The 45,330-nt window shown below is 66.3% G+C and carries 45 protein-coding genes and 1 pseudogene; 8 read left to right on the top strand and 38 right to left on the bottom strand.

Annotated features, from left to right (window positions below; all coding sequences use genetic code 11):
- The 5 genes from JC881_RS31980 to JC881_RS31960 form a co-directional block, all read right to left on the bottom strand.
- Positions 1-163, bottom strand: a 163-nt coding sequence (locus tag JC881_RS31980) for a catalase (RefSeq protein WP_198789771.1), incomplete at its 3' end; no start/stop codon positions are given.
- A gap of 61 nt (positions 164-224) precedes the next feature.
- Positions 225-770, bottom strand: a complete 546-nt coding sequence (locus tag JC881_RS31975; protein WP_198789770.1) for an Ohr family peroxiredoxin — start codon at positions 768-770, stop codon at positions 225-227.
- Positions 771-810: 40 nt separating this feature from the next.
- Positions 811-1,392: a YceI family protein gene (locus JC881_RS31970; RefSeq protein WP_198789769.1), complete on the bottom strand. Its 582-nt coding sequence runs from the start codon at positions 1,390-1,392 to the stop codon at positions 811-813.
- 81 nt (positions 1,393-1,473) lie between these two features.
- Entirely contained in the window at positions 1,474-2,229 is a 756-nt protein-coding gene (locus JC881_RS31965; protein ID WP_198789768.1) for an SDR family oxidoreductase, read from the bottom strand.
- Positions 2,230-2,292: 63 nt separating this feature from the next.
- Complete coding sequence (locus tag JC881_RS31960) at positions 2,293-2,772, bottom strand: carboxymuconolactone decarboxylase family protein (protein WP_198789767.1); 480 nt, start codon at positions 2,770-2,772, stop codon at positions 2,293-2,295.
- A 310-nt stretch (positions 2,773-3,082) separates the two neighbouring features.
- On the opposite strand from JC881_RS31960, the gene JC881_RS31955 reads away from it, so the two are divergent.
- Positions 3,083-3,358: a hypothetical protein gene (locus JC881_RS31955; protein WP_233102165.1), complete on the top strand. Its 276-nt coding sequence runs from the start codon at positions 3,083-3,085 to the stop codon at positions 3,356-3,358.
- Between the two features lie 76 nt (positions 3,359-3,434).
- Here the strand turns inward: JC881_RS31955 and JC881_RS31950 are convergent, their stop codons facing one another.
- From JC881_RS31950 to JC881_RS31835, 24 genes are all read right to left on the bottom strand, one after another.
- Positions 3,435-4,067, bottom strand: coding sequence for a peroxiredoxin-like family protein (locus JC881_RS31950; protein ID WP_198789765.1), 633 nt, complete (start codon positions 4,065-4,067; stop codon positions 3,435-3,437).
- A gap of 65 nt (positions 4,068-4,132) precedes the next feature.
- Positions 4,133-4,390, bottom strand: a complete 258-nt coding sequence (locus tag JC881_RS31945; RefSeq protein ID WP_198789764.1) for a ubiquitin carboxyl-terminal hydrolase 14 — start codon at positions 4,388-4,390, stop codon at positions 4,133-4,135.
- A 317-nt stretch (positions 4,391-4,707) separates the two neighbouring features.
- Positions 4,708-5,127, bottom strand: coding sequence for a cupin domain-containing protein (locus JC881_RS31940; RefSeq protein ID WP_198789763.1), 420 nt, complete (start codon positions 5,125-5,127; stop codon positions 4,708-4,710).
- A 137-nt stretch (positions 5,128-5,264) separates the two neighbouring features.
- Positions 5,265-6,458: a bifunctional alpha/beta hydrolase/OsmC family protein gene (locus tag JC881_RS31935; RefSeq protein WP_198789762.1), complete on the bottom strand. Its 1,194-nt coding sequence runs from the start codon at positions 6,456-6,458 to the stop codon at positions 5,265-5,267.
- Positions 6,459-6,475: 17 nt separating this feature from the next.
- Positions 6,476-6,862 (bottom strand): OsmC family protein, encoded by a 387-nt coding sequence (locus JC881_RS31930; RefSeq protein ID WP_198789761.1) that lies wholly within the window; start codon positions 6,860-6,862, stop codon positions 6,476-6,478.
- A gap of 38 nt (positions 6,863-6,900) precedes the next feature.
- Positions 6,901-7,260: a hypothetical protein gene (locus JC881_RS31925; protein ID WP_198789760.1), complete on the bottom strand. Its 360-nt coding sequence runs from the start codon at positions 7,258-7,260 to the stop codon at positions 6,901-6,903.
- Positions 7,261-7,273: 13 nt separating this feature from the next.
- Positions 7,274-7,891 carry a glutathione S-transferase family protein gene (locus JC881_RS31920; protein WP_198789759.1) on the bottom strand — a complete coding sequence of 206 codons (618 nt, stop codon included), beginning with the start codon at positions 7,889-7,891 and terminating at the stop codon, positions 7,274-7,276.
- Positions 7,892-8,087: 196 nt separating this feature from the next.
- The gene (locus tag JC881_RS31915; protein ID WP_332875322.1) at positions 8,088-8,720 is read right to left on the bottom strand and encodes an acyloxyacyl hydrolase; all 633 of its coding nucleotides are present in this window, start codon (positions 8,718-8,720) and stop codon (positions 8,088-8,090) included.
- A 41-nt stretch (positions 8,721-8,761) separates the two neighbouring features.
- Complete coding sequence (locus JC881_RS31910) at positions 8,762-9,466, bottom strand: hypothetical protein (protein WP_233102164.1); 705 nt, start codon at positions 9,464-9,466, stop codon at positions 8,762-8,764.
- 99 nt (positions 9,467-9,565) lie between these two features.
- Positions 9,566-10,807 carry a hypothetical protein gene (locus JC881_RS31905; protein ID WP_198789757.1) on the bottom strand — a complete coding sequence of 414 codons (1,242 nt, stop codon included), beginning with the start codon at positions 10,805-10,807 and terminating at the stop codon, positions 9,566-9,568.
- Between the two features lie 157 nt (positions 10,808-10,964).
- Positions 10,965-12,095: an iron-containing alcohol dehydrogenase gene (locus JC881_RS31900; protein ID WP_198789756.1), complete on the bottom strand. Its 1,131-nt coding sequence runs from the start codon at positions 12,093-12,095 to the stop codon at positions 10,965-10,967.
- A gap of 123 nt (positions 12,096-12,218) precedes the next feature.
- Positions 12,219-13,142: a LysR substrate-binding domain-containing protein gene (locus JC881_RS31895; RefSeq protein ID WP_198789755.1), complete on the bottom strand. Its 924-nt coding sequence runs from the start codon at positions 13,140-13,142 to the stop codon at positions 12,219-12,221.
- 93 nt (positions 13,143-13,235) lie between these two features.
- Positions 13,236-13,865, bottom strand: a complete 630-nt coding sequence (gene wrbA / locus JC881_RS31890; protein ID WP_198789754.1) for an NAD(P)H:quinone oxidoreductase — start codon at positions 13,863-13,865, stop codon at positions 13,236-13,238.
- A gap of 55 nt (positions 13,866-13,920) precedes the next feature.
- On the bottom strand, positions 13,921-14,871 hold the full coding sequence (locus JC881_RS31885; RefSeq protein ID WP_198789753.1) for a ring-cleaving dioxygenase: 951 nt from the start codon (positions 14,869-14,871) through the stop codon (positions 13,921-13,923).
- A 31-nt stretch (positions 14,872-14,902) separates the two neighbouring features.
- Positions 14,903-15,583: a nitroreductase gene (locus JC881_RS31880; protein WP_198789773.1), complete on the bottom strand. Its 681-nt coding sequence runs from the start codon at positions 15,581-15,583 to the stop codon at positions 14,903-14,905.
- Between the two features lie 168 nt (positions 15,584-15,751).
- Positions 15,752-16,654 carry a tryptophan 2,3-dioxygenase gene (locus tag JC881_RS31875; protein WP_198789752.1) on the bottom strand — a complete coding sequence of 301 codons (903 nt, stop codon included), beginning with the start codon at positions 16,652-16,654 and terminating at the stop codon, positions 15,752-15,754.
- A gap of 28 nt (positions 16,655-16,682) precedes the next feature.
- Positions 16,683-18,080 (bottom strand): amidase, encoded by a 1,398-nt coding sequence (locus tag JC881_RS31870; RefSeq protein WP_198789751.1) that lies wholly within the window; start codon positions 18,078-18,080, stop codon positions 16,683-16,685.
- Between the two features lie 120 nt (positions 18,081-18,200).
- Entirely contained in the window at positions 18,201-19,250 is a 1,050-nt protein-coding gene (locus JC881_RS31865; RefSeq protein WP_198789750.1) for a glutathione S-transferase family protein, read from the bottom strand.
- Positions 19,251-19,464: 214 nt separating this feature from the next.
- On the bottom strand, positions 19,465-20,088 hold the full coding sequence (locus tag JC881_RS31860; protein WP_198789749.1) for a glutathione S-transferase family protein: 624 nt from the start codon (positions 20,086-20,088) through the stop codon (positions 19,465-19,467).
- Between the two features lie 146 nt (positions 20,089-20,234).
- Positions 20,235-20,936, bottom strand: a complete 702-nt coding sequence (locus JC881_RS31855; protein ID WP_198789748.1) for a dienelactone hydrolase family protein — start codon at positions 20,934-20,936, stop codon at positions 20,235-20,237.
- 23 nt (positions 20,937-20,959) lie between these two features.
- Positions 20,960-21,823 (bottom strand): hypothetical protein, encoded by an 864-nt coding sequence (locus JC881_RS31850; protein WP_198789747.1) that lies wholly within the window; start codon positions 21,821-21,823, stop codon positions 20,960-20,962.
- A gap of 36 nt (positions 21,824-21,859) precedes the next feature.
- Positions 21,860-22,825, bottom strand: a complete 966-nt coding sequence (locus JC881_RS31845; RefSeq protein ID WP_198789746.1) for an alpha/beta fold hydrolase — start codon at positions 22,823-22,825, stop codon at positions 21,860-21,862.
- 118 nt (positions 22,826-22,943) lie between these two features.
- Complete coding sequence (locus tag JC881_RS31840; protein ID WP_198789745.1) at positions 22,944-23,987, bottom strand: LysR family transcriptional regulator; 1,044 nt, start codon at positions 23,985-23,987, stop codon at positions 22,944-22,946.
- Between the two features lie 112 nt (positions 23,988-24,099).
- The gene (locus tag JC881_RS31835) at positions 24,100-27,024 is read right to left on the bottom strand and encodes an ATP-binding protein (protein ID WP_233102163.1); all 2,925 of its coding nucleotides are present in this window, start codon (positions 27,022-27,024) and stop codon (positions 24,100-24,102) included.
- 566 nt (positions 27,025-27,590) lie between these two features.
- Between JC881_RS31835 and JC881_RS31830 the strand changes: the two genes are divergently transcribed.
- The 7 genes from JC881_RS31830 (at position 27,591) to JC881_RS31800 (ending at position 34,151) form a co-directional block, all read left to right on the top strand.
- The gene (locus tag JC881_RS31830) at positions 27,591-28,364 is read left to right on the top strand and encodes a sensor histidine kinase (protein ID WP_198789744.1); all 774 of its coding nucleotides are present in this window, start codon (positions 27,591-27,593) and stop codon (positions 28,362-28,364) included.
- Between the two features lie 162 nt (positions 28,365-28,526).
- Positions 28,527-28,883 carry a hypothetical protein gene (locus JC881_RS31825; RefSeq protein ID WP_233102162.1) on the top strand — a complete coding sequence of 119 codons (357 nt, stop codon included), beginning with the start codon at positions 28,527-28,529 and terminating at the stop codon, positions 28,881-28,883.
- Between the two features lie 131 nt (positions 28,884-29,014).
- Positions 29,015-29,845, top strand: a complete 831-nt coding sequence (locus tag JC881_RS31820; RefSeq protein WP_198789743.1) for an alpha/beta fold hydrolase — start codon at positions 29,015-29,017, stop codon at positions 29,843-29,845.
- Positions 29,846-29,881: 36 nt separating this feature from the next.
- Positions 29,882-30,130 carry a hypothetical protein gene (locus JC881_RS31815; protein ID WP_198789742.1) on the top strand — a complete coding sequence of 83 codons (249 nt, stop codon included), beginning with the start codon at positions 29,882-29,884 and terminating at the stop codon, positions 30,128-30,130.
- Positions 30,131-30,212: 82 nt separating this feature from the next.
- Positions 30,213-30,842 (top strand): LuxR C-terminal-related transcriptional regulator, encoded by a 630-nt coding sequence (locus tag JC881_RS31810; RefSeq protein WP_198789741.1) that lies wholly within the window; start codon positions 30,213-30,215, stop codon positions 30,840-30,842.
- Positions 30,839-31,453: a LuxR C-terminal-related transcriptional regulator gene (locus JC881_RS31805; protein WP_198789740.1), complete on the top strand. Its 615-nt coding sequence runs from the start codon at positions 30,839-30,841 to the stop codon at positions 31,451-31,453. The genes JC881_RS31810 and JC881_RS31805 overlap by 4 nt, the downstream gene beginning before the upstream one ends.
- Complete coding sequence (locus tag JC881_RS31800) at positions 31,446-34,151, top strand: ATP-binding protein (protein WP_198789739.1); 2,706 nt, start codon at positions 31,446-31,448, stop codon at positions 34,149-34,151. The genes JC881_RS31805 and JC881_RS31800 overlap by 8 nt, the downstream gene beginning before the upstream one ends.
- Here JC881_RS31800 and JC881_RS31795 read toward each other — a convergent pair.
- The 9 genes and pseudogenes from JC881_RS31795 to JC881_RS31755 form a co-directional block, all read right to left on the bottom strand.
- Complete coding sequence (locus tag JC881_RS31795) at positions 34,142-36,871, bottom strand: ATP-binding protein (RefSeq protein WP_198789738.1); 2,730 nt, start codon at positions 36,869-36,871, stop codon at positions 34,142-34,144. The genes JC881_RS31800 and JC881_RS31795 overlap by 10 nt on opposite strands.
- Positions 36,872-37,298: 427 nt before the next feature.
- Positions 37,299-37,655, bottom strand: coding sequence for a c-type cytochrome (locus JC881_RS31790; RefSeq protein ID WP_233102161.1), 357 nt, complete (start codon positions 37,653-37,655; stop codon positions 37,299-37,301).
- A 10-nt stretch (positions 37,656-37,665) separates the two neighbouring features.
- The gene (locus JC881_RS31785) at positions 37,666-39,426 is read right to left on the bottom strand and encodes a GMC family oxidoreductase (protein WP_198789737.1); all 1,761 of its coding nucleotides are present in this window, start codon (positions 39,424-39,426) and stop codon (positions 37,666-37,668) included.
- Positions 39,427-39,449: 23 nt separating this feature from the next.
- Complete coding sequence (locus JC881_RS31780) at positions 39,450-40,199, bottom strand: gluconate 2-dehydrogenase subunit 3 family protein (RefSeq protein ID WP_198789736.1); 750 nt, start codon at positions 40,197-40,199, stop codon at positions 39,450-39,452.
- 408 nt (positions 40,200-40,607) lie between these two features.
- Positions 40,608-41,087, bottom strand: a complete 480-nt coding sequence (locus tag JC881_RS31775) for a carboxymuconolactone decarboxylase family protein (RefSeq protein ID WP_198789735.1) — start codon at positions 41,085-41,087, stop codon at positions 40,608-40,610.
- A gap of 125 nt (positions 41,088-41,212) precedes the next feature.
- Positions 41,213-42,130 carry an MBL fold metallo-hydrolase gene (locus JC881_RS31770; protein WP_198789734.1) on the bottom strand — a complete coding sequence of 306 codons (918 nt, stop codon included), beginning with the start codon at positions 42,128-42,130 and terminating at the stop codon, positions 41,213-41,215.
- A 354-nt stretch (positions 42,131-42,484) separates the two neighbouring features.
- Positions 42,485-42,730, bottom strand: a pseudogene (locus JC881_RS31765) (ectoine/hydroxyectoine ABC transporter ATP-binding protein EhuA); the annotation flags it as partial.
- Between the two features lie 529 nt (positions 42,731-43,259).
- Positions 43,260-44,135, bottom strand: coding sequence for an alpha/beta fold hydrolase (locus JC881_RS31760; RefSeq protein ID WP_198789733.1), 876 nt, complete (start codon positions 44,133-44,135; stop codon positions 43,260-43,262).
- 144 nt (positions 44,136-44,279) lie between these two features.
- Complete coding sequence (locus JC881_RS31755; RefSeq protein ID WP_198789732.1) at positions 44,280-45,062, bottom strand: IclR family transcriptional regulator; 783 nt, start codon at positions 45,060-45,062, stop codon at positions 44,280-44,282.
- Positions 45,063-45,330 lie beyond the last annotated feature (268 nt).

Here is a 45,330-nt window from a genome sequence, read left to right as displayed (position 1 = left end):
TGATCTCGCGGTTCAGGTTGGCCAGCTTCTCGAGCAGCCACACGTCCTGCATCAGGACGGGGCCGCGGGGGCCGGCGGTGAGGCTGTTCTGGTTGTCGACCACGGGAGCGCCGAAGGCAGTGGTAAGCGGGGTCTTGCGCGGGGTGTCTGGTGAATCGCTCATAGGCTTTCTGAACGCAGGGAAAGGGAGCGCCGGTGCGAGTGTGGCGCGGGTGTCTGGATACCTAGGCCGCCAATGCCACGATGCTCGTGATGCCGTTGCGCGCCATCTTGGCGTAGGGGCAGAACCGTTCCGTGTTGCGCACCAGTTCTTCGGCCACGCTTTTCTCGACATCGGGCAAGTGAATCCGGACATCGGCCGTGAGCATGAAGAGCCCGTCGACGGGGTCGCGTCCGAAAGTGACGGACATCTGCACGTTGGCGTCGTGAACCGGAATCTTGTTTTTCGCTGCCAACAGGTTCAAGGCTCCATGGAAGCAGGCGGCATAGGCCGCTGCGAACAGCTGCTCCGGGTTGGTGCCGCCACCGTCACCGCCCAGAGCGGTGGGAAGCCGCAGCTGCACGTTCAGGTTGCCGTCGTCGGAGCGCGCCACGCCCGACGCCCGACCGTGTTCTGCTTCGCCGCCGCTTACCGTGACGACCGTCGAATAGATCGGCTCGAATTCCTGCCCCTTGTACTTGTCGAGCAGCGCGATAGGTGGCGGTTGCAATGGGCCTTGTTGTGCGGCTTCGGGTGCGAAGGCGATGGCTGTACTTTTCTGCGCGGGCATTCCAGGCTTCCGTTCAATTCAATGAGGGGGAACGGTGTGCTCAGGCGGCTGAAACTTCGAGTTCGAAGGCTGCGCTGATGATGAGGCTGAGTTCGTCGCCGATCATCGGGAGCGCGGCGGTGACGCCGTACTCGCTGCGGCGGATGCGGCCCCGAATGTCGAATCCGATCGTGTAGACCTGCTTGGCTGGATTCATGCCGGCGCCGACGAAGCTCACATCGAATGTGACGTTGCGTGTCACGCCGTGCAAGGTGAGCGCCCCGTTCACCTGAAACGAATTTTCGGCAAGGGAAAGAGGTGCCGCGAAGTCGAAGGCGATCGATGGAAACCGCTCGCCGTCGAGCCATTCGCGGCTCCTGAGTTCGTCGTCCAGGATCCGGCTCGTCGTTTTCACGTTGGCGACCGGTACAGACACCGCCAGGCGTGTATGACTGCCGCTTGCTGACAGCGGAATGTCGAGCGTGCCGCCAGGCGTGGTGAACTCGCCGTAATAGGTCGAGATGCCGAAGTGCGAAACGCTGAACAGCACATGCGAATGCACAGGATCGATGACGTAACGCCCACGGCTGACGTCGGCCAGGTTCGACGAGGCCAATGTGGAGGGTTGGGAGCTGTCGGGCATGGGATTCACAAGGATGAGGAGAGGGGACCTGGGGCAGGAGCCCTCGGCCGCACCAGGAGGCGGCCGAGAGCGCGCTTCGTGTCAGCGCGCTGGCTTGGGCAGTGCGAACCAAGCCTCGAAGCCGAGCGCGCCGATGCGCGGATTGGCGCCCGGCACCAGCGTGTCGTCCTTCAGCTCCGCGCCGAAGTAACGCGCGTGCACGTCCTGGACGACCTTGCGCGGATCGTTGGTCTTGGCGAGAAAACGCTGTACCAGATCGGACAAGCGAACGCGCTCGGGGCCCGCAATTTCGACTACACCATTCACCGGGCTGCCCAGTGTGTAGTCCGCCACGGCGGCCGCGACGTCATCCGATGCAATCGGCTGCACGAAGGCCGGCGAGAGGTGCACGGTGTCACCGTCGGTGCCCGATTGCGCAATGCCGCCGAGGAACTCGAAGAACTGCGTCGAATGGACGATGGTGTAGGGAATCTTCGATTCGCGGATCAGCTTTTCCTGTGCGATCTTGCCGCGGAAGTAGCCGCTTTCGGAGAGGCGGTCCGTGCCGACCACCGACAGCGCGACGTGGTGCTTCACGCCGGCCACGGCTTCCGCGGCCAGCAGGTTGCGTCCGGAGGTCTCGAAGAACTCGAGCACAGCCTTGTCCTCGAACGAGGGCGAGTTCGCCACGTCGAGCACGACCTGAGTGCCTTGGAGGGCCTCCGCCAGGCCTTCGCCGGTGATGGTGTTGACGCCCGATGCTGGCGATGCGGCAACGACTTCATGGCCGGCTTCGCGAAGCTTGCTGACGACCTTCGAGCCGATAAGGCCCGAGCCGCCGATGACAACGATCTTCATGATGATTTCCTTGTAGCCCGCAAGGGGCCGTGTGGATGACGGGGTGAGTTCTGGCAGCGCGGATCAGGCGAGCTTTGCCTTGTCCAGGCCGAACACCTTGTCGGAGGCGCCGGGCACGCTCTTGAAGCCGATGTTCAGGCGGCTCCATGCGTTGGTGGACATGATGAGGAAGGTGAGGTCGGAGATTTCCTTTTCCGACAGTTGCGTGCGCACGCGCTCGTAGATGTCGTCAGGCACGCCTTGTTCGGGCAGCCTGGTCAGCACTTCGGTCCAGGCCAGTGCGGCGCGCTCGCGCGGGATGAACAGCGTCGACTCGCGCCACGCGGCCAGGTGGTACAGACGCAGCTCGCGCTCGCCCTGGATCTTGGCCTGCTTGACGTGCATGTCCAGGCAGAACGTGCAGCCGTTGAGCTGCGAAGTGCGGATCGACACGAGGTTGCGGATCGGTTCTTCGATGGTGCTTTCCTTGATGGCGTTGAGGAACTCGACGAACTTCTTGAAGAGCTCGGGCGATTGCTCGACATAGTTGACGCGTTGGGTCATGACTACTCCTGGAATTGGGGGCAGATGCCTGGACTCAGAGGCGGCTGAGTCATCCGTTTGCGAAGATCGCGTAGACAGGACGTAGCGTAGGTTTGGGAGGCTGCCGCCGGTAGCCATGCACGAGGCTTCACGATGTTGCCCAACGCGCAACAATCCGGTCCCGGACTCGGCATGTTTCCGAAATGACACCAGTCGAAAGTGAAAACCGGCGAGGCCGCACCCTAGAATTTTTTGGGACGCTTGCGGCAACGCGCGGTGTCATCCCACTCACTTTCGGAAAGCCAATCCCATGTTCAAGCACATCACCGTCATGACCGCCGCCTTCCTGGCCGCGACGAGCGTCTTCGCACAATCGGCTGAGAACCAGGTCATCACCGACAGCAAGCCCCAGGCGCGAGCGCAAGCGAAGGTGTCGGCGAAATCGCAGGGCAAGCTTGCCGCACCCTCGGGCGACACGGTCAAGACCGCCGAAGGCGGCGCGATCGGAACCGACAGTGCCGCCGTTGTCGGCGAGAAGCGCCACCAGACGCGCGACGCGCGCAAGCCGAATCGCCGCAAGCCCGTTCCCGGCGGCACGCCCAACTGAGCAGCGAATTGCCGAGGCCCATGCGACGAAGCCCGCCAGTCACTGGCGGGCTTCGTCGCATGGGCCGCTGCAGGCGCTAGCTGCCGCCCACCGCGAGGGCGCGGCCGCGGACCAAGCCTTCGATGACGCGCAGCACATCGGCCGGCTCCGCACGCTTTCGGATGTCTTCCTCAATGTGGGCGAAACGGATGCGGCCTTCCTCGTCAATCACATAGGTCGCCGGAACCGGCAACACCCAGAGGCCGTTGCCATTCAGAACGGGAATGTCAGTGCCCACCGAACCGTAGAAGCTCACGAGTTCGGGAGGAAGCGTGAAGGCCAGTTCGAAGCCATTGGCGGCGTCGAGGTTGGAATCGCTGAGTACGGTGAACGCGAGCTGGTTGTCCTCGGCCGTGCGCATCGAGTGGTCAGGCGTCTGCGGAGAGATCGCTAGAAGCGTGGCGCCGAGGCGTGCGAGGTCATCCGCTCGCTGGTGCCAGGCCCGCAACTGGAGGCTGCAGTAACCGCACCAGCCGCCACGGTAGAAAACCAGCACGAGCGGTCCCTTGCGCCACTCGTCCGACAGACGAACCGGCCGGCCGGAACCGTCCGGCAATGTCGCGTCAGGCGCAAGGTCGCCGGCGCGCTTGGCGCGGGCAGCGATGCCCGTGGCATCGAACACCGCATCGGCGGCGTCGTTGTGGTCGAAGGCTGAAAGTTGCGGGCTCATGGCAAGGCTCCGAAAAGTGGGGGAGGTCGATCGCTGGGTGCAGGACGCTGCATCGCACCCGAGGCTCAGACGAGCTGCTTGTCGACATAGCACCATCGCCAGTATTCGCCGGGCTCCGCGGACTGCACGATCGCGTGGCCGGTCTGGTGGAAGTGACCGGTCGCGTGCTTTCCCTGCGACGAGTCACAACATCCGACGTGACCGCAGGTCAGGCACATGCGCAGGTGAACCCAGCGGCCGCCGGACCGCAGGCATTCCTCGCACCCGTTGGTTGTCGGTGTGACCGGGTGGACCTGGTCCAGGTGCGTGCAGCTGGTGGTCATGCGCGCACCTCCGCACGGGACGGTGAAAGTGAAAGCGAAGGGGCGGTAGTCTTCATGGCATTCTTTTCTTGGTGTTCACCAGCGGCGAACGGGTGAGTGGCGCGAAGAGAGCTCGTGCCGGCTTCCTGTCGCAGGAAACAAGGGATGCCTTCCACCCGCAGCGTCGCCGTGTTGCTGGTCGGATTTACGCGGGGACACCGCGCCGACGTGAGTCTGTCCCGTGCACGAACGGGTGGAAAGTGCACGCCTCATTACAGCCGCCTCGGCGATCTGACACCCGTCATCTTCGTTGCGGCGGGTGGAATGCAACCGGTGGGTTATTTCACTGGAATGAAGAACTCGGCGCCCTTGTTCTTCACGAGCGTGACGACGAACTTCGCGGGCTTGGTCTTGCTGGCGTTGCGCCCGACGGTGTGGATGTCGTCGGGGCCTTCGTAGAAGGTGTCGCCGGCCTTCAGCGTCACTTCCTTGCCGCCCTTCACGCCCATCACGATCGAGCCTTCGAGCACGTACACGAAGCTGTGGGCGTCGTGGCGATGCACCGGGTCGACGGCGCCCGGCGGGTAGTCCACCGTGATCATCAGCACTTCCTTGCCGGGGATGTCCTTCATCTCCTGGGTCAGAAGCGGCGTGACCTTGGCGTCCTTGGGCCCGCCGTGCGATGCGGTGTGCTGTGCCATGGCAGCGCCTGCGGCGAACAGAAATGTCAGCCCGAGGCTTCTTGCAATCTTGGTCATGGTCTTCGTCTTGCCTTCGTTGATGCGATGGATGAATCGTAGGATCGGGTGCCGGGGCCCGGTAGGCCTGCGCGATGGACCATGGTGTTGTCCACAAGGCACCAATCTCGCGTTCGCTGCATGGGCCAGCGCGGCGCTCATGCGGGTGGCTCGCCTTCCACGGGCTCGAAGCGCGCGCCGGCTTCGAGCGTTTGGTGAACGGGGCATCGCTGCGCCATGTCCAGCAATTGCGCGCGTTGTGCCTGCGTGAGGGTGCCGTCGATGGACACCCGGCGGCTGAAGACATCGGGCGGGGACGTCGCCTTGTCCTTTCGGTGGCTCACCGCGGTGCGGATGCGCGTGACCGGCCAGCCCTTGCTGTCGGCGTAGTGGCGCAGCGTCATGGTCGTGCAGGCGGCGAGCGCGGACGACAAGAGGTTGTAGGGCGTGGGGCCCGAACCGAGCCCTCCCACCGTTGCGGGTTCGTCAGCGAGCCAGCGCGAGCCACCCGAGCGCAGCGCGAGCTGAAATTTCCCCAGCCCCGTTTCTTCCGCCTCGGCATCCGCCGCGATCGGATGGCCGGAGGGTGGCTCGGGCAGGTAGCGGGCCGCCCAGGCCGCGATGAGGTGCGCGACGTGTTCGGCGTCTTCGCGCTGCGACAGCAGGTGGTCCGCATCGTCGAGCGAGACGAAACTCTTGGGATGCCTCGCCGCCAGAAAGATGCGCGTGGCGTTTTCGATATCGATCGTCCGGTCCCGCGGCGCATGGAGCAGCAGCAGCGGCCGGCGAAGGACCGCGATGCGTGCGCCTTGGTCGTGTGCGCGCAAGTCGTCCACAAAGGCCTTGCCGACCGCCATCGGCCGTCCGACCACCTGGACCAGCGCCTGCCCCTCGGCTTCGAGGCGCGCAAGACCCGCCGGGTCCAGCAGGTGCAGCACGTGGGCCACGTCGAACGGTGCGGCAATGGTCGCGATGGCGCGCGCGCTTGCAATGCCGCCTGCCGCGGCGAGCATGGCGGAGCCGCCGAGGCTGTGGCCGATGAGCAGGCGCGGCGGCATGCCGACCGCCTCCATGGCGTCGGCGGCAGACACGAGGTCCTGCACGTTCAGCGAGAAGCTCGTGTCGGCGAAGCTGCCATCGCTGTCGCCCAGCCCGGTGAAGTCGAAGCGCAGCACCCCGATGCCCGCACTGGCCAGCGCCCGCGCGATGCGCATGGCCGCGAGGTTGTTCTTGCCGCAGGTAAAGCAGTGCGCAAAGAGGGCCCAACCCCGATGGATACCCTCCGGCATTTCGAGGCTGCCTGACAGGCGGTGTCCACCGGGGTTGAGAAATTCGAAGGAGCGAGTGGGCACGGGGCGTGTTCCTGTGTCTAGGCCAGATGCGTACGGATCGGGATGCTCGTCTTGAGCGTCAGCGTCACCGGTGTCCGCTCGGCGATGTCGGCCAGGCGTGCCTTCTGCGTGTCGTCCAGGCCGACGATGCGCAGCGATCTTTCGATCAGCATGGCGTCGTCTTCCCGGGAAAGATGAAGGTCCACCTGCACCGATTCGAGCGGCCAGTTCTTCAGGTCCGCATACATGCGCAGCGTGATGGCCGTGCATGCCCCAAGCCCGGCAAGCACCAGTTCGTAGGGCGTGGCGCCCGCGCCTTCGCCGCCGAGGACGGAGGGCTCGTCCGAGACGAGCGTGTGGCCGCTGGCAAGGTCGATCTGCGTGCGGTAGCGGTCGCGCCCGATGCGCGCGGTGCCCTGGGCCATGGTCGAGCCTCTCTCTTGTGCCGGGACCGATGGGGTGCTCAGGCGTCGGGCGTGGTCGAGTCGCGCCAACACAGCACGGAGAGCACGGCGCCTTCGCCGTCGATCTCGAACTCGTCGGGCAGCGGCCCGTCGATGCGCTCCAGTTGCACAGCGCCGGCCAGCCGTTCACGCAGGTCGCGCGCCCATCGGCTGCCATGTGCCATCCAGGCGGGACTGATCTCGTCGCCGTCCAGCGAGGGTTCCAGCATCACGATGACGCGCAGCATGGGCCCGTCCGTCGCCTGGATGGCCCACAGGCGCCGAACGGCGGGCTGCTCCGCGTACCAGCGGGCGAGCGCGCTCGACGTGGCGCAGACCGGTTCGGGCGCTTCGAGAGAGGATGTCAGCGACAGTCTCATGACATGTCCGGGGTTACTGCGGTATGCCGCTCTCGGCAGCCAGCGCGGCCTGTACACCGGCGTTGCCGTCCATCATCCGGACGAAACGCGCGAGGTTGTCCAGGCCTTGCATGTCGATCTCCTTGGCCGCCGACCAGCGCGAGATCACGAACAGGTACGGGTCCGCGATGGAGCGCTCGCCGGTCAGCCAGTCGCGTCCGTCGAGCTGGTCGTCCAGCCGCGCGAGATATTCACGCACGTGGCCGCGCGCGTTGTCCGCAAGCACGGGCGCCATCGCCGCGTCTTCCAGGAAGCGCTGCGGCACGAAGATCGGTTTGAACGCCTTGTGCACATCCGAGTTGAGAAAGCCCAGCCATCGCATGACTTCGGCGCGCGCACGCGGCGACCCGTCGCCCAGCAGGCGGGCTTCGGGATACAAGTCGGCCAGGTAGCCGAGGATGGCGACGTTCTCGGTGAGCGACAGGTCGCCGTCCATCAGCAGCGGCACCGTGCCGCCCGCGTTGAGGGCGAGATAGCCGGGCGACTTGATGCTTTCCAGGCTCATGCGCACCGGCTCGTGGTCTGCGCCGATCCACTGGAGAACGATCAGGTCGGCGAGGGAGCAAGCGCCGGGCATGTGATAGAGCTTCATGAGGTATTCGTTGGGTTGAAGCGAGTCGTTCGCTTTTTGGCGGAACGTTTGGCTTCGCTTTGTGAAGAAGAGGCTTGCGAACGATTCGATGCTAGGCAGGCATGCGCGGCGACGGAAGGCATGTGTGGGGTTGCACTGTGTTGTCGCGAGCGCACCAATCGCGGTGTCGTGCCCGACACCTTCTTGCGCAGTGCCACTAGAACCTGCGTGCGTACCGCAGCTGAATGAAGTTCTCGCCGGGGTTCGGATGCTTGATGCCCGCATTCGAGAAGTGTTCGAGGCGCAACGCGATCTCGTGCTGGCGTTGCGCACCGAAGCTGCGGCCGACCGCTAGGTGGGTGCCGAAGTTGAAGCTCGTCGAAAAGCTCTTCTCACGTGTCCTGTAGACCGACGAGGTAGCGGTCACCCCCACCCCGGTTTCGAAGAACCACGGCGAAGCGCCGTCTGCGGGGCGGTAGCGCAGCACCGGGACCAGCGCGAACTGCGACAGGTGCGAAAGCCCGGCCCGGTCCGCCGACTGGATTTGCCAGTACGCGTAGGAGGCTTCCAGATAGCTGCTCAGCTCGCCCGGGCCCAGCTGCCATCGATAGGGCAGGTCCCAGGTCAGCCCCGCGGTCAGCGTGCGGGTACCGTGCGCCGAGCCGAACTGGGTGAAGAGGGACGAGGGTTGATACGAAGGGGTGTCGGCGCGCGCCACCTGCGACATGCAGGCGCCGATGGCGAGAAGGACCGTTGCTGCGCCATGTCGCTTGAGACGGAGTTGCGGTAGCCGGAGGTTGAAGGGGAAAGTTCGATCGGACATTGGATTGTTGGATGCATCGAGCAGCACGGCTCTCGCGGTGTCGTCGAATGCATCGGATGCTCAGGAGTTCAGGGGCGATGCTTGCTGGCCGATGACGAGGCCGAGCCCACGGTGAATGCAAGCGCGGCATCGGTGGGCGCAGAGGCCGGCGTAGCCGCAGGTGTTTCGAAGCGCCCGCCGAGGCGATTCCCTGCCGGGTCTTCGAGGGTGCCGCGCGCGATGAGCCGGTATTCGCCTGCGCGCCACGGGGCGTGCGGGGTGAAGGCCCAGGTGCGCTCGCTGTCTTTCAGCAGGGCTTGACCATTCACGCGCCGGCCGTGCGGGTCTGCGATCGCGATGTAGTCGACTTCCCGGCCGTCGATGGCGTCGTCCAGCGTCACGACGAGCGCTTGCCTCGACCCGGCATGCACGGACGACAGGCGCCATGCCGACACCGCCGGACCGCGCGTGTCGACGGGCCCGACGCGCCAGTGCTGGATGGGATGGTCGTCGAGCGTCAAGGTCACATCGTCTCCGTCGACCAGGATCGGCCCGAGGACCTCACGCGCGTTCAGGCCGGTCTTGACGCGGCCTGGATGCAGCAGCACGGTCAGGATTCGGCCGCTGGGCGACCAGAGTTCCTGCTCGAGAAACGGCTGCTCGAGCGGCTTTCCATCGGGGCGCAGCAGCGCGAGCCTCGGCAGCACCGGGCCTTCGATCCGTGTCGCGAACTCGATGGACAGGCGCAGCAGGTTGGCCGGCACCTGACCAGCGGATGGCTGGACGCGCACCATTTGCGCAGCTGCGGGGGATGGCGCGGGCGGTCCGGCGTGCGACGCGCCCAGCGTCACGGCGAGCGCCACGGCGCCGCACAGTCGGCGAAGACGCACGGCTTACTCCGATGCCTTGATCAGGTCCGGGAAGCCTTCGTCCTTCAGCAGCATGTCCTGCCGGGGCTTGATGTTCTGCAACTGGAAGTTGTCGCCCTTGAAGCTGTACTCCGCGAAGGCGTACTCCGAGACGTGGTCGGTCAGCCGGAAGCTCAATTCCTTGCCGATGGAAACGAGCTGCAGCGCGTCCTTCTCGAGCCGGCGACGCACGACGACGAAAGATTTCTCGTCGAGATTGTCCAGCCGCAGCGTGCCGGCCAGCGGAGCTTGCATGACCTCGACGCCCGCGAGCTGCCCGAACGGCACCTGCTTATCGATGCCGGGACGCGAACCCGTCGCCTCCAGCTGCGACACGGGAATGACGTTCGACACGCGGTCGAAGTTCGCCAGCAGCAGGAAGTCCTCGGTCTTGCCCTGCTCTGTTCGCGAGTAGGCAATCATGTCCGCGGGCGTGTTGCCGTAGCCGAGTTCAGCGACGGTCTTGCCGCGGATGTGTGCGCCGTCCTTCAGGTCGTCCAGCGGGATCGTCACCAGCGGCGTGCACGTGTAGGCGGCCACCAGGTAGGGCTTGCCGCCCCAGCTCGCGAAACTCATTGCGCGGATCGGCGCGCGCGTCTCGATCAGGTTGTGGCCCGCGTGGTAGATCTCCACCGAGGTGACCGACTGCTTCGCGTCGAACGGGTACTTCACCCGGCGCAGCGTCGAGGCAAAGTCCTGGTTGGAAAGGCCGGCCACAAAGAGTTCGCCTTCGCGCCACTTCATGTCGGTGACGGTGAAGCTGCGCTCCGGCGTTTCCTTCCAGAAGCTGTAGTCGGAGGTGGGTGCGTCGCGCAGCGCAACGGACGTGGAGGCGGCTGCCTTCAGGTCGATGCGCCGCGCTTTCTTGTCGCTGGTGACGAGGATGAGCGCTGGCGTCTTCGCGGCGCCGTAGCTCACGGCCACGTACACCTGCGCGGTGCCGGGCCTCACAACCATGTCCTCGACCGTGACCCTGGCGCCGCCGACTTGGGCGGAGAGCAGGCTCTCCAGATCGAGGATGTTGAACGCGGTGCCTGCCGGCTGCTGTTGTGCCGCGGGCAGTGAGATCGCGTGGACGCGGGCGGCTTTCCAGTCGGCGACGAACAGGATGTTGCCGGGACCCGCTGCAAGGCGGGAGATGGACTTCACGTCCGCCGCGGCGGCGTTGAGGGAAGCACCGAGGCAGCAGGCGAGGGCGAGGGCAGTGGTGATGGTGCGCAGACGCATGGGAAGCTCCTTGAAGGGTGGGATGGACCCCATCGATCCTAGGAACGGCCCGCCCTCGGCGGTAGGTATGCGCGAGGGACCATGGCGTTGTCTGCGAAGCACCAATGCGTCCTCAGCCAGGCGACTACCGGGCGCTCATCAAAGGCTCGCCAAGGGCTTACCAGAGGCTCTCGAGCAACGCGTCGAGCTTGACGCTCGCGTTGTTGCCCAGGTCGGCTACTTCGTTGGGGTAGTTCTTCTTCAGCAGGCGGGCGACCTCGGGGAGCTTGGCCCGGTCGAGATCGAAGGCACCGATGCGGTCGGGCAAGCCGAGCGACTTCACCATCTGCGAGATGCTGTCGGCCAGGTGTGCGGCGGCATCCACGTCGCGCGAAGCGGCGCCGTTGTCTGCAAAAAAGATGCCGAGCTTGTCGCCGTAGAAATCCGCGCAGGCGCGAATCACCGGTGCCAGCGTGATGCAGGAAGTCGCGCTGTGCGGCAGGCCGAAGGTGCCGCCCAGGATGTGGCCGATGCGGTGGCTCAGGCCGTAGATGACCGAAGCGGGCGAGAAGTAGCACTGCCAGGCTGCCAGCTGGAGCTGCAGCAGGTCGTCGGGTGTCACCAGTCCCTTGTCCAGCGCCTCGCGCGTGGTCATGGCTTGCGGCCACTTCCGCAGCACCGTCATGAACCGTGCAAGCCCGCTCGCCGCCATGATGGCGTGCGGATGCTCCTTCGTGACTTTGCGCATGCCCTCCACCGCATGGTCCATCCCCTTGATGGCGGACGACAGCAGCAGCGCGCGCGGCGTGTCGAACACGAGCACGGGGTCGATCACGACCACCTTGGGCACCGTCTCGCGCACTGCATGGCTGCGCTTGAATTTCTCGGGGCCGTCGGTCTCGGTGATGCCGAAGTAGTGAGAGAACTCGGAGCCCGAGAGTGTCGTCGGCAGTGCCGCGATGGGCAGGTAGCGCCCGGTCCTTTCATGGTGCAGGTAGGACACGGCCTTGGCCGCATCGAGCACCGAGCCGCCGCCCAGCGCCACGATCGACTCGGCCCCGGCGCGAAGACAGGCGTCGAGGCCGGCCTGAACCGCCACGTCCGGCACGTGCGCCGGCAGCTCCATGAAGCTGCCCACAGCCTGCTTCAGGTTGGACCGCACGCAATCCTGGTAGAGCTTTGTCAGCGGTTCGACGGTGAACGTCATCGGCCGGTGGATGCCGTGTTCGCCGAGCCGTGCCACGGCGCCTTGCAAGATGTGCTGGCCCCAGAAAATGCCGTCTTGCGGCAAGCAATTCAAATGATTCATCTCGATCGGCCTTGTGGAAGTCAAGGCCGAAAAGATAGGTCGTCCACCCGCCGCTCACAAGCCGCTCTTTGCAGGATGCAGCGTTCATGTTCGTGGACGACACGGCCTTGCCGCCCGGCCGCTTCACTCGAAGCTGCGGGGGTGGTCGAAGGCCGTGACGACCGGCATCTCCACGGCGAGGAAGTCGACCAGCGAACGCACCGCGGGAAGCAGCCCGGTGCGAAACGGGATCAGCGCCGAGATGCGGGCATCCGCCGCCGACCAGTCGGGCAGGAGTTGCTGCAAGGTTCCGTCCCTCAGCTCCGACCTGCAGATATAGCCCGGGAGTGCAGTGATGCCCAGGCTGGCGCAGGCCGCCTCCTTGAGCGCGACCATGTTGTTGCTTTGAAAGCGCGGGTCGATGGGCATGACGAGTTCCTCCTCGTTCGGCCCCTTCAGCTGCCACTGCTGCGTCCCGTTGCGCACCATCGCAATGGTGGCGTGCTGCGCAAGATCCGCGGGGTTTTCGGGCACCCCCCTTTGCGCGAGGTACCCGGGGCTGGCGAACAGGTACCAGGGAACGTTGGCAAGAGCGCGCTGCACCAGCGTGGAGTTCTGCAGCGACGCCGTATGCCCGCGTATCGCAAGATCGAAACCTTCGCCCACGATGTCCACGTACCGGTCCGTCGCGATCTCCACGACGCGCACCTTCGGATACCGGTTCATGAAGACGGGGAGGATTTCGCGGAGGGCGAACTGCGCGATCTCCACGGCCGTCGTCAGCCGGATCACCCCGCTGGGTTCGGCCAGGCGCTGGCGCACCGCTTCTTCGGCGACGTCGGAGCTGTGCAGCATCGCGACCGCGTATTGGTAGAACTCCTTGCCGATGTCGGTCATGCCGAACTGGCGGGAGGTTCGGTTGAGAAGCCGTACCCCAAGGTAACCCTCGAGCTCCTGGACGCGGTGGCTCAGTGTCGATTTCGGCAGGCGAAGGGCCGACCCGGCAGCGGTGAAGCCTCCGCGGTCGACGACCTGGACGAAATAGAAGACATCCTTCAGATCCAGCATCGCGATCCTGGTGAGAGAGCAGAGAGGCCGTGCAGCAGCGACAGCGCTGCCGCCGAGGATAGCGCTGCAACTCTCTGGTCGCTATCCCCCGTCTCAGGCGGCTTCTGCCACCGGCTGCGCCACGCGCAGCGACCGCGCCACCGATGCGACGCGCCGGCCTTGGTAGGTCGCCACGGCAAGGTCTTCGGCACCCGGCATGACCGAGTCCCTGTTCGAGACGTGAGTCGCGCCGTAGGGCGTGCCTGCCGCGAACATCGCGGGATCGGCATAACCCAGCGGCACGATGATCAGGCCCAGGTGCGCCATCGGGCCGTAGAGCGACAGCAGTGTTGCCTCGTTGCCGCCGTGCCTGGAAGAAGTCGAGCCGAACACCGAGCCGGCCTTGCCGTTCAGCTTGCCCTGGAACCAGAGGCCGCCGAGCGAGTCGATGTAGGCCTTCAGTTCGGCCGAGATGGAGCCGAAGCGCGTCGGCGTGCCGAAGACGATCGCGTCCGCCCACTCGGCATCGGCCTCGGTCGGGGCTTCGTACTTGGCGTTCATCTCGCTGGCGCGCTCGGCCCATTCGGGCACCTGGCGCATGACCTCGGGCGCAACGAACTCCCGCGCGCGTCGAAGCCGCACTTCGGCGCCCTCGGCCAATGCGCCTTGCGCGACGGCCTTGGCCAGCAGCTCGGTGGAGCTGTTGCGGGAATAGAAAGCAATGAGAACCTTGGGTTTGGACATGGGTTGACCTGTGTGTGGATACGAAAACAAAAAGGGGGAGGCGTGCTGGCAGCCGTCAGACGGCGATGGGCTCCAGGCGCCCGAGGAGCTCGTCCTTGCGGTCGCGCAGCCACGGCGGCAGCTGGAACTCGGCGCCGAAATGGCCGGGCTCCTCGTCGATGGCGAAGCCGATGTCGGTGGTCGCCGCCTCGAACATCACGCCGCCCGGCATCTTGAAATACATCGAGCGGAAGTAGTTGCGGTTGACGGACTCGGAGGTGTCGATGTGGCCCATCGACATCAGCTTCTCCTTGATCTGCATCTGCTGCTCGACGCTGTCCACCGCGAAGGCCACGTGGTGGATCGTGCCCTCGCCGTAGATCGACGAGCCCTGCAGCCGGTCCGGCTCGTGCACGAATTCGACGATGGTGCCGGGCTTGCCGTCGGCGGTTTCGAAGCGGTGGTGCGGGCCCGATTGGCCGGCGTAGTGGAAGTCCAGCGCCTCCTTCATGAAGATGATGGATTCATCGACCTCGCGCAGCGACAGCGTGATGCTGTGAACGCCGCGGATCGCGAACTGCGCCGGAATGTCGTGCGCGGTGCAGGGCGGGCGCGTGTCGTTGCCAGAAGCCACGAGGTCGAACTCGATGCCGCAGGGATGCTGGAAGCGCTGGCGTTGCTCGCCGAAGCGCTCGACCACGGTGTCGTCGAAGGTCACGCCGCGGGCGCCGAAGCGCTCGCGCCAGAAATCCAGCGAGCCCGACGGCACCGAGTAGTTGATGACCTTGATCTGCCCCGAGCCGCGGCGGCCCTTCACGCCTTTCTGCTTGAACGGGAACGAGGTGACCAGCGTGCCGGCATCGCCCTCGGCGTTGCCGTAGTAGAGGTGGTAGACCGGCTCTTCGCCGTCCAGCAGCACCGTTTTCTTGACCAGGCTCTGGCCCAGCAGCTTGACGTAGAAATCCACGTCTTCCTGCGCGCCGCTGACGCAGGCGGTCAGGTGGTGAAACCCTTTGATGATCGACATGTGCGTAACCCTCTATGGATGCAGTTGCCTGCTAGTGACTGAATGAAGCGAAGTGTTCGAGCGGCAGTTTCTGCAAGGTCATGCAGTTCTCCGGCATGCTGTTGTTGGCCCAGCCCATCGACATGCCGGCAATTACCATCTCGTCCTGGGGAATGCCCAGTTCCGCGCGGAGCACGTGGTGCTGCAGCGACCAGATCTGCTGCGGGCAGGTGTCCAGGCCCCGGGCCTTGGCGGCCAGCATGATGTTCTGCAGGAAGCAGCCGTAGCAGAGAAAGCTGGCCCATTCCAGGCGCCGGTCCATCGTGAAGATGATCCCGACCGGCGCATCGAAGAACAGGAACTGCCGCTCCACGTCGCGCAGGCGCCCGCTCTTGTCGCTGCGATGCACGCCTTGCGCATCGCCCAGCTGGCCGCGGAAGGTGTTGAAGCGGCCGGCGTACGGATCGTGCAGCGGCTGCGGAAAGAAGGGGTACTCCGGCGCCAGCGTCGCGTGGTTGGCGCGGAACTCTGCCACCGCCGCCTTGGTGACGCGGTCGCGGGTCTCGCCGGTCACGACATAGCAGCGCCAGGGTTGTGTATTGCTCGAGCTGGGGGCATAGCTCGCGGTCGACAGGATGTCTTTCACCATGTCGAGCGGAACGGGCCGCTCGAGAAAGCCGCGCTTGCTGCGCCGCTCTCGAATGAGGTCGTCGATGGCCGGTGTCGCATTCATTTCCAGGATCTCCATCAGTAGGTTGGCTGACATGGTCGTCTCTCAAAGTTTGGTTTTGAAATTAACTGAATACCGCAGAATCGAGGGAAATCGTAGGGATGCAATGGGTGCCTGAGAAGACCTCGATTCCTGCACGCTCGGTCCGGGAATCGCGAACGATCAGGGCGTTCATTTCCCCTGTCGGGCCATGTGCGGGCACACCGGCGGCGGGTCGCCGATGAAGGTGCGCGCCGACCAGAGTTCGGGGAACGGGATCTCGTCCATCGTGGGCGCGAGCCACGCGACGCCCTCGGTGCCGAAGTACGCCGGCCGCGCGCCGAAGGTGCGCCGCGTGGCCATCAGGTGCCGGAATTTCCAGTTGCAGAAGCCCTCGGCAATGTCGGCCAGGGTCTCGCCCAGTTGCTGGAACTCGATGTTCGCGTCGGGGTCGGCGTAGACCTGGCGCCAGACCTGCTCGACGTCCTTGCTGGGCTTGTAGGGGGCGCTCAGGTCACGCGCGAGCACCTCCGCCGGTACGTTCATCCCCTTGCGCCGGAGAAAGGCGAGCACGTCGTCGTAGAGGCTGGGTTCGGCCAGCGCCTTGCCCAGCTGTTCACGGCGATGGGGCTGCGGCTCGAAGTGCTGCAGATGCTCGGCCTGCTTGATGCCCAGCAGGTAGACCATGTGCCGGTAGGTCCATCCCTGCAGCGCCGTGTCCTTGCCGTGCGTGGCGACGGCGCGCGAAAGAATCGCGAGCAGGTCGTTCGGCGTCATCCAGTCGATCGATCGCCAGATGGCGTCCAGGGGCGCGTGGTGCGCAACGACGCGCAGAAGCGTGCGCCAGGCCTGCGGCAGGTTGTCCGCGCGCAGGAACGCCTGGGCCGTCTGGATCTCCTTGATGATGAGCATCCAGTAGAGCTCGGAGACCTGCACGTGAACGATCCAGGCGTGCTCGCCCGGATGGTCGCTGACGGTGCGCTGTAGCGAGTGCAGCGTGTCCGTCTGTATCCATGCGCTATAGGGTGTCTGGCCGGCGGCGGTGCCGGCAGGCACAGGACGTTCGGCGTTCTTCAGGGTGGGGGTGTCGTTCACTTGGTGCTCCTGGTTGTGGTGGGGTCTGTCAGCGTGTCTGATGGGTCGAGTGGATCGCGGACACCGGGCGCAGCAGATGCTCCATCTGCTGCGCGGTCTGCAAGAGGACCGCGTCGTGACCGGGCTTCGCCACGATCTGCAGCGCCGCCGGAAGCAGGCCGTCGCGCGCTGCGAGAGGGATCGAGATCGCCGGAAAGCCCGCGACATTGAAGGGCGCGGTGTAGGTCATCAGCGCCTCCCGGACCGTACCCGACCAGCTGCCGATATCGATCGAGGCCTGGGTCACTCGCGGCGCGGTGCAGGGACAGGTCGGCAGCACAAGGCAGTCGACCGCCGACATCGCGCGATGCAGCCGGGCGGTGAACTCGCGCCGCGATTGCTGCGCGCGTGCGTAGTCGCCTAGCGTCATCGTCTTGGCACGTTCCAGCCGTTCGATGGTCTCGCGGCCGTAACCGGCCGCGATGCGATCGGCGTCGTTGCGCCTGAAGTGCTCGACGCCGCCTTCGGTCAGGACGATGTGCGCGAAGGCCTCGAAGACACCGTCGAAGAGTTCCGGCGCATCGAGCGTGGTGCAAGCAAAGACCCCTTCGAGTGTTGCGACGGCGGCGTCGAACGCGGCAGCGACCTCGTCGCTCAACGGCACGGGCGCGATCTCGCGGATGACGCCCAGGCGTGCGTGTGGATGTGCGGCGTTTCGCGGCACCTCGACGCCGAAGGCGTTCGCGAGCATTGCGATGTCGTCGACCGTCTCGCCAAGAAAGCCGGGATGGTCCAGCGTCGGGGCCAGCGGAAAGATGCCGCGGGTGGACAGCGCGCCGAAGGTCGGCTTGAAGCCGACGACTCCGCACAGCGCGGCCGGAATCCGCACCGAGCCGCCGGTGTCCGTGCCCAGGCCCGCCGCCACGGCGCCGTAGGCGATGGCCGCGGCGGCACCGCCGCTGGAGCCACCGGGAATGCGCGTGCGGTCCAGCGGGTTCAGCGCATCGCCGAAAGCGGCGCTGGCCGTGGTCACGCCCCAGGCGAATTCGTGCGTGGTCGTCTTGCCGATGGGAATGGCGCCGCGCTCGATCAACGCGCGCACGATGTCGGCGTCTACGGCCGGAAGGTGCCCCAGGTAGGCGGTCGAGCCGTAGCTGGTCTCGATGCCTTGGGTGTCGATCAGGTCCTTGACGCCGATGGCCAGCCCCTCCAGCGGCCGTTGCCGGCCTTGCGCATAGCGTCGTTCGCTTTCCGCCGCAGCCCGGAGTGCGCCGTCCCAGTCGATGGCGGCGAATGCATGCAGCTCGCGCTTGCCGGCCTCTGCCGCATCGAGCGCCTGCTCGATCAGGCCCGAGACCGTGATGCGCCGCGTGGCAAGGGCTTCGAGCGCACGGCGAAGACCGGGGGCGCGTGGGACCACGCGGGTTGGCTGGCGAACGGCGTTCAAGGCTTGGCTCCGTGTTCACGAAAGTAGGACGAATTCGCCCGCCATCACGACGTGACGGGTGACCGGATCGGTGGCTAGAAGCTGCGGCGGGCGGTAGATCGCGCCATGCCGCGGAAAAAATCAGGCGACGGCTTCGGCCGTGCAGTCCGCCACGGCATCCATGTAGCGTGAGTGCGGCATCGAATCGAGCGACGCCCGGATTGCTTCCTTGCACAGCGATGGCCGCCTGGCCAGCACGTCGAAATAGCGCGTGACGTGGGGCAGCGCGTCCCACATCGACGCCAGCCCGAGGTAGTTCAGGCGCACCAGGTTCACACCCCAGAGAACGTCCGCGAGCGAGAAGCCGTGCCCGTTCGTGCAGCCGAACGAACCCGCGGCCAGATCGCGCTCCAGGTCGCTCAGCAACTGCCCCGTCTTCTGGCGCGCAGCACGCTGAAAGGCCGCGTCATGGCACACCTTCTTGCCGCCGCTCTCCTTCACGATCTTGGCGCGGTAAGCGGCCACCAGCTCGGGTTCACCGGCGTTGTCGGCCACCAGGCGTTCGAGCGCCATGACCTTGTAGTCGTAGACGGTCTGCATCGACGCCTTGAGCACCTCGGGCCGCAGATCCGCATCCGGATGAAAGCCGTAGAGCAGGGCGCCGTTCGGAATCCTGTCGACGATGCCGACCTGGCGCATCACCTCGGCGCGCGCATCGGGCGCGTCGGGAACGAGCAGGAGCGGCGCGCGCGATACGCCGTCGAGGTAGATGCAGATGCGCTGCGAATCGGCAATCACGCGGCCGGCCTCGTGATCGACGAGCAGGGGCACGACACAGGGGTCGAAGCCTTCGGTCTCGACCGAGGTGCGCCCGCTGTAGCCGCTGACGAATTCCCGGTTCAACTCGCGCGCGGAGACCAGGCGCAATCGGATGTAGGCGGGGCTGTAGTGTTCGGCCGGAATTAAGCCTTCGCTTCCCATGGTGCTCAGGATCAGCATGTCGTTGGAGCGATACGAAAGCGCTTTCTCGTGCAGCACCGTGCGCACCTTCTGTGAGCACAGCGAACTCGCCGCATGGAAGAGTTCGAACCTGGGTTCCGGGAGCCCGCCCACGAGGGTGATGCGGGAAGGGTCCGCAATGGCAGCGCGCGCGGCGGCGGTCATTTCGATCAGGGAGGCACGACTCGTCATCACATTCCTCTTCAGCCTGCGCGGCAGGCACACCAGCAAACAACAATGAGCGGGGTTTGCGTCCGGTCCGGTTCAGGATGGACGCAGGCAAATCGTAGGGAGCCCGCTGGGGGTTGAGAAGGCGTCGGAGCTTGTACGCACGGTCCCGGAAATTCGAACGATCGATGGCGTGGCCGCAGTGATTGCCGCGGCCGGAGCTCGATGCAGGCGCGCGTCAGGCGCTCGCCGCGGGGCCGTCTTCGGGAATCAGCTGCACCCAGCCGCGCTGGCCTTGCACGCGCGCCAGCCAGCCGCGGATGCCGGCGAAGCGCGCCATGTCGTAGCCGCCTTGCCCGGCCAGCGACACATAGGCCGAGAGTGCGAGGTCCGCGATGCTGTAGTGCTCACCCACGAGCCACGTGCGCGCGCGTAGCCACTGGTCCAGCTTTTCGAGGCCGGGGTATCCGTCGGCCTGGAACCGGTCGATCTCCTGCCGCTTCCCCTCCGCAAGGCCGCGCAACTGAAGCACGCGCGGGATGGCGATGGCTTTCTGCAGGTCGGCCTGCTCGAAGAAAAGCCAGGCCATGACTTCGGCCCGCAGGTACGGGTCGTCGGGCAGGTAGGGCGTGCCCTCGGCGAGATGCAGCAGGATCGCGCCCGATTCGACGATCGGCCGACCGTCCTCCAGCACGAGAACCGGTACGCGCGCGAACCGGCTGATCTGGAGAAATGCGGGTTCGCGGCTCTCGCCTTTCTGCAGGTCCAGCGTGATGCGTTCGTAGGCCAACCTCAACTGACTCAGCAGGATGCGGATCTTCCATGAGTTGCCCGATAGACGACTGTCGTAGAGACGCAGCATGGTTGACTCCATCAAGTGAGGCCCGCGGGACCGGAATCGGAATGTCAGCTACGGCCCGGAAGATTCGCCGCCACGGCAAAGCCGTCTCGGGCCGTCCGCCGATTTTCATCCTGGAAAGCCGGCGCTGCCGTCGGCCCGCCGGAGCCTCAGTCGCCTTGCAAATGCAATGCCAGGAAGGCGGCTGTCCTGCCGTTTGCCAGTGCAGCGGCTTCGGCGTCGTAGTTGATGCCACGATGGCGTGCGAAGGCGTGGCCGCAAGCGGGGTAGTCGTAGGCCTGCACCTGCGGATGGTTCGCGAGGGCGGATGAAATTTTCCTCTGCGCATCGATCGGAATGTATTCGTCCTTCTCCGCGAGATGAACGATTAGCGGGCTGGCGATGCAGCTCGCCTCGTCGATGTATTTGTCCGCGTTGCCGGGGTAGTAGGCCGCCACCGCATCGGCGCCCGCACGCGCGGCCGTGAGGAAGGCCAGCAGGCCGCCGAGGCAGTAGCCGACGACACCGACCCTGCCCGTAGCACCCGGCATGCCGCGGGTGGCCTTCACGACGGCGGCGATGTCGTTCACACCGGCATCGATGTCGAAGGCGTTGTACAGCGCAAGGGCCTGCGCGCGCTCCGCCTCGGTTTGGTCGGTGAGTTCGACGGCCGGGGCGATCCGCCAGAACAGGTCGGGGCAAACGGCCAGGTAGCCTTGCGCCGCAAGCTCTTCGCATGACTGGCGCATGTCGGCATTGACGCCGAAGACTTCGTGGACGACCACGATGGCCGGCGCGGGGAGCCTCTGCGGACGTGCGATGTACGCGGGGATGTTCCCGCCGGGCGTGGTGATTTGCAGCGAGTCGTGCATTGGTCTTTTTTCTTGGAGCCTGCTCAGGCGTTGAGCCAGAAGGCGACGTTGCGCACGTACTGCTTCGTCGAGCGCAGCGCTTCGGAAAAGCGGGCGATCCCGTCTCCGGCGGGCTCGGCCACGAAGGAGGGACAGCCGGCCGAGGGGTCCCAGTTGTAGTCCGCGAAGTGGTGGAAGGTCGACTGCGCGATGGCCTTGCCGCCGTGTTCGGAGCGCTCGAACGCGACCGCGATGTTGTAGCGCCTGCCGGACAGCGAGCTCTGCCCTTCCATGACGACGCGGCAGCTCGAATCGCCGGGCGGTACCCCGACGGTGCCTTCGTGCGGATGCGCGGGCAGGTACTGGATCACGCCGGTCGCCGAGCGCCTGTCGCGCATCACCGGATGGATGCTGCCGACCGAGCGGATGCGCTGGTAGTCGCCGTTGGCGCCCGAGTGGTAGTTGGGCCAGGAGATCGGGCCCGAGAACGGGTTGTCGAGGCAATGGCGATTCGTGTCGGGCTCGCAGTTGCGGCTGTGGAAGTGGTGCGCGGCGCCGACCCCGCTGAGGTTGCAGATCGAGCTGCCCAGGTCCATGTGGTCGCGCGTGACCATGAGGCCGCCGCCGCGATGGCGGAATCGGCTGATGCTCGCGCAATCTTCCGGCGTCAGGCCGTCGCCGGTATCGACGGCAAAGAGCCAGAGCTGGTCGAAGTCCGATTCATCCAGCGTCGACAGCACCGGATCGGGGGCCGCCCGCGGAGCGCGGTTTCGCGCGGTCACCTGGAAGGCGGGCCGACCGTCGTCGTCCTGCAGCTGCGAGAGAAACGAACCGAGCTGACTGAAGCGCGAAATGTTCCAGTCGTCCGGGTCTCCTTCGATCGTGGTTTGCAGCAATAGATTCAGCATGGTGCGAGGGCGGGGTCGGTCGGTCGTCTACGCGGTTCAGCTCTTGAGGAAGGCAAGCAGGTCTGCATTGATCTTGTCTTGCATCGTGGCGGTGAGCCCGTGCGGCGCGCCGGGGTAGTAGATCGCCTTGGCGCCCTTGACGAGCTGCACGGACTTCTTCGCCGAGTCTTGGATGGGCACGATCTGGTCGTCCTCGCCGTGCATGATCAGGGTAGGTACATCGATCTTCTTCAGGTCTTCGGTGAAGTCGGTTTCGGAAAAAGCCTTGATGCATTCGTAGGAATTCTTCTGGCCGCATTGCATGCTCCAGAGCCAGAACTGGTCGAGGATGCCTTGCGACACTTTCGCGCCCGGGCGGTTGGCGCCGAAGAACGGGACGGCGAACTCCTTGTAGAACTGCGAGCGGTCGCCGGCGACGCCGGCGCGAAGGCCGTCGAACACCTCGATCGGCAGGCCTTCGGGGTTTGCCGCGGACTTCAGCATGACCGGCGGCACCGCGCCGATGAGCACCGCCTTGGCCACCCGCTTGCTGCCGTGGCGTCCGATGTAGCGCGCCACCTCGCCGCCGCCGGTGGAGTGGCCGACCATCGTGGCCTTCTTCAGGTCGAGTGCCTCGAAGAGAACCGCGAGATCGTCGGCGTAGCCATTCATGTGGTTGCCCGACGAGGACTGGCTCGAGCGGCCATGCCCGCGCCGGTCGTGCGCGATGACGCGGAAGCCGTTGCGCGCCAGGAAGAGCATCTGTCCGTCCCAGGCGTCGGCGTTGAGCGGCCAGCCGTGGGAAAAGGTGACGACGGGACCTTCGCCCCAGTCCTTGTAGTAGATCTGAGTGCCATCGGGGGTGGTGATGGTGTTGTTGGTCTTGGAAGGGCCTGGGTGCGGGGCCGAGCTGCGGGTTGCTGCGCCGGCGGCCTCCTGCATGCCGAACGCGAGGGTGCCGGTGGCGACGGCGGCGCCGGTCGCCATCAGGTGTCGGCGCGAAAGGTTCTGTGTGGTCTTCATGGTTTCCTGCGGTTGATATCGAGACGTCGGGCCACGGTGCGCGAGTGCTGCGGAAGAGCCGTGGAACGGTTGAAATGCTAGGTTCGCCGAGGGCGCGGGGGTAGGCCCGCGCAGGGACTCATGCTGTTGTCGCCTCGGCACCAATCCCGATGTCGGCCTGCTGCTTCGGGCCGAGGTCGCTGAGGCAATCCAGGTCGGCCGCCCGGATCTTCAGCGTCATGAAATCGATGAATACGCGCATGCGTGAAGGCAGGTGCTGCCGGCTCAGGTAGCAGATGTAGTGCCCGCTGTCGTCGGGTGCGTACTGGGTCAGGAATGGAACCAAGGCACCCGTCCTCAGCGATTCGCAGGCCAGGTACCCGGGCAACTGGGCGATGCCATGGCCGTCGAGCACGGCCTGCAGCACCAGGTCTGCGTCGTTGTAGGTGAGCTTGGCCTGTGGCACGAGCTTGCGCGGTTGGCCTCCGACCTTGAACTCCCACTCGGAGATGCGGCCGGATGAAAAGCGGAAGTTGATGCACTCGTGCTGGGCCAGCGCTTCCACAGTGGCGGGCAGCCCGTGGGCTTCCCGGTAGGTGGGGGAGGCGCACAGCATCAACTGCATGGGGATGATCTGCTTGGCGATGATCTGGGCGTCTTCCATGCGGCCGTTGCGAAACGCGATGTCCACGCGGTCCGAGGTGAAGTCGGTCGGCTTGTCGTTCAGCAGCAGGTCGATGGTGACCTCCGGGTAGGTCGCGCGAAATTCGCCCAGCAGGGGCGCGACGACCCGGCGGCCGAACCCGACCGCGGCGTTGATGCGCAGGTGCCCGCGGGGCGGGCCTTGCCGCAGGTCGCGCATTTCTTCCACGGCCTGGACGATCCGGTCGACCCCCGTGTGGCAATTGGCATAGAAGAGGTCGCCTTCGCGCGTGAGCGTGGTGCTTCGCGTGGTGCGCAGGAAGAGCCGGACGTTCAGCTGGTCTTCCAGCTTCTGGACGCTGCGGCTCACGGCGGAACGGCCGATGCCCAGGCGATCGGCGGCCCGTGCGAAGCTGCCTTCCGTGACGACGGCAATGAAGGCGACCACGCCCGCATAACTGGTGGCGAAGCTGGAGGCCAGCGGGTCCGCGCGCGGCGCGAGGGGGATGGAAGAGGGCGAAGGGAGGGCAGAGGTTGTCATGGGTCGGCTTCTCGGTTCGAGGGATCAGGTGTTCTGGATCCCTCCATGAAAGCGAAGCGGCCACTCTGCGCGCAAAGCCATGCCGGGGCCAGTTAAGCCCTGTCAAGGTTTGTTATGGGCGGCCGTCCGGCGCCGTACCGATGCGCCGGATGCGGCGAGGGGTCTTTCGGGTCCGCAGGAGTTCGCTGCGCAGCGCGCGGGCTTGCGCAAGGCCGGGGTGCTCGTCGCGAGGCGCAGCGCGCGCGCAGATCTCGTCCAGCAGGTCGAGGGCGTCCGTCGCCTTGCCCCGGCGCATCCACAGCCTGGCGGTGCTGACCGCCGCACGGAACTCCCATCCAAGCGCGCCTTGCTGCCTGGCGGTGTCGATGGCACGCCGGTAGAACGTCTCGGCTTCATCGTCCAGGCCGCGCTGCTCGCAACGCCGGCCCGCAGCGCGCCAGGTCTCGGCCGCGCTCCATTGGCCGTGTCCGGCGCCCGCCCGCGCGATCGTCTCGTCGTCGATCCAGTCGGCGCAGAAGGTCACGAGCATTTCCTTGCGTGGCGCGTCGAACGCGTCGAGCTGCTGCGCAACCTGGCGAACATGGCGCTCCCGGTCCTCCGCGGTGGACGCCTGCAGGCCCAGTGCATAGCAGTGCGCCCACTGGTGCCAGTACACGAGGCCTCTGCGCTCGGTCTCGTCCAGCAGCATGCGAACCCATTTGCGCGCCAGTTCCAGCTCGCCAGACCACAGGGCGACGGGGCATGTGCCGAACAGCGCGAAGCACAGCGACAGCGCATTGCCGCCGGCCTCGGCGAGAGCCACTGTGCGGGTAGCGGTGTCCATGGCCTTCGCCGCATCGCCCTGGAGCCAGAGCGTGCGGGCCAGCAAGGCGTTCGATGCGACGGCGGCATCGACCTGGAACAGGTTGACGGGCGTCTGGCGCACCGTGCCGCCGACAAGGATCGCCGCTTGGGCACCGGTGCTCGCCGCAGAAAAATCCCCACAGAAGTGACTCGCGAGCGCCGTCATTCGATGCGCCAGGTTGAGTGCAGCGGGGTCGGGGGTCGATTGCGCGAATTCGAACAGCACCTGCGAGTGGTGCAGCGCGGCCGCGTATTCGCCGCGAATCGCATGCAGCACGCAGATGCCCCAGCGAGCCTGAAGCTCCAGCACGACCGACCTGGCCGACATGGCTACAACGAGCGCTCGATCGTAGGCGGCGCCCATTTCCGGGACCGGTCCCCGGGTGTGCCACAGCGCATTGCCCAATGCGATCTGCAGCCAGGCCTCCGTCTCCGTGTCGGTGCCCGGCTGTTGCGTGAGGCACGCGAGCGCGGCCGTGACCCGGTCGCGGTACTCCTCGACCTGCGAGACGTGAAACCATAAAGGCGCCGAAGCGATGGTGAGCGCGGCGCCGGTCTCCCAGTCGTCCTGCGGCGCGAGGCACGCGTCAAGTGCGCTGCGCACATCGTCCAGCCGGTGCGCGTAGCGCGCGTTCCAGGCCTGCCCGGTGAGTTCGCCCGAATCCGAGGTCGCGGCATTCATCAGCTCTCGCATGAGGAGCGCATGGCGCCGCCGCAGCGCCGGGCCCTCGTCGGTTTGCGCGAGAAGTGCGGCGGCGTAGCTTCGCGTCGTGTCGAGCAGGCGGTAGGGCGCGATGGCATCGCTGTTGTCGAACGAGACCAGCGACTTGTTGGCCAGCGAGATCAGTGCATCGAACGCCACTTCGGGATCCATGTCCGCCCGCGTGACGCTCAGTGCCGACTCGACATCGAAGCGCCCCCGGAAGACCGAGAGCCCACGAAAGAGCCGCAGCTCCGCATCGTCCAGCAGCGCGATGCTCCAGTCCAGCGCCGCCGCGAGCGTGCTGTGCCGCGGCAGAACGGCCCGGCTGCCCGCGGAGTAGAGCCGCATGTGGTCATTCAGCCGGAACGCGAGATCGCCGATCGGCTGGACGCCCAGGCGTGCTGCCACCAGCTCGATGGCCAGCGGGATGCCGTCCACTTGCCGAGCGATCGTGGCGAGCAAGCGGCCGTCGGAATCCTCGAACGCGCGGGCACCCACGGCCTTTGCGCGCTCGACCAGGAGTTCGACCGCCGGCGACGCCATGGCTTCGGCGAGGTCGGCGCATTCCGCGTCGGGCACCGCGAGCGGAGACAGCCGCTCGACGTGTTCTCCCTCGATGCGAATGGCCTCCCGGCTGGTGGCGAGGATGCGCAAGCCGGGCAAGGCACCGAGCAGTTCGGTGATGAGCAGCGCCAGTTCATCCAGCATGTGCTCGCAGTTGTCGATCAGCACGAGCACATCGCGGTCCGCCAGCCGCTGGAGAATGGCTCGCGTCGTGTCGGCGGTGTCCGCAGGTGCGCCGAGCGACCGGGCCACCGTGCTCGCTAAATGGGTCCGAGAGACCAGCGGCGAGAGGTCGATGAAGGCCAACTGCATGGCCGTGCGTTCCGCATGGCGTTCGGCCGCATGGATGGCGACACGGGTCTTGCCGATGCCACCCGCACCGACGATGGTGACCAGCCGTCGCGTGTCGAGTGCCGCCAGCACGCGCTCCATGTCGGTGTCGCGGCCCACGAGGCGGGTCAGGCGCTCCGGCAGCTTTGCGAAGGACGGCGCGGGCAGGGCCACCGCCAGCGATCGGTCCTGAGGCGGCGTGCCGACCTGCTCGCGAAAAGCCGTTCCGTTGAACCGGTAGCCGCGCAAGGGGATGTTCGAGATCCATTCCTTGCAGTTGTCCCCATCTTGCGGTTCGCCCAGGGCCTTGCGAAGCGCGGAGATGTGGACCCGGACACTGGACTCCTCGACCACCACGCCGGCCCAGACGGCGGCGAGCAGCTCGTCCTTGCCCACGACCTCGCCCCCGCCCCTGAGCAATTGCAGCAGCAGCTCGAACGAGCGGGAGCCCAAGCGCACGCTGTGCCCGAGTCTTTCGAGCCGGCGCTGGGTTTCCCACAGGATGAACGCGCCGAAGCGCCAGCGGACCTCGCCCGGTCCCTGCGCGGCGCCGGCATCCGCCTGCGATGGCGCGGCGCGAGCCGCGATGTCGTACATGTCACCCAATCGCCGGCCCCTGCAACGTGGGCGCTCCAGGCCGGCCCCCGCGGCGTGTGATGGCGACGGTCCGCTCGCCCGCAATGGGAAATGCCTCAAGCGCAAATTTTTTCATTGGACGATCCAGTCAAGAAGATGAAGGCGGCAGTCATTCGGGCCGCACGATGCGGCGGAAGAACTGTCTGCCGGACCTTGGGGACGTGCCCCTTCTGGATGCAAGACGGTCGGCCACGGGCTTTTGTGACAGGGATTCGCGTTTTGCGCCTCGCATGCGCTGCAACTGCCGCTGTCGGTGGTGTTGAGCTATTGGATGCGAGGCGGGGCCGTTCAGCAGTCCGGCCTGCTTGAACGAAACGTCCGGAAATGGCGAACGATCTGCCGCGGACACACTCGGCGATTGGTGTGTGGCCGGCAACACGGTGCGCCGCCGCAGCGGCCTTCTGCAAGGGGATGCGGCTGCCTACGATTCCGTTCTATCGCGAGAACCGGAGAACAACGTCGTTCATCACCGAGGCCCCCTGTCGCGATGAATCCGGGGTGGCCGCATCAAGAAGCACGGATTCCTCGTGAAGCTTTATCCCAACGGGGGCGCGCCATCCGCCCTCCAGACCCCGCACGACATTCGCGCTGCGACGAACTTACGCTGCGCGACCCGGGACCGGGCGCTGGCCGTCATCTCGCACGAACTCAGGCAGCCGCTGAACGTCATCCAGATGAACGCCAGCCTGCTCCAGCGCCTGCCCGCATCCGCGGTGCCCTTGCAGCTGCAGGGCATCGCCCAGGCGATGCAGCGCGCGATCGAAAGTCAGACGCGGCTGATCGACGACCTGCTCGATTTCTCGCGCGTGCGAACCGGCAAGCTGGCGCTGCGCCGCACGGAGGTCGACTTCGGCGCGCTCGCGCTGGACCTCGTCGCCGCATTCGGTGCACGCTGGCCCTCGGGGTGCTTCTGCGCAGAGGTGCAGGCGGCCGATCCGTTGATCTGCCATGCCGACCCGGTGCGGCTGGAGCAGGTCGTCGGCAACCTGCTGGACAACGCGATCAAGTTCTCGCCCATCGGCGGGGAGGTCCAGGTGCGCCTTTCCTCGGAGGAAGGCTTCGCCCGGCTTGCGGTGGCGGACAGCGGCTGCGGCATCGCGCACGAGTTCCTGCCGCATGTGTTTGGCCTGTTTAGCCAGGCCGGGACCGGGGAGGGCGGCTCGCGCGGTGGGCTGGGCATCGGCCTCGCGCTGGTGCATGGCCTCGCGGTCGCTCACGGCGGTTTCGTGAAGGCAACCTCCGCGGGGCCGGGACGCGGCGCCGAGTTCAACGTGTGGCTTCCTCTTCATCGACGCGCCTGACGGTGCGCCGCACATTGATGCCGGGCGGGCAACACGGCAGTACCTCCTGCATGCCTACCGCAACCCAGATGCGAAAACTAGCATTCGAATCATGCCGCGATGTTCGCGAAACGGAGCCCAGCCGTCCTGAGGCCAGGGCGATAGCGCCCTCTATGAACCACCATGACGCAGCGCATTCATTCCCTCGCGCAATCGGGCGCACCACGCCGCACACGCAAGACACGCAAGGCGCGCGAGCAGGCCTTGCAGGCGGCCGCCGACGCCGCACCGCGGGGTGCGATGGACCGCGTCTGGAGCGCGGGATACATGACCGCCTCGCTGCTGGCCATCGCGGCGGCCTTCGCGGTCGCGGGCGGTGAGGCGGCGAACGCGGAGCTGCGCTTTGCCACCGTGGCCATCAGTGCGATGCCGCTCGCGCAGGACGTCTGCTCCGCAGGCGTGGCGCCGCATGCCAGCCCGCTGGCGCAGGCATGTGCTGGCGCCCTCGCGCATGGGGGACACCCCTCTGGCGCGTGTTGAGTCGCAGCCCACCGTGCACGCCGATTTTCAGAAACGAGCGAAGGCCGATGCCTGTGCCTGCCGCTCGCGATGCATCCCTCACGGGTGCGAAGCATTCAAGTCCCGCCACTCATTCACCAAAGGAAATCAGCATGAAGAATTTCTCCAGCCTCGCCCGCGCATTCACAGCCATCGGTATCTTGGCATTGCATCTCTCGGCCCCTGCAAGCGCGGCCACATCGGGCGTGCGGCCGGCTAGGCCCACCGTCGTGCTGGTTCATGGCGCGTTCGCCGAATCGGCCAGCTGGAACGAGGTGGCGCGCGACCTTCGCGCACGCAGCTTTCCCGTTGTCGCGGCTGCCAATCCGCTTCGCGGCGTGAAGTCCGACGCGGACTATGTGGCTGCCCTGGTGGGCTCGATCCCCGGACCGGTCGTGCTGGTCGGGCATTCGTATGGCGGTTCGGTGATTTCCGTTGCGGCAGTTGGAAAGCCCAATGTCCAGGCGCTGGTCTTCGTTGCGGCATTCGCGCCTGAAGTGGGCGAATCGGCGGCCGACCTGTCGGGCAAGTTTCCCGGCAGCACGCTCGGCCCCACGCTGGCCGCACCGGTGCGCCTGCCGGACGGCGGCAAGGACCTCTACATCCAACAGGAAAAATTCGGCCAGCAATTCGCCGAAGACGTGCCGCCGGCGGTGGCCCAGTTGATGGCTGTGTCGCAACGTCCCATCGCCGAGAGCGCCTTAGGCGAGGCGGCGCCCGCCGCCGCCTGGAAGGACGTGCCCTCGTGGTTCATCTATGGCGACCGCGACAAGAACATTCCGCCTGCAGCGCTGGCCTTCATGGCCGAGCGCGCGAAGTCGATGAAGACGGTCGTGGTCAAGGGGGCTTCGCACGTGGTCATGATCTCGCGGCCGAAGCTGGTGAGCCGGCTGATCGCCGAAGCCGCCCAAGCTGCTGATGCGGTCGCGACGGCAAAGCCCTGAGGCTGCGCGCCGCTCGCGTCCCGATGCTCCGCACCCATGAAGGTGTCGCTGCCTCCTCGCAACGTCTGGTTGGAATGGCTCAAGAACGCTGCCTGCGCTGTGGCCCTGACGTTCGCAGTCGGCGCCGGCGCGGTGATTGCCGCCTCCGAGTCGCAGCAGCCCATGGCCGGCAACGCCATCGTCGTGCTCTGCGGCGCGATCGGGCGTTGCCGGGGCGCAGTGAATCCGGAGGTGTCCGTCCCTCGGGGGACCGTCGTGCAGTCCCTGACGCATTCGGAGCCTTAACAAGGCTTGACACGGTTTAACTGGCGACGGGTTCGCCAACTGCACAGACTTTCACCCATGACTTTCAGAAGGACTTGAGCCCATGACCGCGCCGACCCAGGCTAGGCAGATCCATGTGGCGATCGCACACCGCGACCCGTATGTGGCCGCCGGCATCGCATCGCTGCTGCGCTCCCGCGCCGACTTCGTCGTTCGATCCGGCCTCCCCGACGCCGACGCCGATGGCGACGCCGTCGACGTGCTCGTGACGGACTACGCAACCGGCGTTCACAGGGCGACGAACCTCCCTTCCGGCCGCGGGCGTTCCACACCGAAATCTTTTCTCGTGGTCACGGACCAGAGCACCGGGTGGCAGATCCGCCGCGCCGTGGACGCGGGCGTGCGCGGCTATCTTCTGCACGATTGCTCGGCGGCGGAACTGTCGGACGCGGTGCGCTCTGTTGCAGAGGGTCGCAGGTACCTGTCCTGCCCCGTGGCCGACCAGCTGCTGGAGAACATCTCGGCCGCCGCGCCGACCGCCCGCGAATTCGAAGTGCTCCAGCTCATCGCACAGGGCCTGCCGAACAAGGAGATCGGCCGACGCCTGGGCATCGGCGAAGGCACCGTCAAGACCCATGTGAAGGCGATCCTGCGCAAGCTCGAAGAGCCGACGCGGACTGCCGCAATCGGCGAAGCCTTTCGCCGCGGACTGCTTCTGGAGGCATCGCCATGACCGGCGCCGTCGATCTGCGTGTGCGTGTGTGCCATGGCGATCCGCTCGTCATGGCCGGCCTCGTCGCGCTCATCGGCCAGGAACCGGGTTTCCACGTGCAGGCGGGGAATGCGCCCGCGCAGGGCATCGTGGACGTGGTCGTGGCCGACCACGCCAGCGCGTTGCGCCTGCTCGCTTCGGCATCGGACCGGCCTGACGCGGCAGGCGGTGCTCGTGTGCCGCGCGTCATCGTCGTGTCCCGGCGGGACAAGGAACGCGAGCTCATGCAGGCGATCGACAGCGGAGCGCACGGCTATGTGCGCCAGGAAGCTAATCCGGCCGAACTGATGGATGCCATTCGCCACGTGGCGCGAGGAGGCTCTCTCTATCTCTGCAAGCGCACGAAGACGCTTTTCAGGTACGGCAGGCCGGGCGCAGGGTTCACCGCCAGGGAAGAGGACGTGTTGCGCTTCCTGGTGAAAGGCGATTGCAACAAGGGGATCGCCCGCAAGCTGAACATTTCCTCCAATACCGTCAAGGCACACGTCTCCAGGATCTGCGAGAAGCTGCACGTCGGCTCGAGGGTGCAAGTGGCCGTCAAGGCGACACAGCGCGGGCTGGTCCGTGTCTGAGATTCGCCGGTGGCGCTTCGGCGTCTTCGCGCTGTGGGAAGCCGAAGCAAGGCTCGAGCGCAACGGGCAGCCGGTGCGGCTCGGATCGCGCGCCATCGGCCTGCTGGTCGCGCTCGTGGGGCGCGCCGGCGAAGTGATCGGCAAGGACGAGCTGCTCGCGGCGGTCTGGCCGGACACTGTGGTCGAGGAAGCGAGCGTCCGGGTCCATATGTCGATACTGCGCAAGGCCCTGGGTCCGCCCGGCGCAGAAGATGGATGCCTGGAGTGGATCGCCAATATTCCGCTGCGCGGCTATCGCTTCCTGGGGCGCGTGCATTGCGAGTTCGTGCCGTCTGCCGTCGCCGCGCAAGTGGCGCACGCATCGCTGCCGGATGCGCCCGCCGCGCTGCCCGTTCGCGTCTCCAGGCTCGTGGGGCGCGAGGTGGAGATCGAGCGCGTGCTCGGCATGCTTGCGGCGAGCAGGCTGGTCACGGTCGTCGGGCCGGGGGGCGTCGGAAAAACCAGCGTTGCCATCCGCGTCGCCGCGCGTTATCGGGAACGGCTGCAAGTCCCGCTCGGTTTTGTCGATCTCGCACCCCTGACGTCGCAGGACCACGTGCTGACGACGATGGCGCGCGCCATCGGCGTGCGAGGCGGCGTGCCGGACATCGAGGAAGCCATCATCCAGCGTCTCGAAGGCCAGGCGATGCTGCTGCTCGTGGACAACTGCGAACATGTCATCGAGAGGCTGTCGCCGCTCTTGGGCAGGTTGCTCGCGGCGTTGCCCGGTCTGCGGGTCCTTGCAACCACCCGGGAGGTGCTTCGCGTGGGAGGCGAGCATGTCTTTCGCTTGATGCCCCTGGCGGTCCAGCAGTTCCAGCCCGGAACCCTGGCGCATGCCTTGCGCTCGCCGGCGGTGCAGTTGCTCGTCGAGAGAGCCCAAGCCGCGGGCGCCGGGGCATTCGATGACGCGAGCAGCGGTCCGCTGACCAGGATCTGCCAGCAGGTCGACGGAATCCCGCTGGCGATCGAGTTGGTCGCGGCCCGTCTGGGGGCCCAGTCCGCGAGCGACCTGGCATTCGGGCTCGACGATCACATGCGCCTGCATTCGGCGGCCAGGCAGGCTGCTCTGGCGAGACACCGCACGCTAGCTGCGACGCTGGACTGGAGCATCGGCCTGCTGGGCGAGGCCGAGTTGCTGCTGTTTCGCAGGTTGTCGGTGTTCCGTGCCCACTTCGGCATCGCAGCGGCGCTCAGCGTGGCGGCCAGTGCGCTGGACCCGGACGTGGCGTCCGACGCGTTGCTGAACCTCGCCAGCAAATCGCTCGTCGTGTACGACACCGATCAGGTGGCGGACTCGCCATACCGCCTGCTCGATACCACCCGCAGCTATGCGCATGTGCTGCTCGTGCGGGCGGACGAGAAAGACGCGGTATCAAAAAGCCATGCCCTTTTCATGCTGGACCTCATGGGCGTTGCCACTGCGGACCTCGTCTTGCTGGACGCCGATGCCTGGGCGCAGCGCTACCGCGGCTGCCTTGACGATGTTCGCGCGGCGCTGGATGCCTGCATGGAGCGCCACGGCGACATGACGATCGCGGGCGCGCTCACTGTCGCATCGGCGCCGCTCTGGTTCCGCTTGTCCGAAGTGAGTGAATACCGCGATCGCGTTCGCGCGGCGCTGGACCAGGTCGATGCGCTGAAGGCCCCCGACCGCCTGATGGCCGGGCGGCTGGAGATCGCGCTCTACAACGCGCTGTGGCACACCGGCGGCACGGTGCCGGAGATGACGCAGGCGTGCGAGCGGGCGCTGGCCTGCGCGCTGGAACTCAAGGTGAAGACGCTCGAATTCCAGGCGCGATGGGGCCTTTGCGCGCTGAACGTCACGCGCGGCGCGTACACGCCGGCGTTGCGGCATGCCGAGATCCTGCGCGAGTTCGCGAGCCACTCGACCAACGCCGTGACGCGCAACCTGTCGCACCGCATGCTGGCGCTCGCCAGTCACTTCTGCGGCGCGTTCGCCGAGGCCAGGGCGCATGCCGAAGCAGCGGCGGACGTGGACGACGCGATCCGGCGCAACCACGCCAACGCGTTCCAGCCGGACGCGCGCACCACTGCCATGGCCATCCTCGCCAGGACGCTGTGGATCCAGGGTGAGAGCCGCCTTGCCATGGTCACTGCCACCCGATGCGTGGAGGAGGCCGAGGCGCTGGGTCACGCGCTCTCCCTGTGCGTTGCGCTCTTCTGGATCTGCCCCATGGCCATATGGGCCGGCGAACAAAGCGCCGCCCGTGCCTGGACTGACACGCTGCTGCAGCAGACCGGGTCCAAGGGGTTCGCCTACTGGCATGCCTGGGCCCTTTGCTACGACGACGCGATGAAGCTCGGCGAGGCCGACGATGCCGACGCGCACATCGATGCCGTTGCGGCAAAGGTCCTGGCCATGGACGAGCCCCGCAGGGAAATGATGGCCACCTTCTGCGACCGGTGGGTTGACGATGACCTGGTCGCGCGCGCGATGCGGGGCGAAGGGCAGTGGACTGCCGCCGAGGTGTGCCGTGCCGCCGGGCGGCGCATGGAGCTGCATGGCAACGACGCCGAAGCCGAGGCGCTCTATCTGCAAGCCCTTGCCCTTGCACGTTCGCAAGGTGCAATCGCTTGGGAACTGCGTGCGGCCGGGATGCTGGAACGACTGCGCGCCAGGACCGGTCAGCGTTGAAGCGCCCGCGCGCCCAGCAGACCAACCCGCGCCAGCGCGGCGCGCTGTTCCCACGCGACGGCACCCTGTCGCCCGGCGGTGTCGATCGCCCGCAGGTAGAAGGCCTCTGCCTCGTCGCTCGCAGCGTTTTGCTCCGCGCGCCAGCCGGCGGCGCGCCAGACCTCGGCAGCGACCCACGGACTCTCTCCGCGCGACACGCGTTCGATCAGGTCGTCGTCGACCCATTCGATGCAGAAGGTGGCGAGCATCTCTCTGTGGGGTGCGTCATAGGTTGCGAGCTGGCCGGCCACTTCACGGACATAGAGGTCCCGGTCCGGCGCGATGCTCAACTGCAGGCCCTGGGAGAACCACTCGGCATAGCGCAGCCAGCCCACCAGGCCCTTGCGCTGTGCTTCGTCCGTCATCAGGTGAATCCATCCGGCTGCGAGCTCGAGCTCGCCGGCCCACAGCGCGACCGGGCAGGCGCCATACAGCGCGGAGCACAGCGAGACGGACTTCCCGGCCGCTTGCGCCCGGCCGACCGCATCGCTCGCCTCTTCCAGGGCCCTGGCCGTCTCCCCTTGCACCCAGAGGGTTCGGCTCAGCATGGCTTTCGCGGCAACGATGGCGTTGACCCCCACCATGTTGGCGCGCGCATGTCCGAGGCCGCCGCCCACGCGCACGGAGGCTTCACTGTGCATCCTTGCCAAGCCGAAGTGGCCGCAGAAGTGGTTTGCCATCGCCATCACCCGGTGAGCGAGATTGAGCGCGGCAGGGTCGGACCAGGATTGCGCGGCCGTCATCAGCGTTTGCGCCTGGTCCAGGGCCGCCGAATACTCGCCGCGGAACATGTCGTGCGTGCACCGCCCCCAACGGGCCTGCAGTTCCAGCACGGGAATCCTGACGGCAAGCGCGCCGGCCAGCGCCTCGTCCGCAGCGGCACCCAAATCGGGCGTGGACCTGCCGGTGTGAAGCAGGGCGCTGACCAGGGCCGTGTTCAGCCAAGTCGCCGTTTCGGTGTCGCGCGCGGGTTGCCGCTCGACCAGCGCCAGCGCTGCGGAGACCCGGTCGCGATATTCCACCACCTGGGCCAGGTGAAACCACAGTGGCGCGGAAGCCGTCACCAGCGATGCGGCCATCTTCGCGTCGGGCTGCTGCGTCACGCAGACTTCGAGCGCGAAGCGGACGTCGTCCAGGCGGTGCGCGTAGCGGTCGGCCCAGGCCTGCTCGGTCAGGTCGGAGAGTTCCGCTGCCGCAGCCTTCATGAGGTCGCGCATGAGCACCGCATGGCGCCGCAGCAATGCCGGTCGTTCATCGCTCTGCGCGAGAAGCGCCGCGGCATAGCTTCGCGTCGTGTCCAGCAGCCGGTAGGGCGCGACGGCGTCGTTGCTGTCGAAGAAGACCAGCGACTTGTTGACCAGCGAGATCAGGGCATCGAACGCGACCTCGGTGTCCATGCCGCCGGCGCTCACGCCGAGCGCGGATTCGACATCGAATCGGCCGCGGAACACCGACAGCCAGCGAAAGAGCCGCAGTTCTGTATCGCTCAGCAGCGCGATGCTCCAGTCCAGTGCCGCGGCCAGCGTCCGGTGCCGCGCGAGTGCGGCGCGGCTGAACGCATAGAGGCGCATGTGGTCGTCCAGCCTGCGCGCCAGGTCGGCAACCGGCTGGACACCCAGGCGCGCGGCCACCAGCTCGATGGCCAGGGGGATGCCGTCGATCTGCCTGGCGATCTGTGCCAGCAGGGGCCCATGCGATTCGTCGAACGCACCCGCGCCCGCGGCCTTGGCGCGCTCGACAAGCAATTCGACGGCGGGCCAGTGCAGTGCCTGCGTGAGCGAGATGTGCGCGGTGTCGGGGATCGCAAGCGCCGGCAACCGGAAGACATACTCTCCCGTCACGCGAAGCGCCTCGCGGCTGGTCGCGAGGATGCGCAGGCCGGGCAGCACGGAAAGCAGGCCGGCGATCGGCAGCGCCAGGGAATCCACCACGTGCTCGCAGTTGTCGATCAACAGCAGCACGGCGCGCCCCGCCAGGCGCTGCGTGACGGCCTCGACGATGTCGGGCAGGTCGGCGGGAATCCCCACGGCCCGCGCCAATGTGCCGAGCACGTGATCCTGGGAGATCAGCGACGACAGATCGATGAAGGCGATCTCGGTGCCACACCTGTGCTGATGGCTCTCCGCCACGTGGATCGCGAGGCGTGTCTTGCCGATGCCGCCAGTGCCGACGATCGTGACCAGACGGTGCGTCTCGAGCGATCCGAGAACGCTCGCCACATCGGCTTCGCGACCGACAAGCTCGGTCAACCGGACCGGCAGCGGGGTGAAACCCGGATCGGGCAGAAGTGTCACGGGTTTGGTCGAGATGCCGGTCGCCTCGCGCCGGACACGCCCATTGAAGCGATAGCCGCGCAACGGAACATTGGAGATCCACTCCTTGCATTCGTCGCTCTCGCCCGGCTCCCCCAGCGTCTTGCGCAGCGTGGACATGTGGACGCGCACGCTGGCCTCTTCGACCACGACGCCGGCCCAGACCGCAGCGAGCAGGTCGTCCTTGCTCACGAATTCGCCGGCCCGCTTGATCAGTTGCAGCAGCAGATCGAAAGCGCGTGGCCCCAGCCGCATGGCCTCGCCGGCCCGCTCGAGCCGACGCTGTGCCTCCCAGAGAACGAAAACGCCGAAGTACCACCGGACTTCCGCCGACGCCAGGTCAGGTGACTCCTCGGGCTGCATCTGCATGATCGGGTCTGCTTGCGGCCCGACTCACGCGGCCGCGAGCCAGGTGCGAGCAGCGCAGGGTGGTCGGCCGGGAGTGCGGATCGGGTGGACGGTTTTCATGGGCGGAAACTCAAGTATCCATTTGATCGCAGCCCGGGGCTGCGCGACATCGGGCTAGGCCCTGCTTCCCATGGGTCATAGGCCGTGCAGCCCGAAGCCGCCGCCGAGATTCAGCGCCGCTTCCTCGCGCAGCTCGCGCGCCTCCCGCAGCGTGCGCAAGGCACCGGCAAGTGAGACATGGAAAAAGCAAAGGGACTGCGAGGCCCGCCCGGCCGGCAATGCAGGCCGGTGCCCGACGACAGCCAAAAGACATCCGGCCGAGGCGCCATCGATTTGTACGAAGGTCCGCCTTGGGCGTGCAATGTGTCGGCCGCCCGGCAGCCGCCCGCTATCGCAGCGTCTTCAGGTACCTGACGAGCTCCGCCACCTCGCCCGGATCGGGAACGCCCGCAAACGGCATGCGGTTGCCCGGCACGGCCTGTTGCGGATCGCTGAGGAAGGCCGCCAGGGATTTTTCGTCCCAGGTGATCTGGGCATTCTTCATGGCCCGGCTGTAGCCAAACCCCGGCGACGAGCCGGCCTTTCGCCCCACCACGCCGGCCAGTGGCGGCCCGATGGCGGCTGCGCCTTGCGCCGTGTGGCATGCCGCGCAGGTCGTCCATGTCTTGGGCGGCTGCACGGCCGACTGGCCATGCGCCAAGTTCAAGAAAGCTGCAGCGCAGATGGTGAGAAGGAGTGTTCGCATTTCGGTCTCCTCAAAGCATGCGTGGCTGCTTTGCGTAGCGCACCAGGTCATCGCCCAGGCGCAGCGCCATTGCCGCGAGCGGGCCGGTGGGGTTGTATCCCGCGTTGTGCGCATAGACTGAGGCGCCGACCACGAAGAGGTTCTGCGCATCCCAGTGCTGCAGCCGCGGCGACACCACGCTCGTGGCGGGATCGGCACCCATGATCGTTCCGCCCGTGGTGTGCGTTGTCTGGTACTGGCGCGCATCGAAGTCGCCTTGCCGCGGTTGTGGCGCGCCCACTGCAGTGGCACCCATGGCGCGCGCGATCCCGGCAGCCTTGTTCGTGACGTACTCGCTCATGCGATGGTCGTTCTCGTGGAAGTTGAAGGTCATGCGCAACAGCGGCGAGCCGTAGGCGTCGCGGTACGTCGGATCGAGGTCGAGGTAGTTCTGGCTGTGCGGGTAGTTGCTGCCATGCACCGCGACGTTGAAGGCGTGCGCGTACCAGTCGGCGTTGGCCTGCTTCCATGCCGATCCCCAGCGCGGCGTTCCGGCCGGATGCAGACGCGCATTGATGGGCCGGCCGTTCGTCACGTTCGAGTAGATATAGCCGCCGCCGAAGAAGCCGAGCCCGGCGTGGTCGAAGTTGTCGCCGTTAAATTCGTCCACCACCATTTGCGAGGCGCCCGAGGCCATGAACGGATTGATGAAGCGGTCCTTGAAGAACACCGGCACCGACGACATCACCTGGTAGCAGAAGTTCTTGCCGACCACGCCCTTGCCCGTCTTCGGGTCGTAGGGGTGGCCGATGCCGCTCGTGAGCAGCAGCTTGGTGTTGGTCATGGTGAAGCCGGACAGCACCACGACATCGGCCGGCTGCTCGTACGTTTGCGCGGTCTGCAGGTCGATGAACTGCACGGCCGTCACGCGCCTGGCGTGCTTGTCGTAGACGAGGCCGGTCACCTGCGAGTGAAGACGGATCTCGAAATTGCGTTGCTTGTGCAGCAGGGGATACAGCAGCACCGCCGGGCTGGCCTTGGCATTGGCCTCGCAGATGAAGCGCTCGCAATGGCCGCAGTACTGGCACGGCGCAAGGCTTGCGCCATCGGGGTTGGTGTAGGCGCGCGGCGAGTTGGCCGCGGGCAACGGGAATGGCTTGTAGCCGAGGCTCTGCGCGGCGGCCTTGAAGATTCGGCCCGACTCCAGGATCTCGAGCGGCGGCTGCGGGAAGTCGCGTTTTCGGGGCGCCTCGAAGGGATTGCCGCCTTCGATCAGTTGCCCGCCGACATTGCCGGCTTGCCCCGCGATGCCGAAGAGCTGCTCGAACAGGTCGTGGTACGGCTCCATCTCTGCGTAGCTGACGCCCCAGTCCTGCACCGTCATCTCGCGCGGGATCGCGGCCTTGCCGTAGCGCGATTCGAGACGGGTGCGCAGGGCGGGGTCGTACTCGGCCCAGCGCCAGGTCTGTCCGTTCCAGTGATTGGCCGCGCCGCCCATGCCTTCGCCGGGGAGGAAGGCTTCCATGCGGCGCACGGGCAGTGCGCTCTCGCTGGTGGCATGGCGCAATGTGTAGGTTTCGTTGGCCCAGTTCTGCACCAGGCCGTTGCGCACGCCCCAGCGCAGTTCGTCGCGTTGGTTGGGCAGTGTGGCGGCGGCGCTGCCGGCGAGATCGCTGCCGCGCTCGAGAACCAGCACGTCGATGCCGGAGTTCATCATCTGCCGCGCGGCCAGGCCGGCGGTGAGGCCGCCGCCGACGAAGACGACGGCGCGTTTGGGAAGTTTGTGGGTCATGGGGATGGATGGGTAGGACGCCTTCAACTGAAGTCCTCGATCGACTGCGGCTTGGCCGCACCAGGGAAGGACAGGCCGCGGTACTGGACCACGTTGCGCCCGTGAAAAGCGGGCAGGCCGGGGAAGCCGACGGCGCGCCAGAAGGCCTTGTCCCGATTGCCGCCGTACATCGGATCTGCAAAGCAGGCCTGCACGAACAGCGGATAGAAAAAGTCGTTGAACCACGCACCGAGTGCATAGCGCTCGTCGTCCATCCGGCTGGCGGCGACGTCCTGCATCAGGGCGTCGAGTCTGTTGGCTTCGAGCTGCTCGATGGCCTTGCCTGTGCGTTGCTGGGCTTCGCGGCGCAGCACCGCGAGGCCGGCCTTGAAATGCTGCTCGGGTGTGAGGGGCGACTGGTAGCCATGCTGCGGCTTGCCGGGGTGCCAAGGACCTTGTCGATAGAGCTGGTCGCCACGCCCCCAACCGCCGGCCAGCTGACGATCGATGTACAGATGCAAGCCGCAATCGACACCGCTCGGTGTCAGCGCATCGGCCGGGCACATCACGTTGACGAGGGCCTCGACGCAGGCGGCCTCCTGCGGACCCAGAGACAGGCAGCCCGAGGAGCACGTATTGCCGTTCGGTTCGGCTGCGCTGCCCTGCGCCGAAGCGAGCGGGCTGGCGAGGCCGCCCAGCAATGCGGGCGCCGCGAGCGCCGCGACGCTGGAAGCGCCGCCGATCTGGCGCAGGAAGAGTCGCCGCGCAGGCGGCTCTCGGTCATTCAGGGACATGGAAGTCTTTCTTCTAGGGGCAGAGTTCGTGCGGTGAGGAAAAAGGGCGGCACACGTCATGCGCCTGTCGCACTCGAATCTATGTTTCGACAGGCCGATGCGGTAGCCCTGCCGAGCGAAACGCCGCAGTGAGCCAACGGCATCAATGGCGACGCGACGCCGCTTCAGCTCGAGAGACGGCGCGCTCTGGAAACGCACGGCTGTGCCACTCGCAACGCGGCGAGAAAGAACCCGAAGCAAAGGAGGGGCGGACGCTGGATCTGCGGAGGCGCAGCCACTGCTGGCGAGGGAGGGCCACGCTCCCAATTCGCCGTCGCAACCCGACGCGAAGAAGGCAGCGCCACTGGGCAAAAGCAGCAAGCAGGCGCAGGCACCGCCAGAGGCGATGCCTGCGCCTGCTGCGAAGACTCAGGCGAGGTTCGCCTTGTCCAGGCCGAAGGCCTTGTCGGACGATCCGGGCACAGTCTGGAACGCGATGTTCACGCGGTTCCATGCATTGATGGCCATGACGCTGAAGGTCAGGTCTGAGAGTTCTTTTTCGGACAGTTGCGTGCGCACGCGCTCGTAGGTGTCGTCGGATACGCCTTGCTCGGGCAGCTTGGTCAACGCTTCGGTCCAGGCCAGGGCCGCGCGCTCGCGGGGAACGAACAGCGTCGATTCACGCCATGCGGCCAGATGGTGGATGCGCAGTTCGCGCTCGCCATGGATCTTGGCTTCCTTGATGTGCATGTCCAGGCAGAACGCGCAGCCGTTGATCTGCGACGCACGGATGGCGACGAGGTCCCGGATCGTTTGCTCGATGGTGCCGTTGTCCACGAGCGTGCTGAATTCGATGAGCTTCTTGAAGAGCTCGGGCGATTGCTTGATGTAGTTGAGGCGATGAGTCATGTGTGGCTCCGCCCTCAGTGCGGCTGAGGTACCCGTTCGCGAAGACCGCGGGAGAGAAGAAAATCCTGTGCATTGGCGATGCGGCGCAACCGGCAAATGGCCTGCTCGCGCGCCGCAGGCTGTGCTCAGTAGTCCCAGATGATCGGAACCCAGCGAAAAATCTCGCCGTCGATCGCCACCCGGCCGATGGAGGGGAAGGGCAGGTGAGCGGCTACCAGCAGTCCGCGGGTCTGCGCCAGTTCGCGGAAAAGGGCGAGGCGAACCTGGGTCGCTTTCGCGGGGTCGTGCTCGAAGCCGTTCTGCCAGTCCGGGTGATCGAATCCGACAGGGAACATGGCGTCGCCGGCGAACATCAGGCGCTCACCGCCCGACACCAGGTCGACCACGCTGTGCCCCGGTGTGTGGCCGCCGGTACGGCGGACCACCACGCCCGGCGCCACCTCGTGTTGCTCCTCGAAGGTCTGCAACCGGTCGCGGTATGCGTTGTAGAAGCTCTTGGCTGTCGAGCGGAGCACCTCCGGCACCGGGTTGGGCATCACGGTCTGGGAGAAATCGGGCGAGGTCCAAAAATCGACTTCGGCCTTGGCTACGTGGATGCGTACGTTGGGGCGCAGGCGTTCCTTGATGCCGGGAACGAGCAGCCCGCCCACGTGGTCCATGTGCATGTGGGTAAGGATCACGTCGGTGACGGACTCGAGCTCGATGCCGGCCGCGGCCAGGCGCTGGGGGAATTGCCCGGCGCGCGGGAAGCCCGGAAACTGGCCGCCCAGACCGGCGTCGATAAGGATGGTTTGGTCGCCGCTGCGGGCCACCATCACGTTCAGCGGCCAGTCGTACTTGTCGGGCGGCATGAACATCTGGCCCAGCCAGTTCGCCAGGTCCGCCGGGTTGGCGTTGGTGGCCATGGTCGAGGTGGGCAGCGGCAGCACGCCGTCGCTGACCACCAGCGCCTCGATATCGCCGATGCGCAGCGCATAACGGGAAGGCACCGGATCTTTGGGTTTCTCGCTCGCGGGTTGCAAGCTTGCATCTGTGGGGGACATGGCGGAATCTCCAAAAGGGCGGCCCGATCGCGCGGGCCTGAACTGCCAGGCGACTGGCAGCAAGTTGCCGTTCAACTCACAGGGGTTGTCAGGCACGGATCACGGCAGAAGGCCGTATGCCATTGATCGTAGGGAGGCCGGGGAGGCGCCGGTAGGCTCGCGAACGGACGCACAGTGGTGCCTGATACGCACCAAACACTTGAGTCTCTTGATTGGGGGGTGACGGTCTTCGGTCACCCGGTGCAAGGCGACACTGGCGAAGCCGCGTCGACGTGCGAAACGTCTACGCGCGCAGCCCGAGGGCTTTTGAGTTTTCTTCGCAGCCGGGTCCCGTCAGCCTGCTGCGTGTCGCAATCAGTCTTCGATCAAACCGAGGAAGTCCTTCGAGCGCTGGCTTGCGGTCGGTCCGAAGAAATGATCGGGCTTGGCGTCTTCCACGATCACGCCGCCTTCCATGAACACGATGCGGTCGGCGACATCCCTCGCGAACCGCGTCTCGTGCGTCACCACCAGCATCGTCATGCCTTTCTCGGCAAGGTCGCGCATCACCTTGAGCACCTCGCCGCGCAGTTCGGGGTCGAGCGCGGAAGTGGGCTCGTCAAGAAGGCCGTAAGCGCAGCTGCGCGCAAGAAGGCTCCGCCCGCCAAGGTGACGAAGAAGAAGGCGGCACGATCCGCTCGAGTAGGTCCAGCACCAGCATCCCAACCTGCGCAGCTCGTAGGCACTGACCTGCAGCAGCGCTTCGTTGACGAGTACCTGGTGGACCTGAACGGCACGCAGGCATCTAGCTGGCTTGGCGCACCGCCGCGCATAGCTTGGCGCGCCGATTCTCAAGTGGGATAATCCTGTCTCGACAGCCCGTTTGTCTCTGGTGTGATGCCTGAAACTCGGGGCTGCTTCCGGCAGTTTTGGTGTACCCAAACGTGTACCCGGCAGATTGGACGAATTGGTGAAAGCGAGTGCTGGTGCGGGTTGCAGGCGATTTTAAGATTCCGCCCCAGCCACCACCCATCGCTGCGCAGGCTCTTCCAAAGAGTTCTGCGAAGCCAAAAAGCCCTAAGCAAATCAACTGCTTAGGGCTTTTTGCATTTCTGGCCGGCCGAAAGCTTTGGCAGGAAAGCGTCCCCCGTCACTCGGGCCGCACATGCACCCGCCCCAGAAAATCGCGCACCAGCGCCACCACTTCGTCCAGGTGCGTCTCCAGCAGCCAATGCCCGCCGTCAAGCAGATGGAACTCGGCATCCGGCAGGTCCCGTAGATAGGCGCGCCCCGATTTCTCCGGCATGTAGTGATCCTGCGGCCCCCACATGATCAGCGTCGGCGGGCGGTGCGCGGCGAGGTACTGGCGGTGCTGCGGGAACCAGGCGCGGTTCTCCTTCAGCCCGGCGATCAGGCTGATCGCGATCTCCTTGCGCTCCGGCGTGACCAGCGACCAGTGCAGCTTCCACAGATCCGGAGGAATGCGCTCGGCAAGCTCGGGCCTCACCGCGTTGAGGAACTCCTCCTTGAACACCTCTTCGCTGATCGCCTCGGCCAGCTTCGCGCGCATCTGCGCCACCGGCAGCGTCCAGGTGCTCTCGATCTCGGCGTACTTCGGTCCCAGCGCATCTTCGTAGGGGATGTCTCCGTTCTGGATGATGAGCGCGACCACGCGCTCGGGCGCCTGGATGGCCAGGCGCGCGCCGATCGGCGATCCGAAGTCGTGCAGATAGAGAGCGAAGCGATCGATGCCGAGCGCCTTCACGAAGCGATCGAGAAATTCCGCATAGCCATCGAAGCTGTAGTCGAAGTCCTTTGGCGTTGCGCTGTAGCCTGCGCCGGGATAGTCCGGCGCGACCAGCCGCCAGCGGTCGGCCAGGCGCGGCATCAGGTTGCGAAACTCGTACGACGAGCACGGGTAGCCGTGCGGCAGCAGGAGGACGGGTGCATCGGCCGCGCCCGCCTCGCGATAAAAGGTTTCGACATCGCCAACCCGGATGCGGCGGTGTCGCATGTGCGTGTCCATGCGCTTCTCCTGTTCGTTGGCCGACCGGACCCCTGTCCGGCGCGGCATGGCAGGAGGTTAAAAATTCTTTGGCGCGTGTCGACGGTCGGCGTGCGCCGACGGATTCCGTAGGTCGAGACTGAGAAGCCGCAGGCGTGCCGCGCCTCAGGCCCGCTTCTTGAAATGCATCGACGCGCCGCTCGCGCGCGCCAGCGCTTCCGCCGATTCGAGCAGCACCGGCCCCAGCGCCAGCATGCGTTCCTCGGTCAGGCGCACCAGCGGCCCCGCGATCGTGATGACGCCGATCACCGCGCCGTTGCTGCTTCGCACCGGCGCGGCCATGGCCGTCATCGCGGGGGCGAACACCTCGCTGATCATCGAGAAGCCGCGCTTGCGCGCCGCGCGCAAGAACGCCAGCAGCGCCTTGACGGTGGTCGGCGCCTTCGGGCCGAAATCCTCGGGCTGTCCGAAGCCTTGCCGGGCGACCAGTTGGAGTGCCTGTTCGTCCGTCATCGTCGAGAGCCACGCGTGCCCCGCGGAACTGCTCGAGAGATTGACCGACAGGCCCATGTCCGGGTCGTAGCGCAGGCCGCGCGTGGCGCCTTGCGCCTTGGCCACGAAGGTCAATTCGTCGCCATCGACGACGGCCAGCCGCACCAGTTCGCCCGAGTTCGCCGCGAGCTTGTCGAGCAGCGGCTGGGCGATGTCCACGATGCCGCTGTTGCTCAAAAAGCTCAGGCCGAGCGACACCAGCTTGATCGTGAGCATGTAGTCGCCATGGCTCTGGTCCTGCCGCACGTAGCCGCAGCGGACCAGTTCGCTCAGCAGCCGATGGGTGGCGCTCAGGGGCATCTGCAGCTCGGCGGAAAGCGCCGACAGCGCGCGGCCTTCGGGGTGGCCGGCCAGGTGTTCAAGCACCTTGAAGCTGCGTTCGAGTATGGCGGTCATGCAGGCAACTTTAGCATTTTGCCAAGTGTTTTCACTAGTAGAAAGATTTTCCACTAGCCGATTAAGATCGCGCCGCCAGAGGTCGGGGCGCCAGTGAATGGCCCCGACATGCACCCCTCACATCGAAGCTGGAGATCCAATCTTGAGAACGCTTTACCGCTCGCTGGCCACCGCCGGCCTCGCCCTCGCACTGGTCGTTCCCGCCTTGGCGCAGGCGCAGCAGGACCGCGTGATCCGCTTCGGCCACCTCAATAACGCCGACCATCCC

This window comes from Variovorax sp. IB41 (assembly GCF_016405905.1).
In the GTDB taxonomy this organism is placed as follows: domain Bacteria; phylum Pseudomonadota; class Gammaproteobacteria; order Burkholderiales; family Burkholderiaceae_C; genus Variovorax.
Note: the sequence above shows the minus strand (reverse complement) of the source record. Positions and strands in the feature narration are given on the sequence as shown.

Bases quoted from the DNA above. Each gene is read 5' to 3' on its own strand.
- JC881_RS31920 (WP_198789759.1), bottom strand. From the start codon at position 7,891: ATGAAGCTCTATCACATGCCCGGCGCTTGCTCCCTCGCCGACCTGATC.
- JC881_RS31795 (WP_198789738.1), bottom strand. From the start codon at position 36,871: ATGCAGATGCAGCCCGAGGAGTCACCTGACCTGGCGTCGGCGGAAGTC.
- JC881_RS31845 (WP_198789746.1), bottom strand. From the start codon at position 22,825: ATGAAGACCACACAGAACCTTTCGCGCCGACACCTGATGGCGACCGGC.
- JC881_RS31930 (WP_198789761.1), bottom strand. From the start codon at position 6,862: ATGGCCCAGGGCACCGCGCGCATCGGGCGCGACCGCTACCGCACGCAG.
- JC881_RS31910 (WP_233102164.1), bottom strand. From the start codon at position 9,466: ATGGTGCGCGTCCAGCCATCCGCTGGTCAGGTGCCGGCCAACCTGCTG.
- JC881_RS31815 (WP_198789742.1), top strand. From the start codon at position 29,882: ATGAAGGTGTCGCTGCCTCCTCGCAACGTCTGGTTGGAATGGCTCAAG.
- JC881_RS31925 (WP_198789760.1), bottom strand. From the start codon at position 7,260: ATGAGACTGTCGCTGACATCCTCTCTCGAAGCGCCCGAACCGGTCTGC.
- JC881_RS31780 (WP_198789736.1), bottom strand. From the start codon at position 40,199: ATGTCCCTGAATGACCGAGAGCCGCCTGCGCGGCGACTCTTCCTGCGC.
- JC881_RS31810 (WP_198789741.1), top strand. From the start codon at position 30,213: ATGACCGCGCCGACCCAGGCTAGGCAGATCCATGTGGCGATCGCACAC.
- JC881_RS31965 (WP_198789768.1), bottom strand. From the start codon at position 2,229: ATGAAGATCGTTGTCATCGGCGGCTCGGGCCTTATCGGCTCGAAGGTC.
- JC881_RS31865 (WP_198789750.1), bottom strand. From the start codon at position 19,250: ATGACGAGTCGTGCCTCCCTGATCGAAATGACCGCCGCCGCGCGCGCT.
- JC881_RS31760 (WP_198789733.1), bottom strand. From the start codon at position 44,135: ATGGACACGCACATGCGACACCGCCGCATCCGGGTTGGCGATGTCGAA.
- JC881_RS31895 (WP_198789755.1), bottom strand. From the start codon at position 13,142: ATGCTGGATCTGAAGGATGTCTTCTATTTCGTCCAGGTCGTCGACCGC.
- JC881_RS31860 (WP_198789749.1), bottom strand. From the start codon at position 20,088: ATGCTGCGTCTCTACGACAGTCGTCTATCGGGCAACTCATGGAAGATC.
- JC881_RS31850 (WP_198789747.1), bottom strand. From the start codon at position 21,823: ATGCTGAATCTATTGCTGCAAACCACGATCGAAGGAGACCCGGACGAC.
- JC881_RS31785 (WP_198789737.1), bottom strand. From the start codon at position 39,426: ATGACCCACAAACTTCCCAAACGCGCCGTCGTCTTCGTCGGCGGCGGC.
- JC881_RS31950 (WP_198789765.1), bottom strand. From the start codon at position 4,067: ATGAGCCCGCAACTTTCAGCCTTCGACCACAACGACGCCGCCGATGCG.
- JC881_RS31940 (WP_198789763.1), bottom strand. From the start codon at position 5,127: ATGACCAAGATTGCAAGAAGCCTCGGGCTGACATTTCTGTTCGCCGCA.
- JC881_RS31975 (WP_198789770.1), bottom strand. From the start codon at position 770: ATGCCCGCGCAGAAAAGTACAGCCATCGCCTTCGCACCCGAAGCCGCA.
- JC881_RS31900 (WP_198789756.1), bottom strand. From the start codon at position 12,095: ATGAATCATTTGAATTGCTTGCCGCAAGACGGCATTTTCTGGGGCCAG.
- JC881_RS31905 (WP_198789757.1), bottom strand. From the start codon at position 10,807: ATGCGTCTGCGCACCATCACCACTGCCCTCGCCCTCGCCTGCTGCCTC.
- JC881_RS31885 (WP_198789753.1), bottom strand. From the start codon at position 14,871: ATGTCGATCATCAAAGGGTTTCACCACCTGACCGCCTGCGTCAGCGGC.
- JC881_RS31945 (WP_198789764.1), bottom strand. From the start codon at position 4,390: ATGACCACCAGCTGCACGCACCTGGACCAGGTCCACCCGGTCACACCG.
- JC881_RS31840 (WP_198789745.1), bottom strand. From the start codon at position 23,987: ATGACAACCTCTGCCCTCCCTTCGCCCTCTTCCATCCCCCTCGCGCCG.
- JC881_RS31955 (WP_233102165.1), top strand. From the start codon at position 3,083: ATGACCGCCGCCTTCCTGGCCGCGACGAGCGTCTTCGCACAATCGGCT.
- JC881_RS31825 (WP_233102162.1), top strand. From the start codon at position 28,527: ATGACGCAGCGCATTCATTCCCTCGCGCAATCGGGCGCACCACGCCGC.
- JC881_RS31805 (WP_198789740.1), top strand. From the start codon at position 30,839: ATGACCGGCGCCGTCGATCTGCGTGTGCGTGTGTGCCATGGCGATCCG.
- wrbA (WP_198789754.1), bottom strand. From the start codon at position 13,865: ATGTCCAAACCCAAGGTTCTCATTGCTTTCTATTCCCGCAACAGCTCC.
- JC881_RS31880 (WP_198789773.1), bottom strand. From the start codon at position 15,583: ATGAATGCGACACCGGCCATCGACGACCTCATTCGAGAGCGGCGCAGC.
- JC881_RS31820 (WP_198789743.1), top strand. From the start codon at position 29,015: ATGAAGAATTTCTCCAGCCTCGCCCGCGCATTCACAGCCATCGGTATC.
- JC881_RS31755 (WP_198789732.1), bottom strand. From the start codon at position 45,062: ATGACCGCCATACTCGAACGCAGCTTCAAGGTGCTTGAACACCTGGCC.
- JC881_RS31790 (WP_233102161.1), bottom strand. From the start codon at position 37,655: ATGCGAACACTCCTTCTCACCATCTGCGCTGCAGCTTTCTTGAACTTG.
- JC881_RS31775 (WP_198789735.1), bottom strand. From the start codon at position 41,087: ATGACTCATCGCCTCAACTACATCAAGCAATCGCCCGAGCTCTTCAAG.
- JC881_RS31855 (WP_198789748.1), bottom strand. From the start codon at position 20,936: ATGCACGACTCGCTGCAAATCACCACGCCCGGCGGGAACATCCCCGCG.
- JC881_RS31970 (WP_198789769.1), bottom strand. From the start codon at position 1,392: ATGCCCGACAGCTCCCAACCCTCCACATTGGCCTCGTCGAACCTGGCC.
- JC881_RS31835 (WP_233102163.1), bottom strand. From the start codon at position 27,024: ATGTACGACATCGCGGCTCGCGCCGCGCCATCGCAGGCGGATGCCGGC.
- JC881_RS31770 (WP_198789734.1), bottom strand. From the start codon at position 42,130: ATGTCCCCCACAGATGCAAGCTTGCAACCCGCGAGCGAGAAACCCAAA.
- JC881_RS31960 (WP_198789767.1), bottom strand. From the start codon at position 2,772: ATGACCCAACGCGTCAACTATGTCGAGCAATCGCCCGAGCTCTTCAAG.